Source organism: Candidatus Neomarinimicrobiota bacterium (assembly GCA_041154365.1).
Lineage (GTDB): Bacteria > Fidelibacterota > Fidelibacteria > Fidelibacterales > Fidelibacteraceae > Fidelibacter > Fidelibacter multiformis.
The window spans coordinates 2,249,188-2,306,858 of the sequence record AP035449.1; the positions used below are offsets into that span (position 1 = coordinate 2,249,188).

The following is a 57,671-nucleotide window of genomic DNA, read 5'->3' on the forward strand; positions in this document are numbered from 1 at the left end:
GGTCAGGTTTTCAATGTCATGTTCTCCCCTGTAGCGGTAATCCAGATTCATGGTAAGGGGCAGGTAAAGCAGGGGATGACTCAGGGAGGCACGGATTTCATCCTCCATCGGTTCGGGATAATCGGTATAGGCCACACTCATTCGGGTTTTATCTGCCACGGGGATGATGGTGAGCCCATAGGTAAATACACTGAAATTTTCCCGGCTGGAGGCAATATTTTCCGTCAGGTAGCGAAAAGAAGCCCCCACCTGGAGTTTTGATGAGAGCCGATAACTCCAGGCGCTGAAATATTGGGTCCGGCCGGCATTGAAATCACCGTCGCTGTAGCCTTCCGAATCCAACCGTTCAAAATCGCCATAATTTTCGTGGTTGATACCACCGCTGAAAACGTGCTTTTGAACCTTATAGCGGCCGGTCAGCTGGGATACCCGGATATCCGCCGGCATCAGGGCCAGGTTGGCAGACAGGGAAAAAGCAAACGATTCGGGAATCAGGGAGGGATTGATCCAGACCTGATCCGGCAGATCTTTTAAGGCACCCCCGGAACGGGCTATACCCCAGTAAACCGGTGAGGCAAGAATATCTGCTTCAGGCATGACCTGAGCCGGGAGAGACCGTCCCAATCCTCCCAGAAGCAATATGAAAATCAGTATCTTACGCATCATGAGAATTTACATCCTTTTTGTCGTCATGGGGAGGTAAGTCCGGGTTTTTCAGAATTTCTTCTGTCTGCCAGGTATGGTGAATCCGGGCATTACGCCTCCGCATCTGGAACCAGGCCATTAGCAGGAGCACCGGCAGAATCCCCCATAAAAGGGTGTGTAAATCTACCAGGGCATAGGCTTTATACCGTTTTATAGCCCAGAGTTCCCAATTTGTACTGTAATATCGGGGTTCATACCCGTAAACAATCTCAAAAGCCCGGCTCCATTCTACACCTTCCTGTAAAAGAATCAACAGTTCCCCGATACTTTCGTAGCCATGTTCCGAAATCAGGTAACGGACAGCGGACACACTTTGGGCATAGGCCAGATTAGCCCGGTTTTGTTCAAATTTCAACACATCGTCAATCTTATGCAGATCCATAAATTTACCATAGAGGGCGGCCTGTCCCAGCAAAACCTTTTGGCGCAGATCAAACTGTTCCGCTTCATGCTGTGCCAGTCCCTCATTGAGCCACCGGGGCAGATAAGTCAGGCGGTCAATAGGTTCCAGGGCCAGGTGGATCATTTCATGGTGGAGTGTTGCAGACAGTTCGGGAAAACTCTGGCGGCTGAAGCGGGGACTCTTTAAAAGAATTTTCCGTCCCCGGTATTGGGCGGCAGCTACACCCCAATGGGGAAAATCTTTACCGGAGGCCTCTTTAAAATCCCTTTCCCGGGCAGTAAGAATGATTTGGAATGGCGTCATGTCGAGTCCCAGCTTGTTCCGGATTTCCAGGCGGAAAATACCGGCCCGTTCGGCAATAAACTCTGCCGTCTTCCGGTCCTTGGGTTCATACTGGATGGTAAAGTCTTTTCCAGGGAGCATATCCGCCGAAAGCATCGCCGGCAGGATGATCAGCACCAGCCATACCATCCATTTGGAATAAATACGCCTCATCAGTTCATACTCACAGGGTCGGCATTCAGGGTGATTTTCAGTCCGGGCATACGGTTTCGCCGGTCCTGAAGGATGCGGATCAGAATCGTTTTAATCCGATTCATATTTTCATCCTCATTCCGTTTGAATTTCAGGAGGATTTGCCAGCGATAAAATTCCTTTACCCTTTCCACAGGTGCGGAAGAGGGTCCCAGAACCTGTTCAGGCGGCATCTGATGTTTGCAAATATTTTCCAGTTGTTTTATGGCAGTGATGACTCGTTCACGGTCTTTTCCCGTGACCCGGATCAGAATAAGCCGGCTGAAAGGGGGATAGAGGAGGTGTTTACGCCGTTCCAGTTCCTGTTGATAAAAAGCACGGACATCCAGCCGGGCTGCCAGATTTACGGCAGGGTGTTCCGGCTGCCAACTCTGAATAATCACCCGTCCCGGCAGGGTTCCTCTGCCGCTTCGGCCTGAAACCTGGGCTACCAGCTGCCAGACCCGCTCGGCACTTCGGAAATCGGGAATTCCCAATCCCGTGTCGGCATTCACAATGCATACGAGGGTCACATTGCTGAAATCGAGTCCCTTCGACACCATCTGGGTCCCCAACAGGATATCAAAATTTTTGTTTTCAAAGGTATTGAGGATTTTCACATGGGCGTGCCGCCCCCGGGTGGAATCCAGATCCATTCGGATTACCCGTGCATCTTTGATGCGTTTTACCAGTTCATCCTCAATCCGCTGGGTACCGCTTCCGGCGACCCTCAGGGAGGCATCACCGCAGGATGGACACACAGCCGGGAGAGGTTCCTGATGGTCACAATAGTGACACACCAGCTTTTGCCAGGGTTTGTGCCAGGTCATAGAAACCGAACAATGAGGACACTCCACCGGCTGCCCGCAATGTTCACAACGGACAAAGGTGTGAAATCCCCGGCGGTTATGGAGCACAATAGCCTGTTCACCTCGTTTCACACACTCCCGAAGCGCTTCCAGCATTTCCCGGGTAAAAAGGGTTTCTCCGGGATTTTTGGTGCGGAGATCAATGAGATCCACCTGGGGATATCCTGCACTTCCGAAGCGCTCTTTCAGGGTGAGGAGGTGATATTTTCCCGTCTGTGCCAGGTACCAGCTTTCCACGGAGGGGGTGGCTGATCCCAGAATGACAGGAATTTTAAGAAGGCGTGCATAATAAATAGCTGCATCTCTTCCATGATAACCCGGACTCTGTTCCTGTTGTTTGAAGGAGGCATCATGTTCTTCGTCCACCACAATCAGACCGGGACGTGGAAAGGGGGAAAAGAGGGCACTGCGGGCACCCACTACTACCTGAATATCTCCCCGCCGGATACTCTGCCAGGTCCAAATCCGTTCACCGGCACTCATCCGGCTGTGCCAGATAGCCACTTTTTTACCGAAAACACTCCTGAAACGGCCGGCCACATGAGGGGTAATGGCAATTTCGGGAACCAGAATCAACGCCTGCTTTCCCCGCTTTATGGCTTCATTGGCCAGGTGAATATACACTTCCGTTTTTCCACTGCCTGTCACACCATGGAGCAAGACGGGATAAAAACGGTCAAAATGTGCCGTGATCTCTTCAATAACCTGAATCTGTTCATTTGTCAGGACAATCTCCCGGTTTTTGGGGACATAGGCTCCGGTAAATGGATCAGAGGGAATTTCCTGATTGAAGCTTTCAAGAACCCCCTTTTTTTCAAGGGTTTGGAAAACGGAGCGGCTGACACCTGTTTCACGCATCAGGTCTGAGAGGGTGGCTTCGGGAATGGCCCTGCTTTTCAGGGCTGCCAAAATTTTCACATGGGACGGGTGTTCTCCCCGGGCAAAGAGATCTGTCAGACGGACAGCTTTCACCATCCGGGTGGTCCGTTCCACGGAAAAGACATTATCAGCAATCAGTATCTGCTGTTTTAAAAGGGATTGAACCTGTTTCACGGTATCTGGCGGCATCGTATTCAGGGAAGATTCAGGTAATCCATCCGGCGGGATATTCAATCGTTGAATTTCCGGATGAGCCGCCATATCCGGGGCGGGGAAATAGCGTATTTCCTTTTTAAAACCGGCTTCGGAGGGATGGGCTGCCTTCAGGACCAGTCCCGGCGGAGCCATGTAATAAAAGGCCATCCAGTGAAAAAGCTGCATCTGTTCCGGGGTGAAAAGTGGTGTTTCATCCCGGATTTCGGACAGGGATTTAAGACCCTTTGGTAATTTGTCCGGATCCGATTCAGACACACTGATACAATACCCGGGCTGATGCCGACTACCGAAAGGGGCAATGACCCGGCATCCGGGTTTCAGTTGTTTTTTGAACCGGTCCGGGACCCGGTATGTGAAAGTTTGCATCACATCCACCGGAAAGGCGATTTCACAGATGGGTATCGTCATGGATAAAGTTATTCCCGTTAAAAAATATCCTCAACAAAAAAGGTCCTGCCAAAACGGACAGCACCCTTTATGTTTTGAAAAAAGCCTGTGCGCCCGGAGGCGGTCACGGCCGGATTATTCTTTCACCACCCAGAGTTTGACTTCGGCGGTCACATCACTGTGGAGTTTAATAGGAATATCATACACCCCCAGGGCTTTAATGGGTTCATTCAGAATGATATGCCGTTTGTCCACATCGTAGCCTTTTTCAGTCAGAAGGTCGGCTACTGTCTGGGAGGTTACAGAACCGAAAATCTTATCATCTTCACCGGCAGCGACGGATGTAGTCAATGAGATATTTTTGAGTTTTTCAGCCAGACGGCGGGCTTTATCCACGGCGGCAGTCTTTTTCCGTTCCTCAATTTTTTTCAGCTCTTCAGCCATTTTGATATTGGAACGGGTTGCTTCCGTCGCCAGTCCTTTGGGAATGAGAAAGTTCCGGGCATATCCGTCCTTCACGGTCACAACATCCCCGGCGACGCCTACATTCTCCACATTTGCTTTCAGTATGATTTTCATAACGGATATCTCCCTCAGTTTTGCGTTACGTCATAAGAATAAGGCAGGAGGGCAATATTCCGGGCCCGTTTGATTGCCGTCACGAGTTCACGCTGATGTTTTGCACAGGTCCCCGTCACTCGCCGGGGAATAATTTTTCCCTGCTCTGTGATAAAACGGCGAAGCGTTTTATAGTCCTTATAGTCAATGCTGAACTTCTTGTTTTCACAGAATTTGCAGACTTTTTTTCTTGAAATGAAAGCCATTTCACTTTACTCCTTTGCTATCTGAAGCGGTTTAAACCGTTTCTTTTACAGCTTCTTCAGACGTTTCTTCCGAATCGTCTTCCTTTTCTTCGTCTTCGTCTTCGTCCTCAACCTCATCTTCGTCATCATCCTCGTCATAATCCTCATCAGATTCATCATCAGCGGAGGATTTATCAATTATCTCGTCCTGGTCTTCCTCGTCATCATCATCGTGATGGGACGGGACACCGGCAGGTTTTTCGTCCAACCGGACAACCAGCTGAGCGAGGATCTGTGCCTGAAGTTCAAACCATGTTTGTAATTCAACCACAGCCGAAGGTTCGGCTTCAAAATAAATCAGTACATAGTTTCCTGATTTCTGTTTTTCGATGGGATACGCCAGTCTGCGTTTACCCCAGTCATCCACAGCCAGAACATGACCTCCAATTTCGGCAATATGGCCTTCTACCATCTTAATCACCGAATTCAGACGTTCCTGTTCGTAGTTTGGATGCACGATGAAGAGTGTTTCATAATACCTCAAGAGTGTAGCTCCTTTTTTTTATAATTATGAATGATGAATGATGAATGATGAATTGAATGATGAATGATGAATTGAATGATGAATGATGAATTGAATGATGAATGATGAATGATGAATGATGAATGAAGATCCGGTGAAACAGGGTTCCCAGGCCGTCAGTTGGCGGTTGGGCATTTCACGGGATGAATTGAGTTTTGAGTAATCGATCATTCAATTTTCCTTCTTTTCATGTGAGTCATCGAGCAGACCTCCACAAGGAGGTTGTATCGATGTACAAGTTTCAATTATCAAATCTTCTCCCTATGTAATGATGGGTGCAATCACAAGGGAGACGACGGACATCAATTTGATGAGGATGTTGAGGGATGGTCCGGCTGTATCTTTAAAAGGATCGCCGACGGTATCGCCCACCACGGAAGCTTTATGGGCATCGCCCCCTTTTCCTCCCAGGTGTCCGTTTTCAATATATTTTTTCGCGTTATCCCAAACACCCCCTGCATTGGCCATAAAAATCGCCATCAGCACACCGGTAACAGTCGTCCCTGCCAATACACCGGCCAGCATATACGGGTCATAAAAGCCCACAAGGACGGGCACACCCACAGCCAGAAGTCCGGGAAGAACCATCTTACGGATAGCCGCTTTCGTGGAAATATCCACACAGCGTTTAAAATCGGCTTTGGCTTCACCGGCCATAAGTCCCTTGATTTCCCGGAACTGCCGTCGCACTTCCGTAATCATGGAAAAAGCCGCATCGCCTACAGCCTGCATGGCCAGAGATGTAAAAAGAAAGGGCAGCATACCACCGATAAGGAGTCCGGCCATAATCCGGGGTTCCGTCAAATCAATCTGATCAATGCCTGCCGTCGTTTTATAGGCATTAAAGAGAGCCAGAGCCGTTAAAGCTGCCGAACCTACAGCAAAACCTTTGCCGATAGCAGCTGTGGTATTCCCCACCGCATCCAGGGCATCGGTCCGCTTACGGACAGACTTTTTGAGTCCGGCCATTTCGGCGATTCCCCCGGCATTATCAGCAATAGGGCCGAACGCATCCACCGAAAGTTGGACACCAATCGTTGTCAGCATACCCAGTGCTGCAACAGCAATGCCGTAGAGGCCGGCAAAATGATAAGCCATCATGATGGTCCCGGCGAGAACAATAATCGGCAAAGCCGTACTTTTCATCCCCATGCTCAGGCCGGAAATGATATTGGTTGCAGATCCGGAGGAAGCTGCATCGGCCACACGTTTTGCAGGGGACTTGCTATCCGATGTAAAATATTCCGTAATGAGTCCAATGAGTGTTCCTGCCAAAATTCCAAACAGGGTGGCAATAAACACACCGGAAGCGGACAATCCTGCCATACGTCCTGAATCAAAGGTTCCGGAGGGTAAAACCCGGGTGATAATGAACCAGGAGAGGATAATCATGAGGATGGCAGCCCCGTATTCGCTGATATTGAGGGCCGTTTGAGGTTTTATTTTTTCACTTCCCCGGACCATAAACACAGCCACCAGAGAGACAAGAATTCCCACGGCGGCCAAAACCAGGGGCAGCATCACAAAACCGCCGGAAAAACCACCGCCTACAGAGACAGTAGCTCCCAGGACCATGGCTCCAATGATGGATCCCACGTAAGATTCAAACAAATCAGCCCCCATACCGGCCACATCGCCCACATTGTCGCCCACATTATCGGCAATCACCGCCGGATTCCGGGGATCATCCTCCGGGATACCGGCTTCCACCTTTCCCACCAGGTCCGCTCCCACATCAGCGGCTTTTGTATAAATGCCGCCGCCTACACGGGCAAAGAGGGCAATGGAACTGGCACCCAGGCTGAAGCCACTCAGAATAGGCAACACGGTCTGTTGAATAGTCACAGGATCACTGCCCAGATACCGGACATAAGCCCAAAACAGAGAACCCAGCCCAAGAAGTCCCAGACCGACGACACTGAGTCCCATGACGGATCCTCCGGAAAAGGCAATGACCAGGGCTTTTGCCAGGCTTGTTTTGGCTGCCTGGGTTGTGCGGACATTGGCGGCAGTTGCCACCCGCATGCCGATAAATCCTGCCAGGGCACTGGCAAGGGCACCCGTTATGAACGAAAGGGCGACAAGCCGTAAAATCCCACTGTTGCTCAGAATCAGCAAAATGGCCACAACCACAACAAAGAGGCTTAATACGCGGTATTCACGGACGAGAAAGGCCATGGCGCCTTCCCGGATATGCCGGGAAATTTCCACCATCTCCTTTTCACCGGGATCTTGTTTGATAATCCAGCCGGAACGAATCAGGGCATAAACCAATGCCAGGGCACCCACCGCTGGAACCATGATAAGTATCCATTGAATCATGGTGTTACCTCCTTTGTTTCATCATCTGAAACAGATTCCGGATCTTTGTCCTTCTCCGAACGGTTATAATGGTTCATGACGATGTTCAAATCCTCTTTCAAGAAGAGTTCTGCAGCATTGGCGGCTTTTTGGACCATCTCCTTCACCGTTTCACGTTCTTCGGGCAAAAAAGGTTTGAGTACATAAACCTCGGCATCGGTCTGCCGGCGTTCCGGAGTATTGATGCCGATTTTAATCCGCGGGATATCCTGAGTTCCCATCACACTGAAGACGGATTTGAGTCCGTTATGCCCACCGGCAGAACCGGTCGGACGGATTTTCAGCCGCCCGAAATCCACATCCAGATCATCATGAATGAGAAGGGTCTCCCGGGGATTCAGGGGATAGCGCCTGTCGACATCTGCCAGAGCCTGGCCGCTCAGGTTCATGAAGGTCATGGGTTTCACCAGAAGGGATCCGTCGGACATACGGGTTTCCAGAAAAGCACCCCGCCCGGATTTGAAGGTCAATCCGTGACGGTCCGCCAGCTCATCCAGAACCATAAAGCCCAGATTATGGCGGGTTTGTGCGTATTTTTTTCCGGGATTTCCCAGTCCAACAATCACCTTCATAACTCCGTTTTATTCCTCTTCTGATCCTTCGGCTTCTTCACCTTCTTCAGTCTCTTCGCCTTCTTCACCTTCCAGTTCCTCTTCAGCTTCCTCAGCCTCTTCTTCAACCAGTGAAGCCTTGGAAGGCGGAGTCACAGAAACAATCAGGGCCTCGGCAGGAGTTACAATATCAATCCCCTCAAAAGTCAGATCACCCACATGGAGGCTTTCATTCATGTGAAGATTGCTGATATCCACATCCAGTTCGTGGGGAATTTCACCGGCTTTACAGCGGACGAGCAACTCGTACAGGTGGGTATCCACCACACCACCCTCTTTGAGTCCGGGAGGTGTTCCCAGGAAATTAATGCGGACTTCCACTTCAATCATTTCCTGAAGACTTACACCCTGAAAATCGATATGGACTATCTCGTCCGTCACCGGGTGGTACTGCAATTCCTTAAAAATAGCTTTCTTGGGCTTTTTCGCTTCATCCACATAAAGATCGATAAGCCGTTCGCCGGTTTTCAGCACTTTATGCAATTCCAGCAAATCCACACTTAACGGAATGGACTTTTCCGAATGGGTGTAGTAAATCGCGGGAATCCGTCCGGTAGTCCGGAGCTTTTTCATTTTCTCTTTTCCCAGTTCTTCCCGCTTTGAAACATTCAGTTTTACTGCTTCTGTCATGTTATTTTATCTCCTGTTATCCGTTGATTTCTATCTGAAGAGAACGCTGATAGAATCTTCATTGTTCGTTCTCTGAATGGCTTCGGCAAAAATATCCGCCACCGAGACCACCTCCATTTTAGGGATCCGTTTCTCTGCCGGAAGGTAGATGGTATCCGTGGTGATTACCCGGTCAATGGGTGAATCCTTGATCCGTTCAATGGCTTCTCCTGACAAAACCGGGTGGGTGAACATGGCATAAATATCCAGGGCGCCCAGATCTTTCAGCCTTCGGGCACCGGCTACCAGGGTCCCGGCTGTATCACACATATCATCCACAATAAGGGCCCGTTTCCCTTTCACTTCACCAATCAGGTGCATGACTTCGGACTGGTTATGAGCAGTCCGCCGTTTGTCAATAATGGCCAGGCTCCGGTTCAATACACCGGCATAACTTCGGGTCCGGTGGACACTTCCCATGTCAGGGGCCACAATCACCAGGTCGCTGCTGGTATCCTCACTCAGGGAAAGGCAGTGTTCCAGAAGGGCCGGCCGGGAATAGAGGTGATCAAAAGGGACGTCCACATAGCCCTGAATCTGGGTGGAGTGAAGGTCCATCGCCATAATCCGGTCTGCCCCGGCCTTCACCAGCAAATCCATGAATAACCGAGCCGAAATGGGCACCCGGGGCTGATCTTTCCGATCCTGTCGGGCATAGCCGTAATAGGGCAGAACTGCTGTAATACGTGCAGCCGAAGCCCGACGGGCCGCATCCAAAATCAGCAGAAGCTCCATGTAATTTTCTGCCGGAGAGTTGGTGGACTGGATGATGAAGACATCCTTGCCACGGATACTCTCTTCAAAGCGGACCCAGATTTCTCCGTCACTGAACCGTTTAATGGTCAGGGGACCTACCTTGACTCCCAGTTTGTCACAGATTTTTTCCACCAATGGCCGGTTGGAACTGCCGGAAAAAACTTTTAATTCACCGTACATGGGCTTACACCTCTGATTTGGGTTAATAAAGGACTGTTATATGTATGAATGAGCTCAGGGGAGAGGAGTCGAACCCCTATTGACGGGACCAAAACCCGCTGTCCTGCCATTAGACGACCCCCGAGTATCATGTCAAACCCCGCGGCTGACACATGACAATACGGCCATATTCCTGAAGTTTAGATACACAGGATCGGGCCTTGTCGTCAGAGCAGAATATTCCATACACAGTCGAGCCGGAACCCGACAAAGCGGAGAATGTCGCCCCCGCTTCAAGCAGCGCGGACTTTATCGCTCCGATTTGTGGATATGCCGGAATAATCACCCTTTCAAAATCGTTTTCAAAAAACCGCCAGGCAAATCCCTGGCGCAGAAAGCTTGGAATATTAGTTTTTTTCACCGTATCAGTCAAGGAAATTCTCAAATCCCTGTAGGCCTGTTGTGTTGAAACTGAAAAGGGCGGCATCACCAGCACTGCGGTCCAGTCCAGAGGAATGGAAACTGGCTCCAGTTCGTCCCCAATACCCTTGGCATAGGCCGATCCCCCTGCAAGAAAAAAGGGGACATCTGCTCCCAAAGAGAGGGCCAGAGATTTAAGGGGTGGCTCATGGTGGCACAAGGGCCGGAAAAATTTCAGGATAGCCGCCGCATCGGAAGATCCGCCTCCCAGTCCGGCACCCGGTGGGATCTGCTTATCCACAAAAATATTTGCTCCCAGATCCTCCGGTAACCAGGGTTTTATTGCATTTACAGCTTTAAGAATGAGGTTGGATTCATCCAGGGGAATATCCTTTCGGTTGGAATCCAGGCTAAAGTGTCCTGAACGATTCACCTCTAAACGGATTTCATCGGCAAAATCCAGCTCCTGAAAGATCGTTTCCAGCAAATGGTATCCATCTGACGGTCTGCGCCCTAAAATCCGCAACCCGATATTGATTTTTGCATACGCCTTGAGGGATGCCTTCATTAAAGGCCTTTCAGTGCTGTTTCCAGTCGACGGATCATTTCCTTATTCCCCAAATAAAAGGCAATGACCCCCAGTTCCGGGCCGTGGATTTCACCTGTTAAGGCAATGCGGACCGGCATCCAAAGATTTTTGCCTTTTATGCCTGTTTCTTTCTGTACCCCTTTCATCAGGGGGAAAAATCCTGCCGGGTCATCCAGGGATTGGACCTGGAGTTTTTCTTTTAAAGCCTGAAGGACCGTTCGGGTGGATTCGGCAGCCATCAGTTCGGCTGCTTCTCCTTCCTGGGGCAAGGAAACTCTGGACACAAAGGGTGCCAGTCTATCCGGGATTTCATCAAAACGCGTAAGCCCGGATTTTATGGCCAGAAGAGCTGCATCACCCCGGTCATTCAGCACAGTGCCGGACAGCCATTGACGGGCTTCTTTCAGATAAGCAGCATCCTCCATGGCCTGAATATATTGCTGGTTCATCCAGTCCAGTTTTTCTGTATTGAACACTGCCCCCGCCTTGTTCACCCGATCCAGAGAAAACAGCTCAATCAACTTATCCATGGAGAATATTTCACGGTCGTCACCGGGATTCCAGCCCAGGAGAGCCAGAAAATTATTCAAAGCCTGAGGCAGATAACCTTTCGCCAGGTAGTCTTCCACTGCCACATCGCCCTGACGTTTGGAAAGCTTGGATTTGTCCGGATTCAGCAAAAGTGGCAAATGGGCAAAAACCGGTGCTTCCCAGCCCAAATATTCATATAAAAGCAGATGTTTGGGCAGAGAGGGTAACCACTCTTCCCCGCGGATCACATGGGTCACCCCCATGTAGTGATCATCCACCACATTGGCAAAGTGATAAGTGGGAAAACCATCTGATTTCAACAGCACCTGATCGTCCACGCGGCTGAATTCTACCGTCACTTCTCCACGGATTTCATCATGAAAGGTCATGGCGCCTTCATCAGGGACCCGCATCCGGATGACATGAGCCTCTTTTTGAGCCCTTTTTTCCGCCTCCCTAGGATCCAGATGCCGGCAGTGGCCATCATATCCCGGTGCCTCGCCAGCGGCAATCTGTCGTTCCCGGAGTTCTGCCAGGCGTTCCGATGAACAGAAACAGCGGTATGCCTTACCTGAAGACAGAAGGCGGAGGATTTCTTTATTATAGATTTGCAGACGCCGGCTTTGATAATAGGGACCTTTTTCATCCTCCTTATCCGGACCTGCATCCCAATCCAGCCCCATGGCCCGAAGGCTTTTCACCAGATTTTCCACAGCTCCTTCCACATAGCGGGACTGATCCGTATCCTCAATCCGAAGGATAAATCGACCCCCGTGCTTCCGGGCAAACAGATAATTATATAATGCTGTTCTGTGTCCTCCCACATGTAAATACCCTGTGGGACTAGGCGCAAAACGGACAATTACGGTCATTGGAATTCCTTTTACGTTAAGATGTTGAGACGTTTAGGCGTTGAGCGCTCACTTCGTTTGCTGTTCAAACGCTGCTGCACAGCTTTCGGGCACCACTTCGTGGTGTTCAAGCACCTCACTTCGTTCGGTGTTCAATAGCCGCTTTGCGACTTTCAATCACCACTTCGTGGCGTTCAAGCACCGCTTTGCGGTGTTCAATCGCTGCTGCGCAGCGTTCAAGGATCTCACTTCGTTCGATCTTCAATCCCAGCTATGCGGTTTTCAAAGGGTAACTTCTTTTTTGAACACAGCGAATGCTGAGCGCAGCTAAGCAATTGAACGGCATGAAGTGCCGCTTGAATTTTTGAACGCCAATGGCGTTTGAATGTTGAGCCAGAGACGTACCAATCCCCCAATCAATCCAATCATCCAATCAAACCAATCATTTCTGTGAAATACGCTGCGCTCATTTCACGGGGCAGGCAATCATCTCCTAGAAGTTGGAAGCTGGAAGTTGGAAGTTAGCGTCGCTCCGCTCCTTGTGTGTCAATCAAATCAATCAATTCAATCTAGTCAATCGACTTTTCAACTTTCGACTTTCGACTTTCGACTTTCGACTGATGACTGACGACTGTCGACTTTCGACTGCTGACTGCCGACTATCAACTTCCTCTTATCAAACAAACGGCCATCGCTGCCACCCCTTCTTCCCGTCCGGTGAATCCCAATCCTTCTTCGGTGGTGGCTTTTACGGAGACAGTTTCCAGGGGAGTGTGCATCATCCGGGAAAGATTCTCGCGGATTTTGGGAATGAAAGGGGCAATTTTCGGTTTTTGAAGGATCAGGGTCGCATCCACATTTACGATGGCATATCCCTGTTGTTCCAGCAGAGAAACCACCTTTTCCAGGAGTTTCAGGCTGTCCGCATGATGATAAGCCGGGTCTGTATCGGGAAAATGGGTCCCGATATCTCCCAGGGCAGCGGCACCCAGCAGGGCATCCATCACGGCATGGGTCAATACATCGGCATCGCTGTGGCCGGCAGGACCTTTGGGATGGGGGATGGTCACACCGCCAAGAATCAAAGGGCGTCCTTCTGTCAGGCGATGGACATCATATCCCTGGCCAATACGAAGATTCATATTTTTTTACCAGCATTTCCGCCATTTGCAAGTCAAAGGGCGTGGTTATTTTAATATTATCCGGTGTATCTGGAATCACAGCCAGCTTATAGCCGTACCGTTCCGCCAACATACACTCATCGGTGCCATAAAAATGATCAGAATAAGCTTTTTCATAGACAGTTTTCAGGATAGAGGCGTGAAAAAGTTGTGGAGTATGGATCTGAACCAGAGAATCCCGGGGTACAGTTCCAGTGATTTCCTGCCCTTCCGTTTTCTTTATCGTATGAACCACCGGGATACCGGCAGCAGCACCGTGAAATTTTTTTAACAATTGCATGCCGTCATGAAGCACAGAAGGGGCAAAAAAGGGTCGGACAGCATCATGGACTGCCAACACGCTGTTTCCCGGGGTGGCAGCCTGAATACCCTGCCAAACCGAATCCTGTCGTTCCTTCCCCCCTTCCCGGATTTTGACAGGGATAGTAGATTTCAGGGAAGCGGCAAGGGTTTCGGCATCCTCCCGGATGGCAGGGGAAACGACCAGAATTATTTCAGATACGAGGGGATTTGTCAGGAAACGGGTAAGGGTATACCAAAGGACAGGCTTGTCTTTGATTGAGAGGAAGGGTTTGGGGACTGAAGCGCCCATTCGTTTTCCCTGACCGGCGGCAGGAATAATAACGGAGACACTTTCGTGTGCTAAGGTTTGCATAAATCTCAGAGAATCAACATGGCATCGCCGTATGAGAGAAACCGGTACTTTTTATCCACGGCATGCTTGTAGGCCTTCAACAGAAAATTACGGTCCACAAAAGAGGCCGCCAGAATCAACAAGGTGGATTTGGGTTGATGCAGATTGGTCAGTAAGGCATCCACCACCTTGATTTCCTGAGGCGGAAAGATGAATTTATCGGTCCAGGCTTTTTTCGGATTCACATCCGTGCCTGTAATCAGAGAGGATTCCAGGGCCCTTACCACCGAGGCACCCATGGCAATAATCCGCTTCCCCTTCTCTTTTACAGCATTGATGGTTTCTGCCGACGATTCGGAAATTTCAAAGTACTCCGAATCCATGTGATGGCGGTGCAGATCTTCCACCATGACCTGCCGGAATGTCCCAAGGCCGATATGGAGGGTAATAGGGACCATCTTCACGCCCTTTTTTTCGATTTTCTTAACCAGTTCCTCATTGAAATGGAGACCGGCAGTCGGTGCTGCTACGGCACCGGGTCTTTCAGCAAAAATGGTCTGATACCGTTCACGGTCCATGGGTTCACTATCACGGGTAATATAGGGCGGAAGGGGTGAGTGTCCTTCTTTCAGGACAAATTCCATAAATTCTTCATTGGAGCAATTATGCCGTATCACCCGCCCGCCGGAGACGGTATTGTCAATCACATCGCTGTAAATATCCTCATTAAAGCGGAGTTTATTACCAATGCGAACCTTTCGGGCCGGTTTAACCAGGATTTCCCATATCTGGTTCTCCAGTTCCCGCAAAAGAAAGACCTCCACAGCCGCGTCGGTTTTATCCTTTTTGGCAATCAGTTTAGCCGGAAATACCCGGGTATCGTTATAAACCAGGCAATCCCCCGGCTCCAGATAATCCACAAAATCCTGAATATGTTTATCTTCCATTTTCTCTGTATCAGAGTGGACGACCAGCATCCGGGAATCGCCCCGTTTTTCTGTCGGATACTGGGCAATGAGTTTCTCCGGTAACTCATAATCAAAATCCGACAGCCGGTATGTTTTTGGCTGGGTATCAAAAATTTCAAACTTCGTCATTGAAGAGTGTCTCCTGTCTCTTTGGGTTCGAAAGTTCCAGATTCAGGTGTTCATACGCCCTTAGCAGAGCAATCCGTCCCCGGGAAGTACGCTTCAGAAATCCCTCCTGAATCAGATAGGGTTCATAGACTTCCTCGATGGTTTCCGCCTCTTCCCCAATGGCAACCGCCAGATTCTGGAGTCCTACCGGCCCCCCTTCAAAGGTCTTCACCAGGGTTTTTAAAATACGGAGATCCATCTCATCGAGCCCCAGATTGTCCACTTCCAGCATTTCCAGTGCATCCCGGGCTGTTTCCAGGGTAATCACACCATCAGCCCGTACCTGGGCGAAATCTCTGCACCGCCGAAGCAATCTGTTGGCGATCCGGGGCGTTCCCCGGGAACGACGGGCAATTTCGGCAGCTCCTTCCGGTGTAATATCTATATTCAATATCCCCGCAGAACGGGTGATAATACGTGTCAGATCCTCAAAATTGTAGTAATCCAGGCGGAGAACAATCCCGAAACGGGCCCGGATAGGAGAGGTCAGAAGTCCTGCCCGGGTTGTGGCTCCCACCAGTGTAAATCCTTCCAGATCCAACTGAATGCTCCGGGCGCTGGGACCTTTATCGATCATGATGTCAATCCGGAAATCCTCCATGGCGGAGTACAAATACTCTTCCACCACCCTGTTGGTCCGGTGGACCTCGTCGATGAAAAGCACATCGGAAAAGTTCAGGTTGGTCAGCAAACCTGCCAGGTCACCTGCCCGCTCCAGTACCGGTCCGGAGGTAACCTTGATCCCGGCGTTCAGCTCATGGGCGATGATGTGAGCCAGAGTGGTTTTCCCAAGTCCGGGAGGCCCGAACAGAAGCACATGATCCAGGGGTTCCCCCCGCTTTTTGGCTGCCTGAATGTAGATTTTCAGCTTTTCAACCAGGCGTTGTTGTCCGACAAATTCTTTCAGGACAGCAGGTCTGAGGGTGGTTTCCAGTTCTTCTTCCTGTTCCTTCCAGGCAGGATTGGTAAATTCTGTCCTCATCATATCATTTTCGTTTGAGAACTTTCCGGACAGCCTGAGCAATATCGACAGCCCTGAGATGGTAATAATCCAGGAGCTCATCGGCTTTTCCGGACTGGCCAAACTGATCTTTCATGCCTACCATTTCAACAGGGACCGGCTTATTTTGCGTACTCCATACCGATACGGCACTTCCAAGTCCACCCAGGCACTGGTGTTCTTCCGCCGTGACAAAAGCTCCCGTTTCCAGGGCAGCTGCCATAAGGGCTTCATGATCCAGCGGCTTGACGGTATGCATATTCAGCACACGGACGGAAATATTTTCTTCTGCCAGGATTTGAGCCGCCATAAGGGCTTCATAGACCAGCACACCGTTGGCAATAACCGTCACATCTTCTCCATCCTGAAGCATAAGAGATTTACCTATCTCAAAAGGAGCCTCTTCCGATGTGACCAGAGGTGCACTTTGCCGTCCCAGGCGGATATAAAAAGGGCCTTCCATCTCTTTTACTGCCGTCAGGGCTTTGACGGCTTCCCGGGTGTCGCAGGGGACAATCACCCGCATACGGGGCAATGTCTGCATCAGGGCCACATCTTCCAGCATCTGGTGGGTGACCCCATCCTCGCCGACTGTGACACCGGTATGGGTTGCTACCAGTTTGACATTGGTATTGGAATAAGCCAGCAATACTCTCACCTGGTCATAACACCGCCCGGTAATAAACACGCCGAAGGTGGAAACATAAGGCAGGAGTCCTTCCCGGGCCATGCCGGCTGCTACGGCCACCATATTTTGCTCGGAAATCCCCATATTGTAAAAGCGGTCAGGGAATTTATCGGCAAACCAGTTTGCCCGGACTGATCCGGAGACATCGGCAGTTAGCACCACAATCCGGTCATCCGTTTCACCCATGGCGGATGTCGCCAAACCGAAGGCATCCCGGGTGGGTTTCTTTTGGACCTGTGTAAAAAGATCTTTATCCAGATAGTGTGTCATGCTTTGTTTCCCCCCTGATAATAGGCTTCAATTTCCTGTAGTGCTTTTTCCGCTTCCTCATCCTTGGGTGGGGTACCGTGCCATTTTGACACACCATCCATAAAAGAGACGGGAAATCCCAGTTTGGTTCGGAAAAGAATGATCGAAGGTTTTCCCTTGTAATTTTGGGCCATATCAAATGCTTTAAAAATATCGTCAAAATCGTTGCCATTGGCTTCAATCACATGCCAGCGAAAAGCTTTCCATTTATCCGCCATCGGTTCCATGGTAAGGATATCTTCCGTATTGCCGTCTATCTGAATAAAATTCCGGTCCATAAAAACGGTCAGGTTATCCAGTTGGTGATGACCGGCGCTCAGGGCTGCTTCCCAGATGGAGCCTTCCTGGGATTCACCATCCCCGATGGAGCAGTAGACCCGGTGTGACGCCTTTTTCTGCCGTGCGGCAAGGGCCATCCCTACGGCAACACCCAGACCGTGTCCCAGACTCCCGGTAGATATTTCAATCCCCGGTAAATTGGTCCGGCTGGGGTGTCCCTGCAGACGGCTGTTCAATTTGCGTAAGGTCATGAGTTCTTCCACAGGAAAATATCCGGTATGGGCCATGGAGGCATAGAGAATGGGGGCCACATGACCGTTGGATAATACAAAACGGTCGCGCCCCTCCCAATCTGGATTGGAGGGATCATGCTGTAAAATTTTAAAAAAAAGCGCGGCAAAAATATCCGCCAGTCCAAGAGAACCGCCGATGTGGCCTGATTTCGCCTGATGAACCATGCGGACACAATCCACGCGAAGTGTATGTGCTTTTTCCTTTAAAACCCTGAGGGTCCTGCTATCTGGATTGGTCATTCAAATTCTCCGGAGTATGATTTTAAATTAAGACATGGATGAAATTTACAGATATTTCAAAGGATAGGCAATTCAACTCTCTTTCCGTTCACCGGTCTTTCGGATGATATGATATCCGAATTGGGTTTTCACCGGACCTATCATTCGCCCTTTACCCCCCTTTTTAACAGCATCTTCAAAAGGTTTCACCATCTGTCCTTCTGAAAACCATCCCAGATCACCCCCTTTACTCTTACTGGGACACGTTGAAAAATCCCGGGCAAGGGCTTCAAAAGAGCCACCTGATTTCAGCCGCTTGATAATCGCATCGGCCAGTGATTTATCCCGGACAAGAATATGGCTTGCTCTCCATTCCATATAGGTTTCCTTTTTATTTATCCTTCACTTTCAGTAAGAAATTGGTAAACGGCCTGGGGAGTTTTACAGTCCAGTATTTTCCGAACGGCGTCTTCCTTGCTCATAACAGCGGCAATATGTGCCAAAATCTGGATATGGGGGACTGTCTTATGTTTGGGGGAAAGAAGAAGGACAAAGACCCGTGAAGGTTCCCCGTCGAGGGATTCAAAATTCACACCCTTTCGGTGAATCCCCACTGCCAGGGTAATAGCACCCACATTGTCTGTCCGTGCATGGGGAATGGCCAAGCCGTTTTTCATACCTGTACTGAAAGACTGTTCCCGTTCCCAGACGGCCTCAAACACCCCCTTTTTATCGGTGATCTGATACTGGGAATCCAGGATATCCACCAATTCTTCAATAATTTCTTTCTTGGAAGATCCCCTTAGGTTGAGCCGGATACAGCCCGGATCCAGGACCCGGCGGAGATCCACCCGCTTGTCATCTTTCCCTTCCATAAAATCGTTCTTCAGAGATTCGGGTTTCGTGATATCTTTCAGATCATTGATAATTTCATTCAGCTCCACAAAGGATTCATACATAAGGGTTTTTACGTAATGGGTATCATCAGGAGAACTTTCAAAATAGATGCCGTTGGGTTTGCAGATCATGGTTATAAAAATGTCATTCTTCCGGATATGATAGTACTTATGCCCCATTTCCATCTGATTGATAAAAAACCCCTCATCCCGGAAGAGCTGAAGACTCTTGGCAGAGACAAACTCCACCGTTTCCAGGGTTGGGAGAGAAAACTCGGTCACGACACTTTCCGCAGGGAGTAATTCTTCCGTTGTGCCCATTTTTTCTTTTTTAAAGAGTGAATCCAGGATAGGCGGCGTAGAGACAGTTGTGAGCATACTCATAAAAATCACCATCCCAAAAACATCCCGGCTCAGGAGTCCGGTACTGAGACCAATCCCGGCAATGATGAGAGCCACTTCAGCCCGTGGAGCCATGCCGAATCCCACCCGCAGGGCACCTAAAAGGTTAAATTTCCTGAAAAGCAGGGGAATGCCGCACCCCAAGATTTTGGCCAGAATCGCGCCCAGGGTATATATGAGTCCTAAAAAGATGATGGTCCGGGAGCTGAAGACACTCAGATCCACCATCATGCCGGAAACCACAAAAAAGACAGGGACGGCAAAGAGGTAGAGGCTTTTCAGGGATTCCTGGATGACATAGTTCAAATCTGTTTTGGACAGGCTGAGTCCCATCACATAAGCTCCGATAATCATAGCCAGCCCGGCTTTTTCAAAAATTCCAGCTAAAAGCAGAGCCAAGCCGAAAGCCATAATGGCAGGGACGTTGATTCCTTTGAAGATCTTCAGAAAATTACTGATCCGTTTGGACAGAACCAGTCCGAGGATAGTGAACAGCAACCACACACCGATTGCTTCTGCCCCCAGACGGAGTACATATCCCCAGTTCACAGTTTGCCCGGAGTCATTCAGGACGGGAATCATGCCCAGAATCACAGCCAGCAATACAATTCCCAGAACATCATCAATCACGGCAGCTGCCAGGATAGTAACCCCTTCCGGTGTATCCATTTTCCGCCGTTCTGTCAGGATCCGACCGGTAATGCCTACAGAGGTGGCTGTACTGATGACCCCCAAAAAGAGTGTTTCAGGATGAAGAAAGGGCAAATCCAGCAGCAGCATACCGGTCCATGCACCCAGAAGAAAGGATACAATCACACCGGCAATTCCCACAATTACTCCCGTGGCTGACAGACGGAGGAAAAGGGAAAAATTGGTTTCCAACCCCACCATGAAGAGGAGCAGGACCGAGGCTATGGTGGCAATGCCGTAGAGTTCAGGAGATACAGGCAGGGTTGCCCCGGGATTCAAAGCAAGATAAGTCCCGAAAAAACCATGTTCAAAACCGGGGAGGGGAATACCACCCAGGAGGTAGGGACCGATGATAATACCGGCTGTCAGCTCACCCACGACACCTGGAATTTTTATTTTTTCAAAAAGGATGGACATTCCTTTTGCGACGAAGATAATGACTCCCAGTTGAAGGACTAACAGTTCCATTTTATGCATCATGGAATGGGAAAGTCCGCTGACTTCTGCAAAAAGGATGATGGGGATAAGGAGAAAGAAAAAGGTTCTGCTGATTATTTTCCACAGGGATTTAGGCATGATCTTCTCCTTTGCCTTTAGGATACAGGGTGCTGTAAGTCCGGCGGATTTCCAGTTTCAGCCACAGAATCAGACATACCTGATGGAGGAGGAAAAAGAGAATAAAGGAAATCATCAGTGGAATCGGCTCAAGGCCGGCTTTCAAAATCAGGAGGAGCAGAATCACTACCAGAGCAACAAGTCGAAAGACAATGCTGCCCATCAGTCGTTTGAATGTCCCCTCTTTTCCACTGACGGCAAACCAGGCTGCCGAGACTGTATTCAGAAAACTCAGCAAGGCCGGCCAGCACCAGGCCGCCGGGAGGCCGTGGGGAGAAAAAAGACGGATACCTGCAAGTGGAATCACCGTCATAAGGAGGAGTATGAATGAAAAAATCCAGAATGATCGGATTGTCATTGTGTGGAACATGGTTTAAAATTTAATGAATTTCCCATGATTTTATTAGGGAAAACTCCTGTTTCATGGGATGAAAATCAATAAATTCCCCTGTTGAAAGGATGATGCATGATATTACAGGTTTTGGCCAGCGGCAGTAAGGGAAATGTAACATATATTGAAAATGAGGGACAATCCATCCTTATTGATGCAGGATTATCCTGCCGTGAGACGGTCCGCAGACTCCGAGCCGCCGGGCGTGAACCTGAAAAATTGAGTGGTATTTTCATCACCCATGATCACCGGGATCATATAGCCGGAGCCCGTGTTTTAAGCCGGACCTTCGGGATCCCCGTGATTCTGAGTGAAACGCTGTATGCCGCTGCAGGACACCAATGGCTGAAGGATGTTCATCAGATCTCACTTTATACCCGGGGAAGTGATATCCACCTGAAATCCATGTTCATCCGGCCTGTCCCCGTGAGTCATGATGCGACGGAAACGGTGAATGTGATTGTCTCCAACGGGCAATATGCTGCAGGGATTTTCACTGATTTGGGGACTGTCTCATTACCAGTGAGCACGTATGCAGCCGATGTGGATTTACTGATGGTGGAAGCCAATCATGATCTGGAGATGCTGCAAAACGGTCCATACCCTTTATGGCTTCAACAGCGGATCCGGTCCAATCACGGTCATTTATCCAACGACCAGTGCGGAACCCTCCTGGTGGAATCCTGCCGGAAGGGACGGGTAAAAAAAATGATCTTGGGCCACATCAGCGAAGAAAACAACCGTTATGATCTGGCATATACATCTGCCACCCGATATCTGAAAAGAGAAATGATTGATCTGCCGCTGTATGTTGCAAAACAGAGAGAAAGTTTGGAAGAATTGAAAATTGAGGATTGAGAATAGCATCTCAATATACACGAAGAGGAGGAATACATGAAAATAAAACACATAACCTTGATTCTTTTCGTTCTGATGACAGCCTTGTCCTGCGGCCGGAAAGGTGGGATTTTGGAAATTCAGGCGGACCGGGAATCAGCGGATGTCTATCTGGATGATACGCTGGTCGGGCAGACACCGTTAGTGCTTGAAGAAGTAGAGACGGGGAAGCATATCCTAAAGATCCAGAAAAAAGAAGATGGACACCTTTACGAATACCAGGAGGTTTTTACCATGCCGGAGAAAGACGATAAACGCATTGAAGCCAGTTTAACCCGTTTACTGACAGAAAAAGAAATTGACGATATCCTGATAGAAATTGCCCAAACCCACCCCCAGCCGGTGAAAGAAGATGAGCGGGCTGTGATTGAAACACCATACGGTCGCATTGTGATTCAGTTTTTCCCCGAAGAAGCACCTGTTCACTGTGCCAATTTTAAGCGGCTGACCCTAGCAGGTTTTTACAATGGAACAACTTTTCACCGGGTGATACCGGGTTTTATGATTCAGGGTGGAGACATTCTTTCCCGTGATGACAACCGGTACAACGATGGAACAGGCGGCCCGGGATACACCATTCCTGCAGAATTCAATGCCATTCATCACGGTCCGGGCATTGTTTCCATGGCACGGGCTCAGGATCCCAACAGCGCCGGATCCCAATTTTTTATCTGTCATAAAGACGCCGGATTTCTGGATAAAAAATATACCGTTTTCGGAAAAGTCACAGAAGGCATGGATGTGGTGGATAGAATCGCAAACGCTGAACGGGACAAGCGGGATAATCCTTTGGTTCCCATCCGGATGAAGGTTACAATGACGACTGTCGATGCCATGTAAAAAGAGAATAGACAGGAAATAAATGCTAAGATCCCCGTTGATGAGCGGGGATTTTTTTATTCCATCGTCGGAACAGCCCCGGTTCTGCCTTCCAGATAGTAGTCAGGAAAACGTCCCCGGCGCCAGATCCTGCCGCTTCCCCGGAAATCACAGAGGGAATACATCTGGAATGTTCCTTCACGGTTTGAATGGATCAGCCACACCTGATCCCGACGGGATACATCATGGGATATGCTATAGGGACTGAGGGTGGTTACAATCAGCTGGCTGCCCAGAGGATTGGTGCGGGGATTGTTGAAACGGGTCAGTATGGCTTTCCGGATGAGGGGATGAAACAAATCCCAGTAGCCATGAAGGATGATCACAGAGTGGAAACGCAGGGCGTAAAAGAGTTCTGCCAGGATAAGTGTCTCTTCCCTGAACTGGAGAGGCAGGGATCCGAAAGGAATTTCCGGCTGGTGTTTCCACCGGAAGGTGAGATTATCCACATGACCTGAATCTCCGATAATCTGATCAAATGAAGGGTCTGCCTGCTGTAGAAATGCGTTCAGATCCGCCAGGACATCCTCAGGGATTTTCCGGATAATAAATTCATGATACCGGCTCCTGTCCAGACAACGCATGAAAGCATGGGGCAGGATATCCCGCAACCCCTGGGGGAATAATCTGACCGCCGTTCCCAGAAGGAAATTTTTAGGTCCCGCCATATGCCGCCGAACCAGTTCTGTCAGGTCTGTAAAACGGCTATTGACTTCGAAAACATCTTCCCGCTTGGAAAAAATATAGGTTTCCCGCTTTTCTTTATAATAGAGCCACTCGGCCGTTATACGTCCTTCCCGGATATCAAAACCGTATCGATAGCGGATTCCATCCCTTAGCCAGATCATTTCCCGTTCTCCATCAATACCCGGCATGAGCCGTTCGGACTGCATGGCATCCAGGAAACGTTGAAGCGCATCGTAGCAGATGGCTGTTACCCGGCTGTTGGAGCCCAGGAGAGCTGAAAAACGTAAAAGAGAACCTTCAGGTGTATCTTGTATCAGTCCCGTCCCTACATCAAGATGTAAAGCTTTAATAGAAGCCGCCGACAGGCTAAATGCCCGTGACCCTTCGGTTACTCCCGGAATATTGAATGTAAACTGGATAAACATGATAAATCTCCTGTATCACGTGATATCAATATAACTTGTGCCACAGGAAAATTCCAGTCTTTTTACCCCCCTACCACCTACCCCCTACCACCTACCCCCTACCACCTACCACCTACCACCTACCACCTACCACATACCCCCTACCTCAAAAATCAAAACCCTCCGGATCCGGTCCCATGTGCTTTCCACGATCCAGAGCATCAAGGCGTTTCATATCCTCTGGTTCAATCTCAAAGGAGAAAATATCCGCATTACTGATGATCCGGTCCTTTTTGACAGATTTGGGAATTGGTAGAATATTTTTTTGTCTTGCCCAACGAAGGGTGATCTGAGCCGGAGTCCGATTGTATTTTTCTGCCAGTTCTGCAATTTCCGGGACATCCAGAAAAGCGCCTTGCATGAGGGGTCCCCAGGACTCAAATACGATCTGATGTTCGGCACAAAAGGCTCTTAAATCGTTGTGCTGAAGGTATGGATGGCACTCCACCTGATTCAGAGCCGGTGTGATATGAGCTTCTTTGAGAAGGTCCTGAAGATGATGGACATGGTAGTTACTGACTCCAATAGCCTTCACCTGTCCCTCTTCCAGGAGTTCTTCCATGGATTTCCAGATAGAGACATACTTATTGGGAACCGGCCAGTGGACAAGATACAAATCCACATAATCCAGTCCCAGCCGCTCCAGACTCTTATGCAGGGCTTCCCGGGCCTCTCCCTTACGGATATCATCGTTCCAGAGTTTCGTCGTGACAAAAATCTCTTCACGTGGTATACCGCTTTCACGGATGGCTTTGCCTACGGATTTCTCATTTTTATATACGGCAGCCGTATCAATCAGACGGTACCCTGCTTCAAGAGCCCACAAGACCGCCTTCCGGGTTTCATCACCCTCTTTGGACAAAAAGGTTCCCAATCCCAATACGGGAATATCCGGTCCATGATTCATTGACAGCCTGCTTTGCAATGATTCTTTCATCTTACCTCCTTATCAGACTTTTTCTATTAGAGATGACACAAAAGACAGGTTACAAATAATAACTATAAAACGTATAGCGGCCCACCCTGGGAGTTAGACGTCATGTGTCCTGAAGGGGGCCGCTATAACATAAGTAATTTACAATAATGTGCGATTTAATTCAAATTTGTCACTTCTCCGGACATTCTTTTTTGAAGTTCCCGTACATATCATTATATTTTCAAAATAAGAAAACATAATAAATATGTATACAATACACCCAACTTACCCAAAAATAACTACAAATTGTCAACATGTCAAGAAATAATTTACATTTTGTCAACACCATTTTGGATCGGATCAAAGAATATTACACACTGAAAACAGATCTTGATTTGGCAAATTTTCTGGAGGTCCACCGAAGTACGGTCTCGGCCTGGCGGCGCCGGGGGGCCATGGATTACGGACTTGTTTTACGAAAATGTACCGACCCGGACCTAAACTGGCTTATTTATGGAGAAAAAACCCGGGAGGATACTTATCCCCTTATTCAAAACAGGGAACAGGTCCAGGAAGAAACAGAAAATGAAAACGATCCAGAAACATTAAAAAACCGCCTGGATGCGTACCAAAAAGTCACAAAAGCAATACGTGATCTCCTCTCACAACTACCAGATTAAATTCTTTTTTTAGTATTCATCTTATGTAATTCTCTTATTTACTTTGGCCGGATCCCTTTTGTTTTTCATCTTCATCTTTCACCAGATGAAAATCCACCTCCATATGTTCCAGGGAAACCCGGGCAACCCGGACCTTTACGTGATCTCCCATACGGAAGCGCTGCTTTGAACGCCGGCCTGTCAGGGTGTAAGCTTCAGGATTAAATTCCCAGTAATCAGAAGGCAGGAATTTCCGGTGAACCAGTCCCTCCACCAGCATTTCAGGAATTTCCACATAAAATCCGTATTGAACCACTCCAGATATGATCCCCTGGAAAACATCTCCCAGGTGTTTTTCCAAAAATTTAATCTGTTTGATTTTATGGTACTCCCTTTCGGCATTTTGAGCCCGGATTTCACAATCGGTGGATTTTTTCGCCGCAACATCCAGAGATTCTTTTAAGCTGTTCCTGTCTTTGATTGTTTCATTTTTCAGGTACTTCCGTAAAAGTCTGTGAACCATCAAATCGGGATACCGGCGGATGGGGGATGTAAAATGCGTATATTCCTCAAATGCCAAACCGAAATGCCCCAGTGGTCTTGTATCATACCGGGCTTTCATCATGGTGCGCAAAGCAATTTTTTCCAAAAAGTATCGGGCATCCGTATCCTGTACCGCCAACAGGGCATCCCTGAAATCCGCAGGACGTACAGAGCGCCCCTTCACGGCTTTTTCAAAACCAAAATTTCTCAACAACTTGAAAAAGGCCAGTGTATCGTCTGGTTTGGGTGTCTCATGGACCCGATAGATAAAAGGCAGGGGATCCTGACGCTTTTGAATGAACCGGGCTACGGTTTTATTGGCAATCAACATGCATTCCTCAACAATCCGATGACTCCACAGGCGTTTCCGGGGATAGATTTCCGTGGGGAATCCCGAATCATCCAGGATATATTTCGGTTCAGGAATATCAAAATCGATGCTTCCTGCCTTACTCCTCACATCACTCAGTGTTTTGGCAAGCTTGAAGAGGGTGGATATTTCCCCGAAATACTCCCCCTTCCCCTGGTCCAGAATTTTCTGCACTTCTTCATAGGTAAAACGACGCCGGCTGTGGATGACTGAAGGGGTGATACGGCTTTTAAGGACTTTCCCTTTAGAACTGATGGTCATCAGAGTGGAAAAACTCAAACGGTCTTCGTCCGGATTCAGGGAACACAATTCATTGCTTAATTTTTCCGGTAACATGGGAATGACATGACGGGTAAAATAGACGGATGTCCCCCGCTTCAGGGCTTCTTTATCCAGAGGGGAACCTTCCGGCACATAGTGACTCACATCGGCTATGTGGACCCCCAGTTCATAGGTGCCGTCGTCATTGACACCTATGGACAGGGCATCATCAAAATCCCGGGCATCTTCAGGATCGATGGTAAAGGTCACAAGATCCCGGAAATCGGCACGGCCGTCCAGTGAGATTTTTTGGGATGTTTTCTCAGCCTGTTCCAAGACTTCTGCCGGAAAACGGTCTGGAATGCTGTACTGATTCGCCACCAGCACTGCATCAAACTCTTTTGTGTCCCGACTGCCGATAAGACGCGTAATCCGCCCGTATGGCCGGCGTGTGATATCCCGCCAATCCGTGATCTCCACCGAGATCATACTTCCGTCGTCGGGTTTATAACCGTTGAAATCGGTAATGACCACATCTTTCCGGAGTTGTGCCGTCTCGGGAATACCCAGGGAATATCCCCGAACCTCACGATAAATGCAGACAAATTCGTTCCGGCCCCGTTTCACCACACGGCGGACAAAACCTTCCGGGTTATCCCCTTTTTGTTTCTTTAAGATTTTGACGCTGACTGTATCCCCATGACAGGCATGGCCCAGATCGTCAGCGTGTATAAATATTTTTTTGCCGTCCGGTGTATTGACAAAACCGAACCCTTTGGCATGAATATCCAGAACCCCTATCGTTTCCGATGGTTCCTCATGTCCCGGCAGTCCGTAAACGTTGCCCTGATACCGCTTAAGCTGACCTGCCCGGGCCAGATTTTTCATTGTATCCCGCAGTAAGGGATAATCCCGTTGTGATACATTCAGGGTGGTTCTGAGTTTTTTGGGTTTCATCCGGGTAGATGGATTCTCTTTAAAAAAGGCCAGCACCTGTTGTGCAAAATCGTTGTGTTTCATTTATTCGTCCGCATAGAAATAAGCGGCTCCTTCGTTTTGTTTTGAAAATATCTGTGTTTTAAAGGTTTCATCCATGAGGATTTCATAGTTTTGAGGATTAAGATAGCGGGCGGTTACCGTCACCGATCCATTCTCTTCCACCCGTATTTTAACATAATTAATCACATATCCATCCCCTATAGGATTGGCGATGAGGACTGATTTGGAGGCCACCACAAAAGCCGGATGATCTCCAAAGAGTCCGGCAGGAAACCATTCAAAGGTCTCCATATCCATGCCTCCTACAGCCCCTGGCGAAGACTCTGCTTTTTCACCATCGATAAAGAGATCACATTCTCCATAATGTAAAATCACCCGGACCCTTTCACCACCATTCAGTGCCTTCATTAAGGCAGGATAGGATGAAAGCAAGCGGGGACCAGCAAAGATGGTGAGGGGGAAAATTGAAATCAGCAGCATAAGAGTTTTCAGAATACGCATCGTCATGATCCTCATATAAGCTTTTTTATTTTAAATATCAAACGGATTCTCAATCAGAAAGTCCAGCCCACATGAATTTTCCCCTGAGTCTGAGGTTCCTGCACATCGAAACCCAGAAGAATTTTCAACCGGGATGTTCCCGCCGGCAGGGATAAGCTGGTTCCTGCATGAATCAGAGGACCGGATATTCCTTCCATCCATGCCCAGTCGACAAAAAGTCCAGCCCGGAGAAGTCCGTCGTCCACCCCTCCCTCCAGGATACCGCCGGTGTACCAATCCACCCGGTACTGCTCAAAGAAAGCCCCTCGCAGGAATGTCCCTCCACCCAGACGAAATTGTTGATATCCGGCCAAATCCCCTTTTGAAAAAACTCTCCCCCCTAAAAGTTTTCCCCATACATACCAGGGTTCATTACGGATGCGTATTTCTGCCTCGTAATCCATGGGATATTGAAGGCTGTCTTCTCCGGTCCGGATACCACCTGTGACCGACAAACGATACTGCCATGCCTGCCGTGTGATATCCTCCAGGCGAAGATTCAGTGCTGAAATATGGCGGGTACCTTCTATCACACCGGCGCTGTCTCCAGCATCGGTGGTGTAAACATCCTCCCGGGAAATCACCAGTCCCACATCGGTCACCCTGTTTTCCCAAATGAGTTTGAACCGGCTTTCCCGGGTCACATAAAGTGTATCTTCGTGTTCCTGCCTGAACCGAAGGCCGGCGGAAAATCCCGTATTCAGCAGGTAGGGTTCAAACCAGTTTACCGTAACCCGGTTGGTTCTTTCAGAGGGATGATACCAGGAAAAATCCGCCTGGCGTCCCAATCCCAGAAAATTCACCAACCCAATATCAGCCTGCCCCACAAGTCCGCCAGCCCGATTTTGATAACTGAGAAGGGCATCAAAGGAAAAATCCTCCACCCGTTCTGCATAAAAACGGAGGGCAGAGTCTGAAATGTCGTGCCGGTTTACTGTTTTCAGCCAGGGACTCTGATTCAGCCGGTTTTGAGCCTGACGGATCCGTTGGATGTTATAAGGACCCGTCAGGTCATCCCGGATCAATCTTTGCAAACGGTGCACTTCTACTGGTGTAAATTTTCCAAAAACCACCGTATCAATGTGTACCGATTCACCGGGAATCAAGCGGTACGTGACATGGACAGTGTCGGAGCTTCCGTGATAAGCGGACAGAACCAGTTCGGCATAGGGATACCCGTTACCGGTCCATTGTTTCAAAACACGATCCAGCGTTGTGGGGATATTTTCCGGCATCATCACGCCCAGTGTGTCTGTGCCGATGGTAAGACATACCGGTCTATTCCCTGACGCTGCCAGGGGGAAAAAGAGAAGAATCATCAGGCAGAAAATTTTACAAATACGCACGGGCCTCCACACGGATAAGGGTTACCGATTGACTTTCTCCCCGTTTTCGGTACTGAAAGGTTCCATTCAGGGAAACCATATCACTGAGCCGCCGTTCGTACCGAAACATAAATTGAAGGGTATATCCTGCAGGAAGTCCATCCGCCACTTCATAGGGCAATGGCTGATCATATTCTGTCTTCACCGAGTTCAGACCAAACCGACTGTTGAGAAATTCCCCGGGGATCCGGCTCCAGCTTCCGCTGATTTCTCCTTCCAGACGCCGGGTGGAAAAATCCTCCTGGAGAAAAGTACTGGAAATGGCAGTGTACCCTGCTGAAATACCCACATCCAGGGATCTTCCGGGTGTCCGGTGAATTTCCGCCTGAATACCCCGGCGATTGTTTTGCACAGAATAGGATCCCAAAGGAAAACGTTCACGTCGATCATGTCCCAGAGAAAATCCATATTCCTGATATCCTTTTTCTCCCCGGCGCCGCCAAAGGATTTTCCCTTCATCCTTCCCGGACAAGCTTTCACTGTGAAGGTCCCGGGTATTCTGGATGCGGACATGATCCGTTGTCAATCGGAGGGACCGGTTTTGACCGGAAGACGTAAGGGTCAGATCGTGTCTGGCCCGGATTGTCGCCAAAAGAATATTTTCCCGGGGTTGAGTCAAAGAAAGGGTTTGAAAGACTATCAGATCATCGCCTCTGTATTCCAGATCTCCGGCAAAGCGATAACGCAGTGAAAACTTGTCGAAACGATGTTGCCAACGGGTGTTTAGTGTGCTGGCATGAATAACCTGATCCAGCCGGTCATTGGTCTGTTCACGACGAAGCACATAATTTCCCAGGGGATCAGGGACATACTCACTGTAGGTTTCATCCCAGCGGTATTGTCCCATGCCATCGGCGACCCGGATGAAGAGGGCTTCCCGGCGGTATTCAGAGGTCCGGTTGATCCGGGTTGTCAACTGACCGGAAAGGTTTATGGACGGAACGGTCCACTGAAGCCGGTTACTGGTGAGAACGGTTAAATTCTGACGTGTATCCTGCCGGTCCAGACGGCCGGTCAGATCTCCCTGCCAACGGATATATTTCCTGACATCAAATCGCCCTTTCAACTCCAGATCGTGTTTTTGGGAATAGCGGTCAAACCGGGAACCGTTCCATTCAAAATCTTCCCGGTAGCGGTATTCAAGTCCCGTCTTTTCTCCTAAGCGGATTCCACTCCGTAAAATATCATTCCGTTCAGCATAGGCACGCCCCAGAGGCTCAAACAGGGTCCTTTTCCATCCGGCATAAAAGGTATGGACTTTTCCTGTGATACCCGCCTGATAATAGGGAAGCCAGTGGGAATCCTTCAGGCGGAACCCTTCCCATGCAAGGGCGATCTTTTTTCCAACAGATCCAGAAAAAGAAAGACGGTGTCGTAAAGAATCTGTCCGGATACCGGCGCTTTGCCAGGCCAGGGTTGTGTGAAATTTGTCCGAATCATACACCAGGGCATTCCGGGTGTTGAAACGGAGAGTATCCCCGGGATGATAGCCCATGTCCCGGGAAAGAGAAACGGATTCAGGCGCTTCGTAGCTTACAAAATGTTCCGATCGGCTCCAGCCGGTACTTTGAAATGTCAGGTGAGCCACAGGCAATTCAGCCTGCCAGTTCCCTCCGAAGCCTTGATGCCGGGTAGCTGTACCGAATCCCCGATCAAATTGTGAAAGGGTCACCTGACCGGAAACCATACCCTTCAGCAGCTTCATCCGGAAATCCCCTCCCAGATGGGAGAGGGTTTCGGGAAAAACCACCGGTCTGCGTGGAAAATACTGGGATAAAGGATCCTCCGGGGCATATTCATAATAAGGCAGCCCATCTTCATGATAGCGACGGATATATCCCCCGTTTTGGTTTTCCCTGAAAAAGCGGACCCGGTGTGTGCCGTTTTCCTGTCCTGTGTAGAGCCAGAAACCCTCATTAGACCAGACATACGCACCACTTGTATCGGTAAGGGCAGTGGAAAGATAATCGCCTTCTATAAGGGTGGATAGTGAATCGGGACTGAGATTGGCCATACTTTCATCCAGGGGACGGGAAGCGTCGTCAGATTCCCGGAGGGCGTAAAAATGAACCCCCCACCGGTTTCCTGCATATCCCACACGGCCACCAGTACTCAGACGTGGGAACCATTCATTCCGGTACCGGTATTCCACAAACACCTGATCCTCTTTCGATAAAAGGTGTCCGGCAGAAAACGTAAGTTCGGCAGCGGCATAATCCACCAGATATTGGGAGGATTCCAGGCGGGTGCCGTTCAAATAAACCCGTTCCGACCCGGGGACAATCATCACTGAGGAAAGAGAACCAGACATAAGGCGGTAAGGTCCCTGATCACCTTCACGGATACTTATTTCCCGGCGGATAAACCGGCCGGAAGGACTCCCGGCAAATCCTTCCCAGGATAGTGATTCCGGAGATTCTTTCGGTGAAGCCACGGTGACCCCTGTCAGGTGACCGGAATATCGGCTGAAAGGACTCCAATCTGTGCCAACCTGCAGATCTCCCAGTCGCCCCTTGCCTCCCGGGGTTTCCAGTTCCAGATAAATCTGATCCAACTCCTCAAGACTCTGAGACGACATGGCAGCTTCAAAAGGTGTTTCATGATCTGAGATCACACCACTCAGCATAACATCCGGTAAAAGTTCACCGTGAATCTGTAAATCCATCCCACCGGACACACTGCTCTGGCCGTTGGTACTCACCTGCACAGAGCGGAAAAGGGTCCCCCGTGTTCGGACACCGGATGAGGGAATGGCCGACTGGGCAGATGTTTCGATACGGCCCTTCTCATCGGAAAAGAGTTCCGGTACATAGCGGACACCGGAAGAATATCGAAGTGGCAAAGACCAGTCCGGTGTGGAATAAAAAATCCTCACCGTGTAAGAGGCTCCGGGATTATCCAGAACCACCCAACGCCCTTCCACAGGATCCAGGGCCCAACGGAGTGTATCTGCAGGGTTTTCCCACTGAATAGAATCAAGTGTTACCAAAGGATGAGACAGGGAAAAGACTGTCTGTCCCTGCCGGACGATAAAATCTTCCTGATACGTAGCAGAAAACATCAGCGTCACAGCTAAAAAAAAGATTGTAAATATGCGGAAAATCACGGTGTGGAGATTCCTTTGGGCAGGTAGAGGTCAAATCCTCCGGGGATGAGTGTGCCGTCTGGATGAATCCGGCTGTTTTTCCAGATTCTAAGGCAGGATTTATCATCGATTTTTTCAGGAGAAATTCCCCGGGAAAACATCCAGGTACCTTCCGGACCGGAAAGAAAGACACACTCTTTCCATCCTCCTGCAAGATATTGAATACCCAGAGAATCAGGAATTTGAAACGACTGAAGCAGCCGCCCCTGAGTATCGGCAATCCAGACGACAGATTCTGCCGGTGAAAAACAATAGACACTGTTTCCATCATCTATAAGGGATAAATCAGGTGGTATGACGGCAAAAAAACGTCCGGCGCCCCAGGGTACAGGTGTGGAGAATCCCGGGTTGAATTGCCATATTTTTTGATTCAGGGCATCGGCCAACAACCAGCTGCCGTCAGATAAAATGAGAAAGGCTATAGGATCTTCTATTTGGGATGGAAGAGTAAGAGAACCAAGATAATTCAGGTCTGTATCAAATTCCAGGATGGTTTTACCAATTCTGTCCAGCACCCAGACAGAAGATGGAAACTGGAGCTGGAGACCTGCCGGTTCCTGGAGACGGGACATCAGTGCCGGTCCATCTCCCCGTTTCATTGTTTCTTCGGGAGAAAGACGGACAATAACACCATTCCGGGCAGATAACAGGTAAAGGCGTCCCATAGGGTCGCTTTCGGCATAATCGAAAGACATACCCGGCAACAGAATCGGAATACACAGCAAAAACAAAGCAAAGAAACGGGATAGGTATGTAGTCATACATCTAATACTTTTTACCGCAGAAGGGACAAAAAAGGTGTCCGGTTGTTCTGGGAGCACCACAATAACCGCAAAAGCGCATGGCATGGGATTCCCTTTCCGTATCGTCATGGACAGGCCGGACAACCCGACGGATCAGAAGAGCCAAAATCAGCATAAGGATAAAAAGGCCAATACCAATTCGCCGGACAGCTGGCGAAAGCTGGCGCCGGATGGGTTCTGGCGGTTCCATGGTTCCGGGAGCTGTTAGTTGTCTGCTCGGATTGATGTAACGAAGGGAAACCATAAAGGGTTCCTCCGGGCGGATTGCAGCGAATTTTGTCATACTATAAACCAGTCCGCTCCTGTCTTTCACCTCCCGGGTCCATGCCGTGGCATCCATAAAATCAAAATCAAGGGCAGCCGACGGCTTCTGAATCCGGATGTACAAGGTATCCACTGCTAAATTTGAATAGAAAAAATAATCATAGGACCGGTAGGATGTATCGGGAAACATATCGTAATAGGTCATGGTGAAATGATCTCCCCGGGGGGTAAATCGAATCATGTTCATGGCATCGGCCGTGATAATCTTCTGGAAATCCAGGTACCCTTCCCGGATCCGCACATGTTTCACAGATTCGGGGATAACAAAAACGACAGGGGCTACACTATCCATGGACATTTCCATCATCACCAGCATCGCAGGCTGGTCGTAATCGGGCCAAAGATCCACCCGTGCTTCCGTGAAACGGGCAGCAAAGAGTGATCCGGCACCTGTCCACAGAAAAAAAAGAATGGCCAAAAATTGAATCCGTAACTTCATGATGAAATTTAATGGTAAGAATCATATAATATCGAGTGATTTCATGGACAAAGAGCGTTGAAAGTGTATAATATCGTGACCTTTGGAGCCGGGAAGAGACAAAAGCATGAAGGAGGCACTATGAACATCGGCATATTCTATGGATCATCAAGCGGCAATACGGAAGAGGCGGCAGAAAAAATCAGACGGGGACTATCCCTTCCGGAAGGGAACATTTTTGATATCAGCGAAACGGAAGCTGACGCATTTGATCACTACGACGTCATCATCTTTGCCAGCTCAAGCACAGGAACAGGCAACATGCAGCCGGACTGGGCGGAATTTCGGGATGAGCTGGAGAAAATTGATTTTTCCGATAAAACTGTGGCCTTCGTAGGCATGGGGGATCAGATGATGTTTCCCGACTCTTTCCTGGGGGGTATCAGTCACCTCTACAGCCTGGTAGCCAAAAAAGCCGAACGGGTCATCGGCGGGAACTGGCCGGCAGACGGCTACGAATTTGAGCATTCCAAATTTTATAAAAAGGGACGTTTCCGTGGTCTTGCACTGGATGCAGACAACCAGCCTGAACTGACAGATGAGCGGATTGAGCGTTGGATCGGACAGATTCTGGAAGAGCTAGGGTATGAGTGAACCTGGGATCAAGTGCCCCTGGATTGAAATTCGGGGCTAACTTGTTCCTGAAATTCCACCAACGATATGTTAAATTCCAACATTTGAAAATAAATAATGAATGAGGTTTGACTATGGAACTGAAACTGCACGAATTTGATTTACCCCTGAAATATAAGTTCGGGATTTCACGGGAGACCCGGACGGTGCAAAAAACAGTGATTGCCGAAGTTATTCAGGATGGCATCAGCGGATATGGCGAAGCCGTGGCTAACCACAAATATTACGGGTTTACCGTGGAAAAAATGTTTGCCGACCTGAATGGACTCCAGGAGGACTTGAAAACACGGAATCTCCTGGAAATCACACCGGATGCCCTGTGGTCAATCTACCATCCCAAGCTGAAAGCAAATCCCTTTGCCCAATGTGCCCTGGATATGGCCCTGTGGGATCTTTACGGAAAGTTGAAGGGGAAAAAGACCTGGGAGTTGTGGGGACTGGATGCCTCCAAACGACCGGTGACAGATTATACCATTGGTATTGATGACATTGAAGTCATGAAAAAGAAACTCCTGGAGTTTAAAGACTGGCCGGTTTTTAAAATCAAGCTGGGAACCGACCATGACATGGAGATTATGCAGGAACTGCGGAAGGTAACAGAGGCCACGCTGCGGATTGATGCCAATTGTGCCTGGACCGCCGAACAGACCATCGAATTTTCCAAAACCCTGAAAGAACTGGATGTGGAATTCATTGAACAACCTTTGCCGGCAGAAGACTGGGAAGGAATGAAAAAAGTGTATGAAAAATCTGTCCTGCCGGTCATCGCCGATGAAAGCTGTGTTCACGAGGAAGATGTGGATCGCTGTCACGGCAATTTTCACGGGGTAAACATCAAAGTTGTGAAATGTGGCGGACTCACGCCGGCTCTGCGTATGATCCGCCGGGCCCGTGAACTTGAGATGAAAGTCATGGTAGGGTGCATGACCGAATCCACTGTGGGCATTTCCGGTATAGCCCAGTTGATGCCCCTCCTGGATTATGTGGACGCAGACGGGCCTGCCCTGCTGGCCAAAGACATTGCAACAGGTGTGACAATTGATAAGGGCGTTGTTTCTTATTCTGATGTGCCGGGGAATGGTGTTGTTTTGAGTGGTGAGTTGAATTGAGAATTGAGAATGGATAATTGAGAATGGATTTTTCTCCCGCAGGGTGCGCTGAGTTGCAGAGATAATTGCATTTGGACACGGTCTTGTTTCGTGGAATTCAAGCACTTTACTTCGTTCGAATTTTAATAGCTGTTTCTCCGTATTTAAATTGTGGTGCTTTTATACATACAGTGTCACGAAGTCATTGGCTGGCATTTTGAGATGATCACCTGTGGGCAATTTATTCCATGATCCCATCTCTATAAGACTGCTTCACAGTCCAATCAGTAACCGGGATGATGGATACAAGTCGATAAACTGGAGAATGATTCGAAGATTCATATATACGAATAACAATATTAACTTGCGTCATGTCGCATTTCGGTGTATTTTACCCCCGGGGTGGGGGGCGTTACCTAATCGAATTCATATATCTTGTTTCACTTATAGCCTTTGCAGTAATTGATTACAATATCATCCAATGAATAAAAGTCAGAATATCTAAGTCTCAAAATCTGCAATTTTCTAAAAACATACACTCAAAACTCAAGACTCCAACTCAGAGGCAGGACACATCCTGCCTCTACAACTCTCCACTCTCCACTCATTCAATGTATCTTACCCCCGGGGTGGGGGGCGCTACCTAAGCGAAATCATATATCTCGTTTCACTTATAGCCTTTGGAGTAATTTTTTACAATATCATCCAATGAATAAAAGTCAGAAAATCTAAGTCTCAAAATCTGCAATTTTCTAAAACATACACTCAAAACTCAAGACTCCAACTCAGAGGCAGGACACGTCCTGCCTCTACGACTCTTCACTCTCCACTCTCCACTCATTCAATGTATCTTACCCCCGGGGTGGGGGGCGCTACCTAAGCGAAATCATATATCTCGTTTCACTTATAGCCTTTGGAGTAATTTTTTACAATATCATCCAATGAATAAAAGTCAGAAAATCTAAGTCTCAAAATCTGCAATTTTCTAAAACATACACTCAAAACTCAAGACTCCAACTCAGAGGCAGGACACGTCCTGCCTCTACGACTCTTCACTCTCCACTCTCCACTCATTCAATGTATCTTACCCCCGGGGTGGGGGGCGTCACCTAATCGAAATCATATATTCCATCTCTCCTATAATCCCTGTGCTAAATCAAATGAATCGCCAATTCTATTAAAGAAGTTAGAAGGTGGAAGTTGGAAGTTAGCGTCGCTTCGCTCCTAGTGTGTGTCGAGATGTAGGGACTGGCCGTGGCCTGTCTGAAGTTGGCGTCGCTGCGCTCCTGATGGTTGGTTCAGGGATTCAGGAGCTCATGGGATCAGGGGTTCAAGGGTTCGGTGGTGGTACAGGTTCCGACTTTCGACTGAAAAAGTGACGAGTAACGCGTGACAAGTGACAAGTGGTCCAATCGAATCCCCTGTGAAATACGCTGCGCTCATTTCACGGGGCAGGCAATCATATCCTAGAAGTTGGAAGCTGGAAGTTGGAAGTTGGCGTCGCTTCGCTCCTGATCGTTGGTTCAGGGGTTCAGGGGCTCATGGGCTCAAGGGTTCAAGGGTTCAATAGCCGCTTCGCGGCTTTCAAACGCTGCTGCGCAGCGTTCAAGGATCTCACTGCGTTCGGTGTTCAATTCCAGATATGCGGATTTCAACGGGTGACTTCTTTTTTAAACACTGCGAAGCAGTGCTGGAATGCTGAGCGCAGCGAAGCTATTGAACGGCACGAAGTGCCGCTTGAATTATTAAACGCTACTTCGTGGTGTTCATGAACCACTGTGTGGTATTCCAACGCCTAACGGCGTTCAAACCCCATTTCATGGGGTTCAAGCACCTCACTGCGTTCGGTGTTCAATTCCAGATATGCGAATTTCAATGGGTGACTTCATTTTTTGAACACTGCGAAGCAGTGCTGGAATGCTGAGCGTAGCGAAGCTATTGAACGGCACGAAGTGCCGCTTGAATTATTAAACGCTACTTCGTGGTGTTCATGAACCACTGTGTGGTATTCCAACGCCTAACGGCGTTCAAACCCCATTTCATGGGGTTCAAGCACCTCACTGCGTTCGGTGTTCAATTCCAGATATGCGAATTTCAATGGGTGACTTCATTTTTTGAACACTGCGAAGCAGTGCTGGAATGCTGAGCGTAGCGAAGCAATTGAACGGCACAAAGTGCCGCTTGAATCTTATAACACTGTGCGCAACGAAGTGCCAATCCCACAATCCCCTGTGAAATACGTTTCGCTCATTCCACAGGGCAGGCAATCCCCCAATCCAATCAATCAAATCAATCTGCTGTCGACTGTTGACTGTCCACTGCCGACTGATGACTGCAGACTGTCGACTGACGACTGCCAACTATGGGTATTTACACTTTGTTTTACTATATTCACGGGGTTTGACTGTTGAATGATAATGATAAAGGATTCTTATGAAAAAATGTACACTTTTCATGATGTTTTTGTTTTTCTCATCGCTTTTATATGGTGAATACTCATTCAGATCACAACTGTTCGTCCCCTGGGGACACACAGAAAAAACCGTTTGGTATGAAGAAGCTCCCGGCGGACGGTTCGGCCCTACGGCTTTTCGTGTCACCAAAGATGATATACAGATACTGGATGCCCGAAATCAATCAGTTAAAATATTTCAGAATGACTCTCTGATCAGGCAACGGCCTTTCAGCTGTCCCACCGCTGACGATTTTATCCTGGAAAACGGTGATCTATACCTCCTGTCATCCAACCATGTGAAAAAATCTGTTGATGGTAAATTCATCCCAGTCTATAAACCGGAGAGTTTCCGGGAACGGATAACGGGATTGCACGAATCCTCCTCCGAAAATATCTACCTGCCGTCGGCAAGCGGTAAAACATTTGTTTTCGACAAAGCAAAAGGAAATGTGACTAAAACCCTGGAAGGCACGGCTATCCGGGAAAACAATCCCGTGCAGATCCAATTCCAGCCCGGTAATCCCATCCATATCCGAACAGAATCAGGAAAGACATTTACCCTGAAAGTTGAAAATCCCGAACTGGTCCGACTGATCGGCACGGACGGCAAAGGGGATCTCTATTTTTACGTAGAAAGAATTCTCCAGGGAGCTCCTCTGAAAGTGGAACGGTTTATTCTTGTCACGACCGGTGGCGGATTCGAACACTCACGCATTCACGTCCCCGTACACATGTGGACCGAGATTTTCCGGGAATTTCAGGTGGATGAATCCGGCAACATCCACCACATGATCAGCACAGAAGAAGGGATACATATCATCAGCTGGATCCGCACAACAGGAGGTGACAAAACATTCCGTGAATATCATTACCCTGAGAAACTGGATCGTAATGTCCATTACAATCAACTCATTGATGAGAGTTGGGAGGGTAAACCCGAAAACCCTCAAACAGAGCCGGCGCCCAAGGGAGTCACCCGGGATGAGGCGCTGGCGATTGCAGATACTTATGTTCAGCATGTCTGGAATTGCCGGGCAGAAAATTTGACCAATGGCCGGATCACGGTCAATGGCATTGAAGTGGAAACACCCTCCTGGATTCAGATCGGACAAAATCAGAAAATTCCCTATAAATGGGGTGGATTTCATACACTGGATCAATATGACAGCGGACTTTTAAACAACAAATATGCCGGGGATATCGCCACCAGCGGTGTGAGCAGTGCGGTTGTTGGCGTGGATTGCTCCGGCTATGTGAGCCGGTGCTGGAAATTAACCTCTCACTATGCAACCAGTATGATGAATTCCAACACAACACTTTTTACCAAAGTTTCAGACTGGAACCAGTTTCTTCCGGCAGATGCCATCCACAAGGTGGGACACGTGCGCCTGGGTGTAGCCCGGAATGCAGACGGATCCATCCTTGCCGTGGAAGCCGCCGGAAGCAGTACGGGCTGGAAGGTGGATTACCGGAATTACACCCTGGCGAACTTATCCGATTATACCCTTTTAAAATATACGGGTATGAGCGGTGGTGTAAGCTACCTTTCCCAGCCTGAACTCCTGACGGTTTCATCCTTGCCCGGCGATTCGGTGTCCATCACCTGGACCCCTTTCAGTGGGGAAGGCAATGAAACCGATGTGAAAATTATATTTGATTCTGTAGACGGCACCATACCGGCTGTTCCCGACACCCTTATTCCCCTGCACCTGAATTCCGTGGCTATGCCGAAACCTGCCGATCCCCTTTTTGTGACCCTGATCTCTGTGGATAAAGATGGCAATGAAAGCATGCCATCCGATACCTATGGAACCTCGGGGATGAATGAAGATGACCCTTTTCTGATTGTGGATGGATTTACACGAACGGGCTCAGGGGCCAGTTATGTCCTCCCCTATCATGATTTTGCCCTGGCACCGGCAAAAGCCTTATCGAATTGGGATATACCGTACCAGACCTGTACAGCCAAAGCAGTAACCGATGGATTGGTTTCCCTGGAGGATTATCGTGCGGTTTTCTGGAATACGGGAGATGAAAGTACAATTGATGAATCCTTTTCGGATGAGGAGCAGGGACTGATCAAGACATATCTTCAACAGGGTGGCCGTTTTGCCGCGACCGGATCCGAGATCGCATGGGATCTGGATAACAAAGGTTCATCCACGGATAAAGATTTTATTCGGAATTACCTGAAAGCCGCTTATCAGGTGGACGACGCCGGGAATGTCCCGGTGAAATTGCAGACCGGACCTTTTACCGGCGTTCTTCTGGAATACGACAACGGAGCCCATGGGGTGTATGAAGAGGATTATCCGGACGGATTAAGTTCCGTCAACGGCGGATCCGCCTTTCTGGAATACCAATCCAGTCCACGCTATACCGCCGGAGTGAGTTTTCATGGTACTGCACCTGAAGGAACAGCAGAATGCCGGACGGCTTTGGTGGGATTTCCCTTTGAAACGGTATGGGAAAATGAGGAGCAAATTCTGCTCATGGCTACACTGCTCTGGGAACTGGGTTTTGATGAATACCCCCTCCATACAGAGACGCCGGAAATTCCCGGTGATTTTGTTTTGCACGGTAATTATCCCAATCCATTCAATGCCACAACTGTTATCCGTTTTTCCCTGGCTGCTTCTGCAGATATCAGCTTAACAATTTATGATCTGGCTGGACGGGAAATCCGGTCTCTGATTCAGAAAAATTGTGCATCAGGACCCAATGCCCTCTCTCTTGATTTATCCGGATTACCCAGCGGTCTGTATCTCTATTCACTCACTTCAAATGCAGCGAACCAGCATCGTATAGGAAAAATGACACTGGTCAAGTGAGTTCAGGGGTTCAATAGCCGCTGCGCGGCTTTCAATTACCACTTCGTGGTGTTCAAGCACCTCACTGCGTTCGGTGTTCAATAGCCGCTACGCGGCTTTCAAACGCCGCTGCGCAGCGTTCAAATGTCGACACCTGGAATCCTTGAACGGCACGAAGTGCCGCTTGAATTCTTGATCGCCGAAGGCGTTTGAACACTGAGCTCAGCGAAGTACCAATCCCCTGTGAAATACGCTGCGCTCATTTCACGGGGCAGGCAATCCAATCAATCTATTCAATCGAATCAATCGACTTCCGACTGCCGACTGTCGACTGACGACTGTCAACTAAACAAGTTCTAAACATTTAAACGTCTCAAAATTTCTATTGACAAAAATCAAGCAATCTCCTTATCTTTAATTGACTGACCGGTCAGTCATAATTGAAAGGAGTCAGTTTTATGTCGGCCATGCCGAAAGATCACAATAAAAAAAAACGGATCATCAAAGCTGCAATGGATGTCTTTGCCCGGGACGGGCTTCAGAAAGGAACGGTGGACAAAATTGCCCGGCAGGCAGGTGTCGCCAAGGGAACCGTCTACGAATATTTCCCCAGCAAAGAGGCTATTTTTGAAGGCGTGTTGTATGAATTTTTCCTCAGTGTCTCACAAAATATGAAAAAAGCCCTGGAAAAGGAATCCGACCCGGTTCAACGCTTTGACACCATGGTTGATCTCATGTTCGATCAGTGGGATTATATCATTGCTCACCCGGATGAATATGAGTGGATTATTCTTTATGAAATCTTCCTCTATGTCCTTAGAAAGCAACGGGAAGGGCACTCCCACTCCCTTCTGGAAGATATAACGGACCAGGTTTTTACACTCTTTGAACCGATGTTTGAAATCATCCCCGGTTCACAGAATCATGGACAGGACATCACCGATACCAAATTGAAAAGTTATCTGCTCTTTTCCGCCCTTGACGGAATAACCAATTACTATTTTATGTTGCATACACGATACGATCCTATAAAAATGCGTGAAATCACCAAAGACTTTTTAAAACGGGGACTGGGAATCGAGAACCGGTCCCGGGAGGATAAATCATGAAAAAATGGACAATAGCGATCATTCTTTTACTCCTATCCGTATCCATTGTGCCCGCACAGGATCTGACAGGCCCTGAAATCCTGGACAAGATGATGGGGGTGATGAATCCGGAATTCTCCCATGCGAAAATGAAGCAAACTATTATCACAACAACAGGGCAGACCCGGACTCTGGAATATGAATCTTTCTCCGGCCAAGGTGGAAAGAATGTGATTATGCGCTATCTTGAACCGGCACGGGTCCGTGGAAATGCCATGATGATGACGGATTTTTCCGATAATATCTGGATGTATAACAAACGGACAAACCGGGTACGCAAACTGGCATCCCATGCCCGGAAGCAGAAATTTGAAGGCTCGGATTTCACCTATGAGGACATGGGCAGCGGAGATAAATGGGAAGAAGACTATGAGACCGTTCTGAAAGGGACAGAAAAAGTGGAAGGTACTGACTGCTATGTCCTTGAGATGACCGCCAAATCTGATGATGAAACCTACCAGAAACTCCTCTGTTTTGTGGGTCAGGAAGATTTCTGTCCCCGGCGCATCGATTATTATGAAGACCCTGATATCCTGCTGAAATCATTGATCCTCTCCGATATTCAAATCATCCGGGACATTCCCACACCCATGAAAATGACCATGAAAAACCACCTGGAATCCTCTGAAACTACCATGGAATACACCAATGTCACCTACGATGTGGAATATCCCGAATCCTTTTTCAGCGAACAGAATCTTGTAAGATAAGCCTCCCGCAGAGACCGCGGTGGCGCAGTGGGAATGAAGGCACAAAGCAGGTCTACTCGGTGACCGGGATGATTGGACTGTCGACTGACGACTGACAACTATAAAAAAGATGTGGGGGCAAACCACATTTGACCTTTTAGACTATCTTCCAGAGCATATAATCCCCTCTTCATCACCCCAGTCAAGTCTATCTTCTATGTCTGAATTCCCGTACACCCTGCAGGATACCTTTTATATTGACAACATGTTCCTTCAGCTTTTCAGCAGCCATTTTCGCCTGACCCTGGGAAAACAGCAAATCTCTCCCGGTACTGGTTATGTATGGAATCCCACCGATATTTTCAATGTGAAGGACATTATGGACCCGGCTTATGAACAGACCGGTGTCACAGCAATCGGCCTGGATATCTATCCCATGGCGGGGAATAGCATTTTTCTGGCAATTCAACCCAAAGAAGATGTGGACCATACCACCTGGTATGCCCGAATTCGCCAGAGTACGGCCGCACTCGATCTAAGCCTGAATATCGCCCAATATGCATGGACAGAATCAGGGCTTTATGATCCTCTGCTCTTTCCCTGGGAACGGACTTATAAACGATTCATGACAGGTACAGCCTTTTCCGCCGATATCGCAGGGTTTGGAGTCCATGGTGAATATGCCTATAACAAACTCACCAGTCTTGATTTTTATATACATATCCCAAAGGATATTGAAATCCTCATTCTTCCCGAGAAAACATCCCGGTTTTCATCTGGTGAACATTATATAGAATTTCTGGCAGGTATTGATTATACCTTTGATAACTCCCTTTTCATCATGGCCGAATACTTTCACAGTGACTTTGGCAAAGATAAAGAGGATCTTGTCTTTAATGACTTCCTCCAGTATATGTCCGGCACCACCCGAAGCATCAACCGGGATTATCTCTTTTTTCAGGCCATGTATCCCGTGACGGATCTGATAACTTCAACTGCTTTTATCATCACCAATCTTAATGATCAAAGCACTGCTCTAAACTTTCAGCTCTCCACCACCCTTGGTAATAATGTTGAGACGGATATTCTGGGCTCCTGGTTTGTCGGCGATGAGGATTCGGAATTCGGCACCCAGAAAGCTGCCGGCCGGATTCGTTTGAAAGTCTTTTTTTAAACGACTGGAATTGTAAGGAGAACCACCATGATAAATCGAATATTAAAAGCATCGGGGCGTTTTGCAGCCTATCATCCCTGGATCCTTTTTACCCTCATTCTGCTTGCAACCATTTTTTTCGGCGTCCTTTCGTCCCGAATACAAATGAACATGAATATGAATATCCTGCTCCCGGAAGATGAACCTATTGTTGAAGAATACAACCTGATCATGAAAGAGTTTGACGGGGCATCGAATATTATCGTAACAGCCCAGGGAAACCCCGATGATCTGATCGCCTACGTGGAACACGTGGTTCCCAAAATCAACAACTTTGACCGCTGGATCGTCACGGAGGCATCCGAAAAGGTTCGCCGACAACATGAAGAAGTTCTGGAAAATGTCCAAAAAGGACTCACAGATCCCAAACCGGAAGGATATTTTCAGCGGGTGGATTACAAAGTTCCTCCGGATTTTGTACAAAATCACGGTCTGATGCTTGTGAAACCAAAGGACATGGAAAACAGCCGGGAACTCTTTTTAAATCCAGGGCTGGGTGAATTCCTTACAAATCTGAACAATTCACTGGAAAAAGAATATATCCGCAGCGAAGAAAAAATTTCCACCACACAGCGGGAACTACAAGCCGTTGAGTTTCTGGACGGAATTGAGCTTTTTACCAATGCCCTGGAGTCCGGACTTTTCGGAGATGAACCGGATCAGGCGGCCCGGGAGGCGGTTGATGCCATGACCACAGGATCTCCCTACATCTTTTCACCGGAACGGGATTTGCTATTATTTATGGTTATTCCATCATTTAATGCCATGGAAATGGATTGGCTTATCCCGGCAGTGAACGGACTGGAAGAGTTGCTGGAAAAAGAAGCTGAAGCCTTTAATGTCTCCGTGGGACTTACCGGCTCCATGACACTGCAACGGGATGAAATGGATGCCGTGATGGAGGATTCCATGATATTAACGATGATTGCTGTCATCGCTGTCCTCCTCCTCTTTATGATGTCATTCCGTATGGTCAGTGCACCCATCCTGGCTGTGATCAATCTATTAATTGGTGTAATCTGGGCTATGGGTCTCTCATACCTGATGGTGGGTATACTCAACATGTTTACAGCCATGATGGCAATTATCCTCATCGGTCTGGGCATCGATTTTTCAGTCCATATTATCAGCATTTATACAGAATTGCGAAATCTGGGCATCAAAGCAGAGGAAGCCATTATCAGCACACTTGAAAAAGTCGGCAAAGGGATTATCACCGGTGGACTCACAACTGCTGCTGCTTTTCTGACACTGATGATCGGCCGGAGCCGGGCTTTTACGGAATTCGGACTGGTTTGCGGAACAGGATTGATTGTGATCATGATATCCACACTCCTCACCCTGCCAACTCTGCTTATGATTCAGAACAAAGTATGGCTCCGCAAGAAGAAAGCCCACCGGATATCCCGGGATATTACTTACGGATTTGTGGGAAACCTGGCAAAAAGTATCAACAATCATCAGCGGTTCAGCATCGGAGCCCTGATTGTGATAACAGGTCTTTTTATCTGGCAGACAACCCGGCTGGAAACAGATTATAATTATCTGAATATGGAACCGGAGGGATTGAAATCTGTCATGCTTCAGGACACCCTAATCAAAAAATTCAACATGAGTATGGATATGGGGAATATCACAGCGACTTCCCTCCAGGAAAATGAAGCCATCACTGAAAAAGCCAGGGCTGCCAACAGTGTGAGTTTTGTCGAATCCCTTACCGATTATATCCCTCCCAAAAAAGATCAGCTGATTCGGGCAGAAAATGTGTCCGAAATCCGGGATATCATGAAAGAATTTTCTCCGGAAGGCTCTCTAAGTACCGGGGATTACCAGATGTTTCTGGAAGAACTGATGAGACTGGAGATGAATATTATTGAAATGCAGGATATGGCTTTTGTGGGTGGACAGGATCTGGTAGACCGGAAAGCCATGCGTCTTGTAGGACATCCCATGAAGGAACACATCAAAGGGAATTTGTCCCAATTGATTACCCGTCTGAATGAAAGGGAAAACATGCCGGACAATCTGATACCCTTTTCACGCACCTTCCGGCAACAATACCGTGAGCGGGTAATACGTATGGCAAACCCGGAAATGATTACTTTGGATATGCTTCCTCCCATGATCCGGGAGAAATATGTAAATGACGATGAAACACTGTTTCTTATTACCATCTACCCAAAAGGGAATATTTGGGACATGAACAATATGAAAAATTTTACCCGGGAATTGCAGGAGATATCCCCTCGTGTTTCCGGTTTACCACCTTTAATGGACCGTTTAATGGTTATTATGGGGAATGATGGCAAACGGGCAGTTTTGTTGACTCTGGCTGTTGTTTTTGTCCTTCTCCTTTTGGATTTCAGACGTTTCAAGGATGCTGTTCTGGCCATGACACCGATGGTTATTGGTATCCTTTGGATGACCGGATTGATGGGATTGTTAGGATTAAAAATTAACATGTTGAATATCATGGCCATTCCCCTCATCGTCGGTATCGGGATTGATGATGGCGTACACCTGCTTCACCGCTGGCATATCGAAAAGAATGTCCACCATGTTTTTGCCAGTACAGGAAAGGCGGTAATCATCACAAGCCTGACCACGATGCTCAGCTTTGGTAGTTTGGTCTTTGCCACCTACCGTGGATTCGGCAGCTTTGGCCTGGCTCTTTTTATCGGGACTGGTATGTGTTTATTGGCCTCCGTGCTAATTTTGCCGGGATTCTTAAAAAAGAATGATGAATGAAGAATGATGAATGATGAATTGAGAGTTGAGAGTTGCCCTCCCGCTGAGGGCGCTGAGACGCAGAGGGGATAAGAGTATGAGGGTACGAGGAGATAATTGGGGGGGGGGGGGGTGCTGACCTGTGTGTCCACCCGAAAATTTGCATGAGGGTTTGGGCTGGGGATTGGCACTTTGCTGAACTCAGTGTTCAAACGCCTTCGGCGATCAAAAATTCAAGCTCTTCGCTCCGCTCAGTGTTCAAGGATTCAAACATCTCGCTGCGCTCGATGTTCAAGAAAAACACCATAATTTGAACGCTGCAAAGCAGCGATTGAAAGCCGAGTAGCGGCGTTTGAACACCGAACAAAGTGAGGTGCTTGAATCCCTTGTCACGCGTTACTCGTCACTTTTTCAGTTGAGAGTGGACAGTGGACATGAGGGATTGATTTGATTGATTTGATTGGTGGATTGGATGATTGGCACTTCGCTGAGCTCAGTGTTCAAACGCCTTCGGCGATCAAGAATTCAAGCGGCACTTCGTGCCGTTCAAGGATTCCAGGTGTCGACATTTGAACGCTGCGCAGCGGCGTTTGAAAGCCGCGTAGCGGCTATTGAACACCGAACGCAGTGAGGTGCTTGAATCCCTTGTCACGCGTTACTCGTCACTTTTTCAGTCGAAAGTTGGAACCTGTACCACCACCCCCCTGAACCCCTGAACTCTTGAACTCTTGAACCCATAAACCCCTGAACCAACCATCAGGAGCGCAGCAACGCCAACTTCAGACAGGCCACGGCCAGTCCCTACATCTCGACACACACCAGGAGCGAAGCGACGCTAACTTCCAACTTCCACCTTCTAACTTCTTTAATAGAATTGGCGATTCATTTGATTTAGCACAAGGATTATAGGAGAGATGGTATATATGATTTCGCCTAGGTAACGCCCCCCACCCCGGGGGTAAGATACATTGAATGAGTGGAGAGTGGAGAGTGGAGAGTTGTAGAGGCAGGATGTGTCCTGCCTCTGAGTTGGAGTCTTGAGTTTTGAGTGTATGTTTTTAGAAAATTGCAGATTTTGAGACTTAGATATTCTGACTTTTATTCGTTGGATGATTTTGCAATCAATTACTGCAAAGGCTATAAGTGAAACAAGATATATGAATTCGCCTAGGTAACGCCCCCCACCCCGGGGGTAAGATACACCGAAATGCGACACAATGCAAGTTAATATTGTTATTCGTATATATGAATCTTCGAATCATTCTCCAGTCTATCGACTTGTATCCATCATCCCGGTTACTGATTGGACTGTGAAGCAGTCTTATAGAGATGGGATCATGGAGTAAATTGCCCACAGATGATCATCTCAAAATGCCAGCCAATGACTTCGTGACACTGTATGTATAAAAGCACCACAATTTAAATACGGAGAAACAGCTATTAAAATTCGAACGAAGTAAAGTGCTTGAATTCCACGAAACAAGACCGTGTCCAAATGCAATTATCTCTGCAACTCAGCGCACCCTGCGGGAGAAAAATCCATTCTCAATTCTCAATTCTCAATTATCCATTCTCAATTCCCAATTCTCAATTCCCCATTCCCTTATTAACTTTATCCAACTATTTGTGTCAAACTACTGAGCAGCAAAGGACGGCAATGCGAAAAAAAGAACAATTTGAGACCTGGCTCAGGGAGTATTATGATATGATCTACAGCACCGTGATCCGAATTACAGGCAACGAAGATGACACGCTGGACTGTGTCCAGGACGTCTTTGTCACCGCCTGGAAAAAGATGCATACATTTCGCGGTGAATCCTCTCCCGGGACCTGGCTCAGACGGATTGCCATGAACAAAGCTTACAATTTTGTCCAACGGGATCAGTCCGGACGCTGGAATGAGTTTGAAGAGGGATCCTTTGAAAATCTTTACGAGACACATGAAGAAACACTTCCTGATTTCAAAGAGGAATGGCTCAGCTTTCTTTCTCCTCTGGAACGCAGTGTGATCACAGCCCGAATGGACGGGTTGTCATATAAAGAGATTGCAACCCTGTTTTCCACAACAGAAAACAGTGCCAAAGTTTCTTATCACAAAGGCATACAAAAATTAAAGAAGGTGCTGACATGAAACAGCAGGATCAACACATTTTGAACAAACTGGAGAAAGCACTGAATGATGCGTTCCCCTGTCCTCCCGGCTCGGCAGGACATTGCGATGAGATTATGAATCAGGTTAACCGTATTCAACGGCGGACTTTTCTTCAGCGCGTCAGCCTGGGTGCCGCTACGGCTGCTGCTGTACTTGTCCTCGTTTTGACAAAGCCGTGGAACCCACAACAATCATCCTGGGATATCCCACAGGAACTGGCAGGTTATTACTATCCGGAAGCTACCCAAACCGTTGAATTCGATGTATCCCGTGAGGCGATTCTGGAGTACCTGGTTGAAACAGAAAACATCTATCAATTGGAAGAATTGATGGATGAATACACCATAAATTGAGGTGAAACATGAAAACGTATGTAAAAATCTTTCTGCTGGCAATGATTCTTTCCATCCCTCTGGGGGCTCAAATGCACCATCCCATGATGCCTTCCAACCCACGGATGGAAAGTATGATGATCTATCACATGACCGAATACCTTGAACTCAGTCCTGATCAGGCCGAGATATTTTTTCCCATGATGCGCACCCATCAGGATAAAATGGAAACTTACTATGACAAAATCCGGGCTTTGTGTGATAAAACCAGTCAGGAAGCCAACAGCGAAACCTATACAGAAGAAGATTTGCATAGCACCCTTGAAGAGCTTCAAAAGCTTGAAAAGACAATTTTGAAGGAAAAGGAAAATTTTATCCTGGAGCTGAAGCCTGTTTTGAATCCTTCCCAAAGGGCAAAACTCCTCTTTTTTGATGAAGAATTCCGGAAACAGCTCAGGATGAGATTAAAACAATCTGAACACTATAACAGAGGGAGAAGACAATGAAAAAAATCACCATCCTCATGATCACTCTGCTCACTGTGACAACAGTATGGGCCCAGGGAATGGGCAGGATGCAGGGAATGAAAAGTGGACAACCGGGACCGGGAATGATGATGCAGGAACGGCTGAATCTGACCGATGAACAGGTAACACAACTTCAGGATCTTCGGCTGGTTCATCAGAAAGAGGTCATACCTTATCACAGCGACCTGAAAATCAAAAGGCTCGAATTACGCGAGATGATTGCAAAAGGTGAAAGTGAAAAGGCACTTCTGAAAAAAAACGAGGAAATCAATGAGATAAAAACCAAACTCAGTGAACTTCGTTTGAAACACCAACTGAAAGTCCGAGAAATCGTGGGCGAAGAAAATTTCAAGCTCATGGGTATTGGCCGAGGCGCCAAAGGAGCCGGTATGGGTAACCGTTGCATGGACGGCTCCAGAGGTTTCGGCAGGCCTGGCAGAGGATACAGCTGGGACGATTAAATACAATCCCATATACAAAGAAAAGGCGGTCTGAAACAGATCGCCTTTTCTTTTTTCATTATATATTTCATCTCTTCTGATGTTTTATCCCCCTGTAAGATTCATTAAATTTATTTGATAAAAACAGGATTTCATGATGACGGATATGTTCACGAATTCTTCTTTTCTGAAATCGATGATTGACGATGCGCTGGCGGAAGATATTCAGGATGGCGACATCACCTGTAAGGCACTGGATATTCATCATACAGCTGAAGCGCACATTGTGTCAAAACAGCAGGGTGTTTTATGCGGCATTTCCGTCGCCCTTCGGGTCTTTCAACATCTGGACTCCAAGCTTTCAGTGACTTGTTTAAAAAAGGATAGAGATACACTCCGCTCCGGAGAGTACGTTCTGACATTAAAGGGCTCTGCATCTTCCATTCTCTCCGCTGAACGAACTGCTTTAAATTTTATGGGACACTTGTCCGGCATTGCCACACTTACCCGGGCTTTTGTCCGGGAAATTTCACATACCCGGTGCAAAATTTTAGACACCCGAAAAACTACACCTTTATACCGCTCCCTGGAAAAATATGCCGTATCCTGCGGCGGAGGGGAAAACCACCGGAAGGGACTCTGGGATATGATCCTGATTAAGGAAAACCATATCCGGGCTGTAGGAGATATTGATACTGCGTTAAAAAGGGTGGTTACCTGGAATCAACAAAATAAATCCCCTGTAAAAATTGAAATTGAGGTCACAAACCTTGAGGAATTCCGGAAAGCCTGTAACTACCCCATCGATATGATCATGCTGGATCATTTTACACGTGAGGATATGAAGACAGCCGTAAAATCGTGTCCGGAATCTATCACCCTTGAAGCATCGGGGAATGTTACCTTAAAAACGGTCCGGTCTATTGCTGAAACTGGTGTCCACTTTATTTCATCGGGGACCCTCACACACTCGGCCCCGCAGTTTGATTTCAGTTTGTTGTTTGATAGATGAGTTTATGGGCTCATGGGTTCAAGGGCTCATGGGTTCAGGGGTTCAATAGCCGCTGCGCGGCTTTCAAACGCTGCTGCGCAGCGTTCAAGGATCTCACTGCGTTCGATCTTCAATCCCGGCTTTGCAGATTTCAATAGGTGACTGGACTTCTTTTTTGAACACTGCGAAGCAGTGCTGGAATGCTGAGCGCAGTGAAGCCATTGAACGGCACAAAGTGCCGCTTGAATTTTTGAACATCGAGCGCAGCGAGATACTTAAATCCTTGAGCGCCGAAGGCGGTTGAATGCAGGAGAAGCAAATCAGAGGTTATACGAAAAATAAGGATTCAAACATGAAAAGATTGATAACGCTGGTTGGTATAATCGGTTTGTTGGCAACATTGAATGGACAAATCCGGTTTGAAACTCACGAAACCACACAATTCGGACCGGGTATGGTATATAAACGCATCGTCGCTCCAAAAGTCCCTTGGAGTCTGGATGTGGTTGAAATCGACCTGACACATCCGAATATCTCTATTGAAACAGCTAAAGCCAATGATCAAATCAGCGGATACGAAACAACCAGCTCCATGGCGGCTCGGAAAAGCTATGAGGGACATCAGGTTTTGGCTGCTGTCAATGGGGATTTCTACGGTTCAGGAGGCATTCCCATTAATCCGCAGGTCGCTGAGGGACAAATCGTCCGTGCTCACACGACTCCCCGGAGCAATCTTGCCGTCACAGAAAATAATAAACCCTTTATCAGCATTATTCAGTTTTCCGGAAGTGTGATCAAAGATACCCTCATAAATCCTGTACACAGGGCAAATGATTTCCGGAATACTGATGAAATGGTTTTTTATAACAGCTTTTACGGTTCCAGTACCGCCACCAATGAATGGGGAACAGAAATTCGGGTTGAACTGGCGGAAGGATGCCGCTGGGCTGTCAATGACACCCTGATTGTTGTAGCCCGTGAAAAACGCATGAATGTGGGGAGTATGGGCATCCCGAAAGGCGAAGGGGTGCTGTCCGGTCACGGGACATCCAAAGCCTGGCTGGAAAACCATGTCTCAGTGGGAGACACCCTTCAACTTGTGTTAAATATGACACCAGGTCTGCCCAATGTCACGGCCCTCATGGGTGCTTTTCCCCGGATTGTAAAAGACGGACAAAATTATGCCGTACAGGGCTATACTGAAGAGGGAGGCCCCAGTCATGCACCGGACCGGCATCCCCGGACAGCCGGAGGATTTTCGGAAGATAGTACAAAGCTCTATCTCGTAACTGTCGATGGTCGTGCAACCCATAGCATCGGCATGAACCTGACTCAACTGGCGGATTTCCTGATACAGGAACTGGGAGTGTATCAGGCAGTGAATTTTGATGGTGGTGGCTCAACAACCATGATTGTCAGGGGGCAAATAATGAACACACCTTCTGATGCCAGTGAAAGGACAGTGGCTAATTCCATACAGGTAGTTTCTTCTAATGAACCAGACAGTATCCTCCATGCAATCCAAATTCAGCCGGATTATTTTCGTCTTTTTCGCGGAAATGTAAGAGAACTAAAAACTACAGGTTGGAGCAAAAATTATGATTTACTACCATTAGATGTGGATTTGCTTGAATATTCTGTAGACCCAAACCTGGGTTCCATTGACGAAAACAACCGCTTTATCGCTGAAGGTGTTGCCGATAGTGGTTACCTGTATGTGAGTTATTTGTCTTTAAAAGATTCAGCCTATATCTATCTTAAATCTCTCGATTATATTGTGCTTAATCCGGATAATATCGTGACAGATAATACATATCCGGTACAATTAATTACGCGCGCTATTGATACAGATGGTATGATTCAGGATATCCCCATAAACGATTATACCTTTACATCCCTAAATCCGGAAATCGGGTCCGTGGATTCAGTCGGCGTTTTCAGGGGACTCGCCGAAGGGTTTTGCCAGGTTGTGGCGATCTATGGTTCCCTTTCGGATACCGTTACCATAGAGGTCCAGATCGGCTCCGGCCGGCATGTTTTGGATGACTTCTCATCAGTAAATAACTGGACACTGGACGGGCTGGTGATCAATAAAGAAAGTTGCCGGATCTCCTGGGATAACACACAAGGAACTTCTGAAGACGGGTGTATGAAAGTAGATTATGCCTTCACGGCCTCCAATACCGAACGGAGTTACCTGTATCTGAAAAAATCCATTCCCATTTATGCTGTCCCCAAAGCCATTGAGGCCGATTTTAGATCAGACGGCTATCGCCACCGCATTTATTTTGTCGTCAGCGATGACAACGGTGAATATTTCCGGACTTATGTACCCGGCGATCAAAAAGATTCAACCCAATTTGTCACCGTCCAGGGACTCACAGAAAATTTCGGTCCCCTCGAAGCAGGGTTTTCCTTCAATTATCCCATTCAATTTGAAGAAATCCATATCCGGCTCGGTATTAGTGAAGGAATCGGTGTAGTAAATGCCGGCTCACTTTACTTTGATGACCTGAGGATTTTGTATCCGGATTATGTCCACACAATTCCCCTCGATGAAAAAAATATACCCGAAGCTTTCACTTTGTCTCAAAATTATCCCAATCCCTTTAACCCCAACACCCATATTCACTACACACTTCCGGAAAAGGGACATGTCTCTTTGATCCTTTATGATATCCGGGGACATGAAATCGCCAGACTTATAGACAGTGAGCAAGGTGCCGGCAGTTACGACTATGAGCTGAATATCTCTGCTTTAAATAAATCACTATCGTCAGGTATTTATATTTATCGTTTGACCAGCGGGAGCCATCAGATATCACGAAAATTGCTCCTGCTTAAATAAAAGGAAGTCATCATGAGAATATTATACCGGGGAATTCTTATCTTCGTGATAGGGATCAGTCCTCTCATGTCAGAACATCATTTTATTACACTCTCCACCACACAGGTAGGACCCGGAGCCATTCACCGGAAAATCATAGAACCCAACGTTCCATGGACCCTCGATGTTTTGGAACTGGACATGACCCATCCGGTTGGATTAGCGCATCCCTATACAGAGATTCATTCCGCCAAACTTGGAACCAAATCCCAAACTCTGCCTGTTTCCTCATATGCAGCTGAATATGGAGACAGGGCAATTGGTGCAATTAATGGAGACTTTTTTGACGCAAGCGGCAGCATCAATGCCCAGGTTTCTGATGGTATGATGGTAAAGGAAGAAAATATCAATCCGGCAGATCCGGTCTATTGGTCCGCCTTCAGCCTGAATATGCATAACAAACCGGCCATTTCAACAAACCGCTTTCATGCCCGGGTTACAAACGGGACCGATACTTTAAAAATCCATGGAGTCAACAGAACATCCGGCAGCGATGAGATTATTCTTTACAACAGGTTTTACGGGTCAAATCCTCCTTCTGTGTCATCTGGTTACGGTCTCCTTATAAAGCCTTCAGATACCGGTGATGGCTGGCAGGTCAATGCAGATGTTTCCTGTCAGGTATGGGGCGTAAGTCCCAATCCTGCATCATTCCCCTTAAGCGATACAAGAGCTGTTCTATCGGCAACGGGAACTCAGGTCCCCCTCTTGGAAGCCCTGGCAGACAGCGGCGCTGCGGTGGATCTTTGGATCGGCATGACGGGTACCCTGCCAAAGACAACCCAGTTGATTGGGGGATTCCCACGGATTGTGAAAAACGGCCAAAATCATGCACTGGAGGGATATCAGGAAGAAGGTGGCAGTGCAACTTTTGCCACCGATTACCATCCCCGGACGGCTGTAGGTTTTTCTGCAGACAGTACCCGTGTATTTTTTATTACAGTGGACGGCCGACAATCTTTCAGCCGGGGGATGAGCCTGCCTGAACTGGCAGATTTTATGATTTCCCAGGGAGTGGCCTGGGGGATGAATCTGGATGGAGGCGGCTCTACAGAAATGCTGGTCCGGGGTAATATTGAAAACAGTCCCTCAGACGGCAGGGAACGGTCCGTCGTGAATGCCCTGGTGGCAGTGAGCAACATACAGCCAGACGAAGGACTGGCACATATTCAGATCCGTCCCGATTACCATAATCTTTTTTACCATGAAACGCTCTCATTCAAAGCCAGCGGATGGTCTTCAAATTATTTTCCAGTGGATGTGGCATCTGAAAACACACGTTTTTATTCATCCGATACAACACTTTTACATCACGTCTCAGACAAGACCTTTGAAGTTTTGGGATTTGATACAGCTGCATATATCATCGCTGAATATGAGGAAGACGGCTTATCACTGAACGATACAGCCACTATCCACATGAAACAGGCCACAGGCATTGCCCTCTCCCCTGCCCTGGCTATGGCAGATACCCTCAACCCACTGAATTTCAAAATTCGGATCATTGATGAATGGAATATTTCCCATAGCATTCCTGCGGCAGAATATCGCTGGTATGTGACAAACCCAGATGTGGGAAGAATCGACTCCACCGGGACTTTTTTTGGAATCAGTGAAGGAGTAACCGATGTGATCGCACGTTTTAAAGAGTGGTCTGATACGGCCCGGGTTACCGTTAAAATCTGCGAAGGAACCGTTATTCTGGATCCTATGGATCATGTGAGTGGTTGGCAGGTCTCCGGTGATTTTATCAATATGGATTCCACAAAAATTCGAATTGAACCCTCACCGTTGGGAGACAGAGACGCTGTTATTCGCGCGGATTACGGCTTTATTCGCCTGAGTACCGAGCGAAGCTGGCTTTACCTGAATACAGATATTTTTGTCAATGGTATACCTGATTCCTTTATTGTGGATATCCTTTCTGACGGGGAAAGACACAAGCTGTATCTGATTGTGGAGGATACCAACGGAAATCTCTTCAGAACCTATGTTTCCGATTATGCCATGGATACCACCCAATTTGTAGCCATGGCCTTTCCTGCCGATAATCTATCCGCCCTGGATGGTGATTATGAGATCACCTGGCCGGTCCGGATCAAACAGATTCAGGTCCGCCTTGGGACAAGTGTTGGCGCAGATGAAATGGCAACCGGAAGTTTATGGTTTGACAATCTGCGAGTAATTTATCCCCCCCTGACTGCTATAGAAAATCCGGGTGTTACTATTCCCGAAACCCCGCTTCTCTATCCAAACTATCCCAACCCGTTTAACCCGGTGACTACCTTGACTTTCTATATTCCCTGGGCTCAACAGGTCACGCTCACCATTTATAATATCCGGGGAGAAGAAATCACAACCCTCCTGAATGCCCAACCTTTACAAGCCGGCACATACAGTATTCCATTTGACGCGGCACAATACAGCTCAGGCATTTATTTCTACAGAATGAGGGCGGGAGAAGTGACACAAACCCGGAAGATGGCGCTTATAAAATAAATGATGAGTTATGAATGATGAATGATGAATTGGGGTGAGCAGGTCAATGAACGCACTGAACCAAACTCTCAACTCATAACTCCAACTCAGGGGCAGAGCGTGCTCTGTCCCTACGACTCTCAACTCTCAACTCTCAACTCTCAACTCATTTCATCATTATCATCGTTCTTGTTCCGGCATGCCGGCCGTTTATCCTCAGCTGATACACGTAAATACCTGAAGCCACATTCCGTCCGGAAACATCCTTTCCATCCCAGGTAAACGTCTGCTCACCGGTGGAAAGCGTTGATGAGATTCGTTGGACAAAAGCTCCATTCAGGTGATAAATCGTCAAATCAGCTTGTCCCGGTTCATCCATCCTGAAAGGAATCACTGTTGAAGCATTAAAGGGATTTGGATAGTTTTGTTGAAGAGCAATCGTTTTAGGTGTATAGGCATTCTGAGTTCCAACATACTGAATCATACTATCCGGTGAAAAAGTCACGGTAAACACATCCCCCGGTTCAGCATGGCTAAAATCCACAAAATCCTTTCCAAATGTTTTCCAGGGGTCGCCATTTTTTTCCACGGCCGTAATCCACAGGCGGTCATCCTCAATGGCTAAGGGTTTAAGTTTCTGTTGGTTTAAAGCGGATTCATGGGGACGGAAGTGGAGAGTTACAGGCTGGTCCAGATTCAGCAACGATTGATAC

Annotated in this window: 47 protein-coding genes and 1 tRNA gene (2 of these 48 only partly in view); 17 read left to right on the forward strand and 31 right to left on the reverse strand. The window is 47.9% G+C overall.

The genetic code is table 11. The features are described from left to right. The 22 genes from strainIA91_RS09605 to strainIA91_RS09710 all read right to left on the reverse strand — a co-directional run. Nucleotides 1–666 carry the 5' portion of a hypothetical protein gene (locus strainIA91_RS09605; RefSeq protein ID WP_400166562.1) on the reverse strand. Its footprint begins 225 nt before the window's first position, so only the first 666 of its 891 coding nucleotides appear in the window; it begins with the start codon at nucleotides 664–666; its stop codon lies off the left edge, out of view. Continuing rightward, nucleotides 656–1,603, reverse strand: a complete 948-nt coding sequence (locus strainIA91_RS09610) for a peptidase MA family metallohydrolase (RefSeq protein ID WP_400166563.1) — start codon at nucleotides 1,601–1,603, stop codon at nucleotides 656–658. The genes strainIA91_RS09605 and strainIA91_RS09610 overlap by 11 nt, the downstream gene beginning before the upstream one ends. After that, complete coding sequence (gene priA / locus strainIA91_RS09615) at nucleotides 1,603–3,993, reverse strand: primosomal protein N' (protein WP_400166564.1); 2,391 nt, start codon at nucleotides 3,991–3,993, stop codon at nucleotides 1,603–1,605. The genes strainIA91_RS09610 and priA overlap by 1 nt, the downstream gene beginning before the upstream one ends. Nucleotides 3,994–4,107: 114 nt before the next feature. Next, on the reverse strand, nucleotides 4,108–4,551 hold the full coding sequence (gene rplI / locus strainIA91_RS09620; protein WP_400166565.1) for a 50S ribosomal protein L9: 444 nt from the start codon (nucleotides 4,549–4,551) through the stop codon (nucleotides 4,108–4,110). Between the two features lie 14 nt (nucleotides 4,552–4,565). After that, complete coding sequence (gene rpsR / locus strainIA91_RS09625; protein ID WP_400166566.1) at nucleotides 4,566–4,796, reverse strand: 30S ribosomal protein S18; 231 nt, start codon at nucleotides 4,794–4,796, stop codon at nucleotides 4,566–4,568. Between the two features lie 31 nt (nucleotides 4,797–4,827). Beyond that, the gene (rpsF, locus tag strainIA91_RS09630; protein ID WP_400166567.1) at nucleotides 4,828–5,319 is read right to left on the reverse strand and encodes a 30S ribosomal protein S6; all 492 of its coding nucleotides are present in this window, start codon (nucleotides 5,317–5,319) and stop codon (nucleotides 4,828–4,830) included. 300 nt (nucleotides 5,320–5,619) lie between these two features. Next, nucleotides 5,620–7,680 (reverse strand): sodium-translocating pyrophosphatase, encoded by a 2,061-nt coding sequence (locus tag strainIA91_RS09635; protein ID WP_400166568.1) that lies wholly within the window; start codon nucleotides 7,678–7,680, stop codon nucleotides 5,620–5,622. After that, nucleotides 7,677–8,291 (reverse strand): aminoacyl-tRNA hydrolase, encoded by a 615-nt coding sequence (gene pth / locus strainIA91_RS09640; protein WP_400166569.1) that lies wholly within the window; start codon nucleotides 8,289–8,291, stop codon nucleotides 7,677–7,679. The genes strainIA91_RS09635 and pth overlap by 4 nt, the downstream gene beginning before the upstream one ends. A 9-nt stretch (nucleotides 8,292–8,300) precedes the next feature. Next, nucleotides 8,301–8,960, reverse strand: a complete 660-nt coding sequence (locus tag strainIA91_RS09645) for a 50S ribosomal protein L25 (RefSeq protein WP_400166570.1) — start codon at nucleotides 8,958–8,960, stop codon at nucleotides 8,301–8,303. 30 nt (nucleotides 8,961–8,990) lie between these two features. Further along, nucleotides 8,991–9,935: a ribose-phosphate diphosphokinase gene (locus tag strainIA91_RS09650; RefSeq protein ID WP_400166571.1), complete on the reverse strand. Its 945-nt coding sequence runs from the start codon at nucleotides 9,933–9,935 to the stop codon at nucleotides 8,991–8,993. Nucleotides 9,936–9,988: 53 nt separating this feature from the next. Next, a tRNA-Gln gene (locus tag strainIA91_RS09655) sits at nucleotides 9,989–10,059 on the reverse strand. 3 nt (nucleotides 10,060–10,062) lie between these two features. Next, nucleotides 10,063–10,902 (reverse strand): 4-(cytidine 5'-diphospho)-2-C-methyl-D-erythritol kinase, encoded by an 840-nt coding sequence (gene ispE, locus strainIA91_RS09660; RefSeq protein ID WP_400166572.1) that lies wholly within the window; start codon nucleotides 10,900–10,902, stop codon nucleotides 10,063–10,065. Next, nucleotides 10,902–12,326 carry a glutamate--tRNA ligase gene (gene gltX, locus strainIA91_RS09665; protein WP_400166573.1) on the reverse strand — a complete coding sequence of 475 codons (1,425 nt, stop codon included), beginning with the start codon at nucleotides 12,324–12,326 and terminating at the stop codon, nucleotides 10,902–10,904. Before gltX ends, ispE begins: the two co-directional genes overlap by 1 nt. Before the next feature lie 641 nt (nucleotides 12,327–12,967). Next, entirely contained in the window at nucleotides 12,968–13,447 is a 480-nt protein-coding gene (ispF, locus tag strainIA91_RS09670) for a 2-C-methyl-D-erythritol 2,4-cyclodiphosphate synthase (protein ID WP_400166574.1), read from the reverse strand. Continuing rightward, nucleotides 13,419–14,141 carry a 2-C-methyl-D-erythritol 4-phosphate cytidylyltransferase gene (ispD, locus tag strainIA91_RS09675; protein ID WP_400166575.1) on the reverse strand — a complete coding sequence of 241 codons (723 nt, stop codon included), beginning with the start codon at nucleotides 14,139–14,141 and terminating at the stop codon, nucleotides 13,419–13,421. The genes ispF and ispD overlap by 29 nt, the downstream gene beginning before the upstream one ends. 5 nt (nucleotides 14,142–14,146) lie before the next feature. Continuing rightward, on the reverse strand, nucleotides 14,147–15,217 hold the full coding sequence (queA, locus tag strainIA91_RS09680; RefSeq protein WP_400166576.1) for a tRNA preQ1(34) S-adenosylmethionine ribosyltransferase-isomerase QueA: 1,071 nt from the start codon (nucleotides 15,215–15,217) through the stop codon (nucleotides 14,147–14,149). Then, entirely contained in the window at nucleotides 15,204–16,238 is a 1,035-nt protein-coding gene (gene ruvB, locus strainIA91_RS09685; RefSeq protein WP_400168257.1) for a Holliday junction branch migration DNA helicase RuvB, read from the reverse strand. The genes queA and ruvB overlap by 14 nt, the downstream gene beginning before the upstream one ends. Before the next feature lie 4 nt (nucleotides 16,239–16,242). Continuing rightward, on the reverse strand, nucleotides 16,243–17,214 hold the full coding sequence (locus tag strainIA91_RS09690) for a transketolase family protein (RefSeq protein WP_400166577.1): 972 nt from the start codon (nucleotides 17,212–17,214) through the stop codon (nucleotides 16,243–16,245). Beyond that, complete coding sequence (locus tag strainIA91_RS09695) at nucleotides 17,211–18,065, reverse strand: transketolase (RefSeq protein WP_400166578.1); 855 nt, start codon at nucleotides 18,063–18,065, stop codon at nucleotides 17,211–17,213. The genes strainIA91_RS09690 and strainIA91_RS09695 overlap by 4 nt, the downstream gene beginning before the upstream one ends. Nucleotides 18,066–18,137: 72 nt before the next feature. Further along, the gene (locus strainIA91_RS09700) at nucleotides 18,138–18,422 is read right to left on the reverse strand and encodes a peptidylprolyl isomerase (protein WP_400166579.1); all 285 of its coding nucleotides are present in this window, start codon (nucleotides 18,420–18,422) and stop codon (nucleotides 18,138–18,140) included. Between the two features lie 17 nt (nucleotides 18,423–18,439). Next, a complete protein-coding gene (locus tag strainIA91_RS09705) occupies nucleotides 18,440–20,608 on the reverse strand; it encodes a cation:proton antiporter (protein ID WP_400166580.1) in 2,169 nt (722 codons plus the stop codon). Next, nucleotides 20,601–21,017 (reverse strand): hypothetical protein, encoded by a 417-nt coding sequence (locus tag strainIA91_RS09710; protein WP_400166581.1) that lies wholly within the window; start codon nucleotides 21,015–21,017, stop codon nucleotides 20,601–20,603. Before strainIA91_RS09710 ends, strainIA91_RS09705 begins: the two co-directional genes overlap by 8 nt. Nucleotides 21,018–21,113: 96 nt before the next feature. On the opposite strand from strainIA91_RS09710, the gene strainIA91_RS09715 reads away from it, so the two are divergent. Continuing rightward, complete coding sequence (locus strainIA91_RS09715; protein ID WP_400166582.1) at nucleotides 21,114–21,896, forward strand: MBL fold metallo-hydrolase; 783 nt, start codon at nucleotides 21,114–21,116, stop codon at nucleotides 21,894–21,896. Nucleotides 21,897–21,932: 36 nt separating this feature from the next. Further along, entirely contained in the window at nucleotides 21,933–22,775 is an 843-nt protein-coding gene (locus tag strainIA91_RS09720) for a peptidylprolyl isomerase (protein ID WP_400166583.1), read from the forward strand. A 56-nt stretch (nucleotides 22,776–22,831) separates the two neighbouring features. Here the strand turns inward: strainIA91_RS09720 and strainIA91_RS09725 are convergent, their stop codons facing one another. Both strainIA91_RS09725 and strainIA91_RS09730 read right to left on the reverse strand, forming a co-directional pair. Continuing rightward, on the reverse strand, nucleotides 22,832–23,926 hold the full coding sequence (locus strainIA91_RS09725) for an ATP/GTP-binding protein (protein WP_400166584.1): 1,095 nt from the start codon (nucleotides 23,924–23,926) through the stop codon (nucleotides 22,832–22,834). A 145-nt stretch (nucleotides 23,927–24,071) separates the two neighbouring features. After that, nucleotides 24,072–24,902 carry an aldo/keto reductase gene (locus tag strainIA91_RS09730; RefSeq protein ID WP_400166585.1) on the reverse strand — a complete coding sequence of 277 codons (831 nt, stop codon included), beginning with the start codon at nucleotides 24,900–24,902 and terminating at the stop codon, nucleotides 24,072–24,074. A 293-nt stretch (nucleotides 24,903–25,195) separates the two neighbouring features. Between strainIA91_RS09730 and strainIA91_RS09735 the strand changes: the two genes are divergently transcribed. Further along, nucleotides 25,196–25,561 (forward strand): helix-turn-helix domain-containing protein, encoded by a 366-nt coding sequence (locus tag strainIA91_RS09735; protein ID WP_400166586.1) that lies wholly within the window; start codon nucleotides 25,196–25,198, stop codon nucleotides 25,559–25,561. Between the two features lie 34 nt (nucleotides 25,562–25,595). Here strainIA91_RS09735 and rnr read toward each other — a convergent pair whose 3' ends face one another. Genes rnr through strainIA91_RS09765 form a run of 6 tightly spaced genes read right to left on the reverse strand, consistent with a single transcriptional unit; the run spans nucleotide 25,596 to nucleotide 34,349 of the window. Then, on the reverse strand, nucleotides 25,596–27,734 hold the full coding sequence (gene rnr / locus strainIA91_RS09740; protein WP_400166587.1) for a ribonuclease R: 2,139 nt from the start codon (nucleotides 27,732–27,734) through the stop codon (nucleotides 25,596–25,598). Then, nucleotides 27,735–28,220: a hypothetical protein gene (locus tag strainIA91_RS09745; RefSeq protein ID WP_400166588.1), complete on the reverse strand. Its 486-nt coding sequence runs from the start codon at nucleotides 28,218–28,220 to the stop codon at nucleotides 27,735–27,737. It lies immediately after the preceding gene. A 47-nt stretch (nucleotides 28,221–28,267) separates the two neighbouring features. Further along, complete coding sequence (locus strainIA91_RS09750; protein WP_400166589.1) at nucleotides 28,268–29,599, reverse strand: hypothetical protein; 1,332 nt, start codon at nucleotides 29,597–29,599, stop codon at nucleotides 28,268–28,270. Further along, complete coding sequence (locus strainIA91_RS09755; RefSeq protein ID WP_400166590.1) at nucleotides 29,586–32,744, reverse strand: hypothetical protein; 3,159 nt, start codon at nucleotides 32,742–32,744, stop codon at nucleotides 29,586–29,588. Before strainIA91_RS09755 ends, strainIA91_RS09750 begins: the two co-directional genes overlap by 14 nt. Further along, complete coding sequence (locus strainIA91_RS09760) at nucleotides 32,741–33,544, reverse strand: hypothetical protein (RefSeq protein ID WP_400166591.1); 804 nt, start codon at nucleotides 33,542–33,544, stop codon at nucleotides 32,741–32,743. The genes strainIA91_RS09755 and strainIA91_RS09760 overlap by 4 nt, the downstream gene beginning before the upstream one ends. 4 nt (nucleotides 33,545–33,548) lie before the next feature. Then, nucleotides 33,549–34,349 carry a zinc ribbon domain-containing protein gene (locus strainIA91_RS09765; protein WP_400166592.1) on the reverse strand — a complete coding sequence of 267 codons (801 nt, stop codon included), beginning with the start codon at nucleotides 34,347–34,349 and terminating at the stop codon, nucleotides 33,549–33,551. Nucleotides 34,350–34,469: 120 nt separating this feature from the next. Between strainIA91_RS09765 and strainIA91_RS09770 the strand changes: the two genes are divergently transcribed. The 14 genes from strainIA91_RS09770 to strainIA91_RS09835 all read left to right on the forward strand — a co-directional run bounded on the left by strainIA91_RS09770 (nucleotide 34,470) and on the right by strainIA91_RS09835 (nucleotide 56,979). Then, nucleotides 34,470–34,982, forward strand: a complete 513-nt coding sequence (locus tag strainIA91_RS09770) for a flavodoxin (protein ID WP_400166593.1) — start codon at nucleotides 34,470–34,472, stop codon at nucleotides 34,980–34,982. A 113-nt stretch (nucleotides 34,983–35,095) separates the two neighbouring features. After that, on the forward strand, nucleotides 35,096–36,130 hold the full coding sequence (locus strainIA91_RS09775) for a dipeptide epimerase (RefSeq protein ID WP_400166594.1): 1,035 nt from the start codon (nucleotides 35,096–35,098) through the stop codon (nucleotides 36,128–36,130). Between the two features lie 2,412 nt (nucleotides 36,131–38,542). Next, complete coding sequence (locus strainIA91_RS09780) at nucleotides 38,543–41,395, forward strand: T9SS type A sorting domain-containing protein (protein WP_400166595.1); 2,853 nt, start codon at nucleotides 38,543–38,545, stop codon at nucleotides 41,393–41,395. A gap of 446 nt (nucleotides 41,396–41,841) precedes the next feature. Beyond that, nucleotides 41,842–42,483 (forward strand): TetR/AcrR family transcriptional regulator, encoded by a 642-nt coding sequence (locus strainIA91_RS09785; protein WP_400166596.1) that lies wholly within the window; start codon nucleotides 41,842–41,844, stop codon nucleotides 42,481–42,483. Then, entirely contained in the window at nucleotides 42,480–43,232 is a 753-nt protein-coding gene (locus strainIA91_RS09790; protein ID WP_400166597.1) for an outer membrane lipoprotein-sorting protein, read from the forward strand. The genes strainIA91_RS09785 and strainIA91_RS09790 overlap by 4 nt, the downstream gene beginning before the upstream one ends. Before the next feature lie 196 nt (nucleotides 43,233–43,428). Further along, a complete protein-coding gene (locus strainIA91_RS09795) occupies nucleotides 43,429–44,385 on the forward strand; it encodes a hypothetical protein (protein WP_400166598.1) in 957 nt (318 codons plus the stop codon). A gap of 27 nt (nucleotides 44,386–44,412) precedes the next feature. Further along, entirely contained in the window at nucleotides 44,413–47,172 is a 2,760-nt protein-coding gene (locus strainIA91_RS09800) for an RND family transporter (protein WP_400166599.1), read from the forward strand. A gap of 1,636 nt (nucleotides 47,173–48,808) precedes the next feature. Continuing rightward, entirely contained in the window at nucleotides 48,809–49,282 is a 474-nt protein-coding gene (locus strainIA91_RS09805) for an RNA polymerase sigma factor (protein ID WP_400166600.1), read from the forward strand. Then, a complete protein-coding gene (locus strainIA91_RS09810; RefSeq protein ID WP_400166601.1) occupies nucleotides 49,279–49,656 on the forward strand; it encodes a twin-arginine translocation signal domain-containing protein in 378 nt (125 codons plus the stop codon). Before strainIA91_RS09805 ends, strainIA91_RS09810 begins: the two co-directional genes overlap by 4 nt. 8 nt (nucleotides 49,657–49,664) lie before the next feature. Beyond that, complete coding sequence (locus strainIA91_RS09815; RefSeq protein ID WP_400166602.1) at nucleotides 49,665–50,141, forward strand: Spy/CpxP family protein refolding chaperone; 477 nt, start codon at nucleotides 49,665–49,667, stop codon at nucleotides 50,139–50,141. Continuing rightward, complete coding sequence (locus strainIA91_RS09820) at nucleotides 50,138–50,623, forward strand: Spy/CpxP family protein refolding chaperone (RefSeq protein ID WP_400166603.1); 486 nt, start codon at nucleotides 50,138–50,140, stop codon at nucleotides 50,621–50,623. Before strainIA91_RS09815 ends, strainIA91_RS09820 begins: the two co-directional genes overlap by 4 nt. A 133-nt stretch (nucleotides 50,624–50,756) precedes the next feature. Continuing rightward, nucleotides 50,757–51,614, forward strand: a complete 858-nt coding sequence (gene nadC / locus strainIA91_RS09825) for a carboxylating nicotinate-nucleotide diphosphorylase (RefSeq protein ID WP_400166604.1) — start codon at nucleotides 50,757–50,759, stop codon at nucleotides 51,612–51,614. A gap of 331 nt (nucleotides 51,615–51,945) precedes the next feature. Next, nucleotides 51,946–54,441, forward strand: a complete 2,496-nt coding sequence (locus strainIA91_RS09830; RefSeq protein WP_400166605.1) for a phosphodiester glycosidase family protein — start codon at nucleotides 51,946–51,948, stop codon at nucleotides 54,439–54,441. Between the two features lie 12 nt (nucleotides 54,442–54,453). Further along, entirely contained in the window at nucleotides 54,454–56,979 is a 2,526-nt protein-coding gene (locus strainIA91_RS09835) for a phosphodiester glycosidase family protein (protein WP_400166606.1), read from the forward strand. Between the two features lie 145 nt (nucleotides 56,980–57,124). Here the strand turns inward: strainIA91_RS09835 and strainIA91_RS09840 are convergent, their stop codons facing one another. Next, nucleotides 57,125–57,671, reverse strand: the final stretch of a protein-coding gene (locus tag strainIA91_RS09840; protein ID WP_400166607.1) for an AGE family epimerase/isomerase. It continues 1,256 nt past the right edge of the window; the window shows 547 of its 1,803 coding nt (coding positions 1,257–1,803); its start codon lies beyond the right edge, outside the window; its stop codon occupies nucleotides 57,125–57,127.

Bases quoted from the DNA above. Each gene is read 5' to 3' on its own strand.
- strainIA91_RS09650 (WP_400166571.1), bottom strand. From the start codon at position 9,935: ATGTACGGTGAATTAAAAGTTTTTTCCGGCAGTTCCAACCGGCCATTG.
- strainIA91_RS09635 (WP_400166568.1), bottom strand. From the start codon at position 7,680: ATGATTCAATGGATACTTATCATGGTTCCAGCGGTGGGTGCCCTGGCA.
- strainIA91_RS09725 (WP_400166584.1), bottom strand. From the start codon at position 23,926: ATGTTTATCCAGTTTACATTCAATATTCCGGGAGTAACCGAAGGGTCA.
- strainIA91_RS09775 (WP_400166594.1), top strand. From the start codon at position 35,096: ATGGAACTGAAACTGCACGAATTTGATTTACCCCTGAAATATAAGTTC.
- strainIA91_RS09745 (WP_400166588.1), bottom strand. From the start codon at position 28,220: ATGACGATGCGTATTCTGAAAACTCTTATGCTGCTGATTTCAATTTTC.
- strainIA91_RS09790 (WP_400166597.1), top strand. From the start codon at position 42,480: ATGAAAAAATGGACAATAGCGATCATTCTTTTACTCCTATCCGTATCC.
- strainIA91_RS09795 (WP_400166598.1), top strand. From the start codon at position 43,429: ATGTCTGAATTCCCGTACACCCTGCAGGATACCTTTTATATTGACAAC.
- strainIA91_RS09645 (WP_400166570.1), bottom strand. From the start codon at position 8,960: ATGACAGAAGCAGTAAAACTGAATGTTTCAAAGCGGGAAGAACTGGGA.
- strainIA91_RS09730 (WP_400166585.1), bottom strand. From the start codon at position 24,902: ATGAAAGAATCATTGCAAAGCAGGCTGTCAATGAATCATGGACCGGAT.
- strainIA91_RS09695 (WP_400166578.1), bottom strand. From the start codon at position 18,065: ATGACCAATCCAGATAGCAGGACCCTCAGGGTTTTAAAGGAAAAAGCA.
- strainIA91_RS09820 (WP_400166603.1), top strand. From the start codon at position 50,138: ATGAAAAAAATCACCATCCTCATGATCACTCTGCTCACTGTGACAACA.
- strainIA91_RS09610 (WP_400166563.1), bottom strand. From the start codon at position 1,603: ATGAGGCGTATTTATTCCAAATGGATGGTATGGCTGGTGCTGATCATC.
- rnr (WP_400166587.1), bottom strand. From the start codon at position 27,734: ATGAAACACAACGATTTTGCACAACAGGTGCTGGCCTTTTTTAAAGAG.
- strainIA91_RS09690 (WP_400166577.1), bottom strand. From the start codon at position 17,214: ATGACACACTATCTGGATAAAGATCTTTTTACACAGGTCCAAAAGAAA.
- strainIA91_RS09830 (WP_400166605.1), top strand. From the start codon at position 51,946: ATGAAAAGATTGATAACGCTGGTTGGTATAATCGGTTTGTTGGCAACA.
- ispF (WP_400166574.1), bottom strand. From the start codon at position 13,447: ATGAATCTTCGTATTGGCCAGGGATATGATGTCCATCGCCTGACAGAA.
- strainIA91_RS09700 (WP_400166579.1), bottom strand. From the start codon at position 18,422: ATGGAATGGAGAGCAAGCCATATTCTTGTCCGGGATAAATCACTGGCC.
- nadC (WP_400166604.1), top strand. From the start codon at position 50,757: ATGATGACGGATATGTTCACGAATTCTTCTTTTCTGAAATCGATGATT.
- pth (WP_400166569.1), bottom strand. From the start codon at position 8,291: ATGAAGGTGATTGTTGGACTGGGAAATCCCGGAAAAAAATACGCACAA.
- strainIA91_RS09765 (WP_400166592.1), bottom strand. From the start codon at position 34,349: ATGAAGTTACGGATTCAATTTTTGGCCATTCTTTTTTTTCTGTGGACA.
- rpsR (WP_400166566.1), bottom strand. From the start codon at position 4,796: ATGGCTTTCATTTCAAGAAAAAAAGTCTGCAAATTCTGTGAAAACAAG.
- strainIA91_RS09720 (WP_400166583.1), top strand. From the start codon at position 21,933: ATGAAAATAAAACACATAACCTTGATTCTTTTCGTTCTGATGACAGCC.
- strainIA91_RS09710 (WP_400166581.1), bottom strand. From the start codon at position 21,017: ATGTTCCACACAATGACAATCCGATCATTCTGGATTTTTTCATTCATA.
- gltX (WP_400166573.1), bottom strand. From the start codon at position 12,326: ATGACCGTAATTGTCCGTTTTGCGCCTAGTCCCACAGGGTATTTACAT.
- strainIA91_RS09770 (WP_400166593.1), top strand. From the start codon at position 34,470: ATGAACATCGGCATATTCTATGGATCATCAAGCGGCAATACGGAAGAG.
- strainIA91_RS09785 (WP_400166596.1), top strand. From the start codon at position 41,842: ATGCCGAAAGATCACAATAAAAAAAAACGGATCATCAAAGCTGCAATG.
- strainIA91_RS09800 (WP_400166599.1), top strand. From the start codon at position 44,413: ATGATAAATCGAATATTAAAAGCATCGGGGCGTTTTGCAGCCTATCAT.
- strainIA91_RS09715 (WP_400166582.1), top strand. From the start codon at position 21,114: ATGATATTACAGGTTTTGGCCAGCGGCAGTAAGGGAAATGTAACATAT.
- rplI (WP_400166565.1), bottom strand. From the start codon at position 4,551: ATGAAAATCATACTGAAAGCAAATGTGGAGAATGTAGGCGTCGCCGGG.
- queA (WP_400166576.1), bottom strand. From the start codon at position 15,217: ATGACGAAGTTTGAAATTTTTGATACCCAGCCAAAAACATACCGGCTG.
- strainIA91_RS09815 (WP_400166602.1), top strand. From the start codon at position 49,665: ATGAAAACGTATGTAAAAATCTTTCTGCTGGCAATGATTCTTTCCATC.
- ispE (WP_400166572.1), bottom strand. From the start codon at position 10,902: ATGAAGGCATCCCTCAAGGCGTATGCAAAAATCAATATCGGGTTGCGG.
- strainIA91_RS09835 (WP_400166606.1), top strand. From the start codon at position 54,454: ATGAGAATATTATACCGGGGAATTCTTATCTTCGTGATAGGGATCAGT.
- strainIA91_RS09805 (WP_400166600.1), top strand. From the start codon at position 48,809: ATGCGAAAAAAAGAACAATTTGAGACCTGGCTCAGGGAGTATTATGAT.
- strainIA91_RS09780 (WP_400166595.1), top strand. From the start codon at position 38,543: ATGAAAAAATGTACACTTTTCATGATGTTTTTGTTTTTCTCATCGCTT.
- ispD (WP_400166575.1), bottom strand. From the start codon at position 14,141: ATGCAAACCTTAGCACACGAAAGTGTCTCCGTTATTATTCCTGCCGCC.
- strainIA91_RS09705 (WP_400166580.1), bottom strand. From the start codon at position 20,608: ATGCCTAAATCCCTGTGGAAAATAATCAGCAGAACCTTTTTCTTTCTC.
- strainIA91_RS09735 (WP_400166586.1), top strand. From the start codon at position 25,196: ATGTCAAGAAATAATTTACATTTTGTCAACACCATTTTGGATCGGATC.
- ruvB (WP_400168257.1), bottom strand. From the start codon at position 16,238: ATGAGGACAGAATTTACCAATCCTGCCTGGAAGGAACAGGAAGAAGAA.
- strainIA91_RS09810 (WP_400166601.1), top strand. From the start codon at position 49,279: ATGAAACAGCAGGATCAACACATTTTGAACAAACTGGAGAAAGCACTG.
- priA (WP_400166564.1), bottom strand. From the start codon at position 3,993: ATGACGATACCCATCTGTGAAATCGCCTTTCCGGTGGATGTGATGCAA.
- strainIA91_RS09760 (WP_400166591.1), bottom strand. From the start codon at position 33,544: ATGACTACATACCTATCCCGTTTCTTTGCTTTGTTTTTGCTGTGTATT.